Here is a 57671-nt window from a genome sequence, read left to right as displayed (position 1 = left end):
CTCGCCGATCCGCTGGTGCACGACCGCATCACGCCGCGGCTGGCGCGCTTCATCCTCGACGGTGGCGAACTGGTGCGCTCGCTGGCACCGCGCTGGCACCTGCCCACCTTGCTGATGTAGGCCGGCGCCGACCGCTGCGTGGCACCACGCGGCAGCGCCGCCTTCGCCGCGGCGGCGCCCGCCGGCGTGGTCGCGGCGCAATGCTTCGACGGCTTGTCGCACGAAATTTTCAACGAGCCCGAACGGCGGCAAGTGTTCGCCTGCCTGGCGGCATGGCTGCACCAGCGCGCCTGACGACTAGCCCGAACAAGCACGATCCAGTTCCTGGCGGCATCACCTGATACGCCTTCGCCACCGCCTTTCTGATCCTGTCAAGAAAGACGGGGCAGCGCCAATATGGGGCTCAAGCAACAGCCGGCACGCGCCACCGTCGGCACCCATGAAGACCGTGAACCCACCACCATGCAAACCCATCCTGCCAGCACTGCACCGCCTGAACTGCCGGCGCCGCCACCATCGGCACCGCTGGCCGCAGTGGCGCGGGTAGCCGCTGGCGTGCTGCTGGCACTGACCCAGGGCTTTGGCCTGCATCTGGTCAACAACAACCTGGCCGACGTCCAGGGCTCGCTGGGCGCCACCCTGGCCGAGGCCGGCTGGCTGACGACCGCCTACTTTTCGACCGGCTTGTGGGCCACCCTGCTAATGACCAAAATACGCCTGCATGTCGGCTTGCGCGCGTTCACCGTCGTCAGCCTCTGGCTGTTTCTGGCGATCAGCGCCTTGCACCTGCTGACCGACAACCTCGCCTCTGCCATTGCGGTGCGCGCTGCGCTGGGCGTGGCCGCCGCGCCGCTCAGTACCCTGGCCGTGTTCTACATGATGGAAGCGATGCCGCAGAAACTGGCGCCGCTGGCACTGCTGATCGGCTTCGCCTGCCTGCAACTGCCGGGGCCATTGAGCCGCGTGATCGCCCCCGAGCTGCTGGCGGCCGGCCGCTGGCATGGGCTGTTCCTGCTCGATGTCGCGCTGGCCTTGCTCAGCGTGGCTGCCATCCACGCCCTCCCCCTCGCAGCGCAGCCGCGCAAACCGGCGCTGGAACGGGGCGACCTGCTGCCGTTTCTGTTGTATGCCACCGGCCTGGCCCTGCTGTGCGTGACCCTCTCGCGCGGCCGCCTGGCCTGGTGGACCGACAGCGCGTGGCTGGGCTGGTGCCTGGCCCTGGCCATCGGCGCCATTGCGTTGTACGCCATCATTGACCTGCACCGCGCCAATCCGCTGCTCGACCTGCGCTGGCTGTGCAGTCCTTATATGCTGCGCTTCGTGCTCGCCGTGCTGCTCTTTCGCATCGTTCTGTCAGAGCAAACGCTCGGCGTGGTCGGCCTGCTGCTGGCACTGGGCCAGTCCAACACGCAAATGCGCACGCTGTTCACCCTGGCCAGCATCGGCCTGCTGGGCGGCTTCGCCCTGTCCATCGTGGTGGCGGCCAGGCGCGGCGTGCCGCTGCTGTCGGTCCTCGCGGTGGTGCTGGTGCTGCTGGCCGCATGGATCGATAGCGATGCCACCGCCCTGAGCCGACCCGAACAGTTTTACTTGAGCCAGACGCTGCTGTCGGTCGGCCTCGGCCTGTTTTTTGCCGCCTCGCTGCTGCAAGGCCTGGGTCCGGTGATGGAAGACGGCGGGCGCCAGCTGGTGAGCTTCCTGGCCGCCTACAGCGCGGCGCAGTTCCTCGGCAGTCTGCTGGGGTCGGCCCTGATCAACACCCTGATCGCGCAGCGCCAGTCGTTTCATTATGCGGCGCTGGCCGAACATCTGGCGTTTGGCGATCCCCAGGTAACGCTGCGGCTGGCCCAGCTGGCCGGTTCGGTGGCACGCGTGGTCAGCGATCCCGCCGCCCGCGCCCAGCAGGGCCTGGCGCTGCTGCAGCAGCAAGTGAGCCGCGAAGCCATCGTCCTCGCCTACAACGATCTGTTCGCCTACACAGCCGTGCTCGCCGGAGCCATGTTTTTATGGCTGAGCGTGCTCGCCATGCGTGCGCTGCGCCGCCAGTCCGTCTGATCCCCTTTCCTTCATCACCATGAAAAAACTCCCCCATATTCCCCATCTCACCAGCATCCTCATCGCCGCCATCGCCCTGCTTGGTGTCGCCCTCGTGCTGCATGCATGGCAGTTGCCACCCTTTCACGGCGCCATCGAATCGACTGAAAACGCCTACGTGCGCGGCAGCGTGACGGTGATCGCGCCGAAGGTCGACGGCTATGTCGCCGAAGTGCTGGTGCGCGACTTCGCCACCGTCGAGGCGGGCCAGCTGCTGGTGCGGCTCGATGACCGCAACTTCAAACAGCGGCTGGCGCAGGCCAGCGCCACGCTGGCAGCGCAGCAGGCCAACCTGGCCAACGTGGCGCAGGCGCGGCGGGTACGCGAGGCCGGTATCAGCAACGCCCAGGCGCAACTGGCCGCCGCCGAAGCGGAGCGGGCGAATGCCGCCGCCCAGTTCGGCCGCGCCAAGGCGGACGAGCGGCGCACGCGGGTGCTGGCGGTCGATGGAGCGGTCTCCCAGCGCGAACAGGAACAGGCCGACAGCACCCTGCGCCAGGTCGAAGCGGCGCAGCGGCTGGCCGATGCCCATGCCGCCCAGGCACGCGCCGCCGTCGAGGTGGCGCGGCAGGAATTGCGCTCGGTCGACGTCAACCAGCAAGCCATTGAAGCTGCCATTGAGGGCGCCAAAGCGAGCGTGCAGCTGGCTGAAATCGATCTCGATAACACCCGCATCCGTGCGCCGCGCGCTGCCAGCGCCGGTGAAATCGGCGTCAAGCTGGGCCAGTACGTCACGCCCGGTACCCAGCTGCTGGCGCTGGTGCCGTCGCAGGTATGGGTGGTGGCCAACTTCAAGGAAGCGCAGACCACCCGCATGGCGCCCGGTCAGGCGGCGCAGCTGCAGGTCGATGGCCTGGGTAATGCGCGCCTGAAGGGCCGCGTCGAACGGCTGGCGCCGGCCATGGGTTCGGAGTTCAGCGTGCTGCGCGCCGACAATGCCACCGGCAACTTCACCAAGATCGCCCAGCGCCTGCAGGTGCGCATCACCGTCGATGCCAGCGATCCGCGGGCCAGCCGCCTGCGTCCCGGCATGTCGGTGATCGCCGCCGTCGACACCGGCTCGCCACAACCATGAAGCGACCGTTCACCCTGGTGGCCTGCGCGCTGGCCGCGCTGATCGCACTGGCCGCCTGTGCCACGCGCCCTGCTCCCGCCGCCAGCGCCCGGGCTGCCGCCAGCGCGCCCGCCGCCTGGCGCAACACGGCAAGCACGGCAAGCACGCCAAGGGCGGCGCCAGTGCAGCAATCCTGGTGGCAGTGCTTTGGCGACGCCACCCTGGCCCGCCACATCACCGAGGCGCTGGCGCGCAACGACGATCTGCGCCAGGCCGCCGCCCGCGTCGCCGAAGCGCGCGCGATGGCGGCGGCGCAGCACGCTGCCTTCTGGCCCAGCCTGGACGCCGGCGCGGTCGCCCAGCGTTCCAAGGCCATCAGCGACGTCACCCTCAAGCCCTACCAGTCAAGCGCGCACCAGGAACTGTTTCAGGCGGCCTATGAAGTCGACCTGTGGGGCCGCATCGATGCCCTGGCACGCGCCGCCGATGACAACCAGGAAGCCAGCCGCGCCGCCCGCGACAGCGTCGCCCTCGCCGTGGCGGCCAGCGTCGCCCAAGCCTACGTCGGCCTGCTTGAACTCGATGCCCAGCTCGATCTGGCCAGCCGTCAGCTCGACTCGCGCGAGCGCACCCTGATGCTGGCGCGGCAGCGCCGCCAGCAGGGTTACACCGGCGACCTCGACCTGGCGCAGGCAGAGGCGGAACGCCATGCCGGCGCCCAGGCGCTGCCGCAGTTGCGCCGTGCGCTCGAACGCCAGCAGGCGCAGCTCAATGTGCTGCTGGGGCGCGCGCCCGGGCCGGTCGAGCGCGGCGGCGCGCTGGCCGCGCTGCACGCCTGCGCCCTGCCCGACGCCGGGCTGCCATCGGCGCTGCTGCGGCGCCGCCCCGACATCGTCGGCGCCGAGCTGCAGGTGGCCGCCAGCGACGCCCAGCTGGCCGCCTCACGCACCCAGTGGCTGCCGTCGCTGCGCCTGAACGCCAGTCTGGGCCAGGTCGAATCGAGCGTGCTGCGGGGCGACCCGTTCACCATCTGGAGCCTGGGTGGCAGCGTGCTGGCGCCGATATTCAATGGCGGCCGGCTGCGCGCCCTGGCGCAGGCGGCTGAAGCACGCCGCGACCAGGCGCTGGCGGCCTACCAGCGCACGGTACTGGGCGCCTGGGCGGAAGTGGAAGTGCAGCTCAACAGCCACGCCCAGGAGCAGGAGCAGCTGGGCGACGCCCTGGCCCAGCGCCGCGCGCTGGCCGAGACCTTGCGCATCGCCCAGCGCCGCCGCCAGGAAGGGTATGGCTCGGCGCTCGATGAACGGCTGGCCGAGCGCAATGTATTGGGCGTCGAGCAAGCCGTCATCGGCCAGCAATCGGCGCTGTTGCAAACACAGGTGGCGCTGTTTCGCGCGCTGGGCGGCGGCTGGTCGCCGCAGTCACCATGATGCGCTGGCTGTCCGGGCTGTCCGGGCTGTCCGGGCTGTCCTATCTGCTGCGCCACGCCGGCGCCGCCCTGCTTGTGCCACTGGCGGCCTGCTCCAGCGCGCACTATGCGATCAACCCGCCACTCGCGCGCGTCGAACCGCAACAAGGCTACCGGTTGCAGCGTTTTGTCGCCCAGGAGCCGCAAGACAGCCTGCTGCTGCACGTGTCGTTTTCCGGCGGCGGCCTGCGCGCGGCGACGCTGGGACTGGGCGTGCTGGACGAATTGCGCGCCACCCCGATCGACTGGGACGGCCGCCAGCAGCGCCTGTTCGACCAGATCGACATCGTTTCCGGCTTATCGGGCGGCAGCATGCTCGTCGGTGCGCTGGCGATGGGCGGCGAAGCGGGACTGGCGCCGTTCGAGGCGGCCCTGCTGCACGGCGCCGCGCAGTCGGCATTTACCCGCAGCCTGCTGGCGCCGGCCACCTTGTGGCGGCTCAGCTCACCCCACTATGGCCGCAGCGACGCCTTCGAGCAGTTTCTCGACGAGCGCCTGTTCCACGGCACCACCTTCGCTGACCTCAGCGAACGCCCCCGCAAACCGTTTGCCGTGATTTTTGCGTCCGACATGGTCAGCGGCGGCCGCTTCGAATTCGTCCAGGAGCAGTTCGATTTTCTGTGCAGCGACCTCGGTGGCGTCAAGCTGGTGCGCGCGGTGGCGGCGTCCAGCGCGGTGCCGCTGCTGCTGAGCCCAGTGACCTTCTGGAACCATGTGGGCGACCCGCGCCGGCCAGACTGCGGCGCGCCACTGCTGCGCCAGGCCGCCAGCGCGCAGGGAGCGGCGGCCAACAGCCGCCGCCTGGACGAACTGGAGAGCTACCGCGAGCTGGAAAGCGACGGCGCAGCGGCAGGGCCGCGCCGTCCGTTTATTCACGTGGTCGATGGCGGACTGGACGACAACGTCAGCGCGCGCGGCCCCACCGACTACATCGGCCAGTTCGGTGGCATCGTCAGCAGCGCGCGCTTTGCCGGCTACGGCAGCTTGCGGCGCGTGGTCTTCATCGTCGTCAACGCCGAGACCAGCGCGCGCGCGCCCGAAGACCGCAGTGCCCGGGTGCCGGGACCGCTGCGCACCGCGCTGGCGCTGGCCGACATCCCGATCAACCGCAATTCGGCCACGGCGCTCGACCAGATGCGCGCGACGATACAGGCCTGGCGCCTCGAAGTGAAGCAGGCGCAGGCACGCGGCGAGGACACACCGTTCGCCAGCGACATCGCGTTCCACCTGATCGAAGTGGGCCTCGATGCCGCCGACCCGGCCCTGGCTGAACGGCTCAAGGCCATCCCCACCACCTTGCAATTGCCCGAAGCCGACATCGCCGTGTTGCGCCAGCACGCCCGCCAGCGGCTACGCGCGTCGCCGCAGTTTCGCGCCATGCTGCGCAGTCTGCAACCCGCCACCGCCCAGGAGTAAGCTGCCATGACTAGCATCCCGCCGTGGCTGATGCCGGGCCTCGACATTGTCGGCAACATGACCCTGGCCATGCTGCTTGGCTGGGTGGTCGGCTACGAGCGCTATTTCAGCGGCCGCGCGGCCGGCAGCCAGGTGTATTGCCTGGTCAGCGCCACCTCGGCCGCCGTTACCTTGTTGGCCGGCTATCCGACGCTCTGGTATGGCGGGGTCGAGGTGGCGCCAGGGGCGGCCGATCCGACCCGCGTGATCGGCGCCATCCTGACCGGCATCGGCTTTCTCGGCGCCGGCCTGATCGTGCAGAGCGGCCTGAATGTGCGCGGCCTGACCACCGCCGCGTCCATCTGGGGCGTGGCGGCGCTGGGCATCCTGGTCGGTGTGCGCTTTTATGTGCCGGCAATCGGACTGGCGGCGCTATTTGTCATCGCCGTCGAATTGCTGCCGCGCTTCGAGCGACGGCTGCCCGCCCGTTCGGCTTTTTCCAGCACCATCCGGTTCCGCGAAGGCTATCAGCCGCAGGTGGAGACGGTACTCGACTACCTGTCGCAACGGGGCCTGCGCATGCCGCCCGATTCGATGACGCTCAAGTTCAATCACCAGCGCTTCGAACTCGAGTGCCTGATCTTCGCCAGCGACGCCTGGCGCTCCGCGGCGATGAGCGAGGTCGCCCTCGAGCTGGCGGCGCTGCCGGCCGTCGATTCCTTCGTGATGACGCGTTCGAGCCGCGCCTAATTCAGAGGGCCCCTTATCAGAGGGCCCCTTACAGGCTGGCTAGCCGTTCGAGCGCGCTGGCCAGGGTGGCGTCCTGCTTGGCGAAACAGAAGCGGATGGTATGCTGGGCGAAGCCATCGCCGTAAAACGCCGACAGGGGAATCGCCGCCACTCCCACCTCGGCAGCGAGCCACTGGCAAAACGCCGCCTCGTCGAGCTGCCGTTCGGCCACCTTCAGGCCAGAATAATCGACGCATTGAAAATAGGTGCCTTCGCACGGCAGCAGGCGAAAGCGGGTGTTGGCCAGGCCGGCGCGAAACAGGTCGCGCTTGTGCTGGTAAAACGCCGGCAGATCCAGGTAATGCGCAGGGCTGGCCATGTAGGCGGCAAAGCCGTGCTGCATCGGCGTACTGACGCTAAAGACGTTGTATTGATGGACCTTGCGAAATTCCGCCATCAAGGACGCCGGCGCCGCCACATAGCCGACCTTCCAGCCGGTCACGTGGCAGGTTTTGCCGAAGCTGGAAATGACGAAGGCGCGCGCCGCCAGGCCGGCAAAACGGCTCACGCTCTGGTGCGGCGCACCGTCGTAGACCATGTGTTCATAGACTTCATCGCTGATGACGATCACCTCGGTGGGCGCCAGCAGTGCCTGCAGCTGCAGCATCTCGGCGGCCGTCCACACGGTGCCACTGGGGTTGTGCGGCGTATTGATGATGATGGCGCGCGTGGCCGGCGTCAGGGCGGCGGCGATGCGCCCGAAGTCGGGGCGGAAGCTGCCAGCGTGCAGCGGCACCCGCACCGCCACGCCGCCAGCGAGCGCGATGGCCGGCACGTAGCAGTCATAGCACGGGTCGAGCACGATCACTTCGTCGCCCGCCTTGACGATGGCGAGCATGGTGGTCATCAAGGCCTGGGTGGCGCCGGCGGTGATGGTGATGTCGTCGACAGGCGAATAGCGGTGGCCATACACGGCGCCGATCTTGGCCGCCACCGCCTGCAGCAGCGCCGGCACGCCGGCCATCGGCGCGTACTGGTTGTGGCCCGCCTGCATGGCGGCGCCGACCGCGTCCACCAGCGCGCTGTCGCAATCGAAATCGGGATAACCCTGCCCCAGATTGACCGCCCCGTGGCGGGCCGCGAGCGCCGACATCACGCTGAAAATGGTGGTGCCGACGGCAGGCAGTTTGGTCGCCACGGCAGGCGTGCGCAAGGGGGCGGTCATGATGGCGCTTTCGGTTCGATGGACGAGCGTCATTATGCGCGATAAGCAAAGCGCCGATCAAGCCGGGGGCTATGGCAGCACGGCCAGGGAAGCACTGGTTAATTCAAGACGGCGGCCTCGGCACACGAAAAAAGCGCCCAGCTGCGTTGCAAATCCTCGCCATGCCCCGGCATGTCTGCGGTATTGCGCTCTGCCGGGCTGCGTTTTCGTAAAAATTCTTTCGTGACCGATTCCATCCGCCAGAATAAATCAGTGCCTCCCTAGCGCTGCGCCGGCAACTGGGCGGCGACGAACGCCGCCAGTTCCGGCGTCAGGTCGCCTGCTGCGTTTGCGCGGCGGAAGGCCTCGATGGCGTCGGCGCTGCGGCCATCGGCGCGCAGCGCCAGGCCCAGCCCCAGCAGCCACAGGCCATGGTCAGGCGCCGTTTGCAGGGCTGCCTGGTAATGCGGCACTGCCTCGTGGTGACGCCCGCGCCGCTGCAGGGCGCCCGCCAGCAGCGCGTGGTAGGCGCCAGCCTCGCCGATCTCGCCAGCATCCACAGCCGGCAGGCTGCGCAGCAAGGTATCGATGCCATCGCCACCGGCGTCGATCTGCAGGCGTGCCAGCAGCATCGCCATCGCCGGGTGGCGCGGCTCGAGCGCCAGCGCCGCCTGCAGCTGCACCACCGCATCACTGGTGCGGCCGCCATCGAGCAGCAGGCCGACCAGGGTTTCGCGCGCGGCCATGTCGCGCGGGCGCGCCTGCAGCGCCTGTTTTAGTTCGCCAATGGCGGCCGCCTTGCGCCCGCCGGCCAGATGATCGAGGGCGCGCCGGTAGGGGCTGCCGACGCTGCCGCTGCCTTCGGCCACCGCATTGGCCGCAGCCGCAGGCGGCGGCCGGACTGCCGTCGCAGCGGCAGCGGGAGCGGGAGCAGAAGCAGAAGCAGAAGCGGTAGCAGAAGTGAGAGCAAGAGCAGGAGCAGAAGCAGGAGCAGCAGCGAGAGCAGGCGCAGTCAATGGGGCTGGCGGCGACACCAGTGGCGCCGCTGCTTGCACCGGTTCCTGCGGCGGCGCCGCTGTTTCTGCGCTAACAGGCGCCAGCACGATGGTTTTCGGCGGCGCGGGCGGCGCCGCCGCCGACGGCAGCGACGATGGCGCACTGGCCGGCCAGGTGGCCACCGCCAGCGCGCCGGCCAGCGCAATGAGCAGCAGGCGCTGGCGCAGCGGCCGCGGGCCCAGTTGCAGCATCGGCGCTGCCTGCGCTGGCAGCGGCGCCGGCGGCGCCTGGCCAGCGCGCGCATCGAGGTCCTGCAGCATGGTATTAATGACGCTCATGGCGGCTCCATCGGGCGGTGCGCTGGCGCGATGCCTGCAGGCGCGGGGTGAACAGGCGCACCAGCACTTCTGCCAGCGACCAGCGAGGCGGCCGCGCGCCCGGCGTATCGCGGGCGGCGCCAACGACGTCGGCCAGTTCGACCGTGCTGCGTCCGAGCCCGTAGGCCAGCATCAGCGCCTTGTGCGCCACGATATTGACCAGCCGCGGCACGCCGCCGCTGGCGCGGTACAACGCCGATACGGCAGCGGCTGTAAACAGGCTGCTGTCGGCGGCACCCGCCGCTGCCGCCACCCGCAGGCGCTGCGCCAGGTACGCGGCCAGGTCGGCGCGCTGCAGCGGCTCGAGGTGGTAATGAAAGCTGATGCGCTGGGCCAGCTGGCGGATGCCGGGAACGGCCAGGTGCGCATCGAGTTCCGGCTGGCCGAACAGCACCACCTGCAGCAGCTTGCGCTTTTCCGTTTCCAGATTGGTCAGCAGGCGGATCGCTTCGAGCGTCTCGAGCGGCATGGCCTGCGCTTCATCAAGGCACAGCAGCACGCGCCGGCCCTCACCGGCCAGCGCCAGCAGGCGGGCGGTGAGCGCCTTGAGCAAGCGGTGCTGGTCGACTTCGGCACCGACGGGGTGCCCGGCGCCACTGTCGAACAGCAGCCCCAGTTCATCGGCGACCGCCAGCAGCAGGGTGCGCGGCGCCATCGATGGATTGGGGATGTAGGCGATCACAAAGGCGTCGCCCACGCAGGCCATGAACTTGCGACACAACAGCGTCTTGCCAGTGCCGACTTCACCGGTGATCTTGATAAACCCTTCGCCGCTGCGCGCCGCCACCAGCAGGGTATTGAGTGCCGACTGCGCGTGGCGACTGGCGAAAAAATAACTGGTGTCGGGGGTCAGGCCGAACGGCATCTCGTGCAGGCGGAAGTGGCTGGTGTACATGCGCACCGACGCCCCTAGTGGCCGGCCGGATCGAGTGCGCGCATCCGCTTGCCGGTCTCGAACAGGTCCTCATTCCAGCTGCTGGCACCTTCGACGATGGTCGGCTTGATCAGCACCACCAGCTCGCGCTTCTGGTTGACCTGAGCGCGGCTGCCGAACAGCGCACCGAGCACCGGCACGCTGGCCGCGCCCGGAATGCCGGCGCGGTCGGCGCTTGACGATTGCCGCATCAGGCCGCCGATCGCCACCACCCGGCCGTCCTGGCCGCGCACCATGCTATCGATTTCCGAGGTCGACGACGCCGCCAGCGGCAGGCTCAGGTTGCCGGCGCTGCCCAGGTTGATCGACTTGGTGATGGTGCTCACCTGGCTGACCGAAGGGTGGACGTGCAGCAGGATATTGCCCTTGTCATCGATCTGCGGGGTGACATCGAGCACCACGCCGGAAAAGAACGGTTGCAGGGTGACGCTGGGGGTGACGGTGTTGCCGCCGGCGCTGGAAGCGGTGGTGGTGGTCACGCCCGTCACATAAAACTCGTCGGTGCCGATTTTGAGCACCGCCTTCTGGTTATTCATCGCCGCCACCCGCGGACTCGACAGAACGTGCACCGTGCCCTGCGACTCGAGGAAGGAAATCAGCGCAGCGAAATTACTGGTCTGAAACGCCAGGCCAAACAGCGAATTGGCAGCGCCCACCGCATTGTTGATCGAAAAGCCGCTGCTGGCCGACAGGCTGCTGCCATCGCTGATGGCAGCCGGTATGCCGCCCGCCAGGGGCAGCGGCGTCAGGCTGGCGCCCGGGCTGAGCAGGCCCGCCGTCGACCGTCCATTGCCACCGCGAAAAGACGAGAATGAGGCCCAGTTAATGCCGCTCTGGTAACCATCGTTCAATTCCACTTCGAGGATCTTCGCTTCCAGGATCACCTGGCGGTCGACCGACAGCTGGGTGGCGCGCAGGTACTGGTCGACCTGGCGCAACTGTTCCGGCATGGCGCGGATGACCAGCACCCCCGATTGCGGACTGATCACCACGCTGCGGCCGCCCTCCTTCGCGCCCGCACCGACGATGGCCTCGAGCGCCAGTTTGAGTTCGGCCCAGAAATCGCTGGCGTCGCTGGTACTGACGCTGGTCGATTCGGCGGGCTGGCCGCTGCCTGGCTGGCCGGGGGCGCCGCTGTTGCCGCTGCCGTTGTTGACGTTATTGCTGTTGTTGACGGCGTTGGCAACCGAGGTCGAGGTCACCCGCAAGCTCGACAGCCCGCGCCGGCTGCCTGTCAGATAATTGACCTGGAACATGCGCGTCTGCATCGTCAGCGGCTTGATGGCGATGCGGCTGCCATCGATGCGGTAATCGTAGCCGTACAGCTCGCGCACGGCGTCGAGCGTTTCGATCAGCGTGACGTCTTTCAGGTTGGCGCTGATGGTGCCACCGATGTCGGGATGGACCAGCATGTTGTAGCGGGTGCCGACGACGATCGAGTGAAAGAACTGGGCGGCCGGCACATTATTGAACGACACATCGAAGCGTTCTTCGAGCGCACGCCGGGCGCGCGGCAGGCGCGCCGCCAGGGCCTCGACCGCTGGCAGCAGGGCGTCAACCGAGGGGGCCGAAGGCGGCGGGGGCGATGCAAGTGGCGACCGCTGCGGCGCCTGCTGCTCCCTTTGCTGCTCCCATTGCTGCTCCCTTTGCGGCTCCCTTTGCTGCTCCCTTTGCGGCTCCGTTCGCTGCGGCGCGGCGTCGCGTGCCGCCGCCGCCGCCACTTCCCCCTTGATGGCATCGTAAGTCTCGCGCGGCGGCTGCATGCCGCTGCAGGCGGCGACCAGTGCGGCCGATCCCAGCCATCCGGCCGTAAGTGCTAATTTGTGCATGCTGATTTCACTTTGGGTGGGGTTGTAGGTCGACAGGGGGCGCTGCCACGGCGGCGGCCATGACGCTGCGCGGGAACAGCCGCAGCAGCTGGCGGCGGCCATCCTTGCGCACTTCGACATCGTTGGCGCCGATCCGCACCACGGTGGCGCCGCCGACGACGCCGCCCGGCACGACAGTGACGCCATCGATGACGGCCAGCCGGCGTCCGCCCGCTGCGCGGTCGATCAGGATCGATTGCAACAGCAGGGGCACTGCCGCCGCTGCGCTCGCTGCGCCGGTTGCAACGCCCGCCCCGGCGAACTGCGGCGGCGGCCGGGTCGGATCGGGCAGCGCCTGGGCCTGGGCGCCGCCGGCGAGGCAGGCCAGCACGCTGGCAGCGAGGGTGCGCGCGTTCATCACAGGCTGATCCAGGTGGGATCGAGGCTCAGCGTGTACATCGTCAGCGTCAGGCTGGCCTGCGGATAGGCGCCGGCGTCGAGCCGGACGCTGCCCCAAAACAGCTGGGTCGGCATGGCTTCGAGGGCCGCCATGTAGGCGACCATGTCGGCGTAACTGCCGCTCACTGCCAGCCGCACGCCGTGGCGATAGAACAGCGGCGCGGTGGCGGCGCCGTTGCTGCCGGTCGGCCCTGGCGAAGGCGACTGCGCCAGAGTGGCCAGGCTGTCGAGCCGCAGCTTGCCGTTCACCTTGAGTAACTGGGCAAGCAGGGGCGCCATGTTTTCCGGCGCTACCAGGCTCGAGCGCATGCTGCGCAGCCGTTCGGCCAGCCGCGCGCTGTCGAGGCGCACGGCGGCCAGGCGGGCGACGGCGGCGGCGTCGGGGTCCTCGGCGTGCACCAGCACGCGCTGGGTGATGTCGCCATCGATGCTGGCGATCTGCAGGTATTGCTGGCGGATTTGCTCGCGCACGGTGGCCAGCCGCAGCGCCAGCGGTTGCAGCAGCAGCGTGCCGCTGGCAACCACGATCAGCGCCGCCGCGCCAAAAAACAGCAGGGCGCGCTGGCGCAGGCCGAGCGCGTCGATGCGTTGCGCCAGCGCGGCAAAGCGCGGCTTCATCGGTGTACCTCGCCCGCCAGCGCGCTGTCGGCGATCGCCTCGGTGCTGCTGTCGAGGGTGAATTCGACAAAGCTGACGCCGCCCTCGCCCAGGCTTTTCGCCGGTCCGATGCGCAAACCGGCAAAGCGCCGGCCCTGCAGCAGCGGTTCGTGCCCCAGCTGCTGCAGATAGGCGGGCACGCGCGCCGCTTCGAGCGCCCTGCCCTGCAAGCCAATGCCGCCGTCGGCGCCGTCGATGCGAATGGCGGTCAGCCAGACGCCCTCCATGGTTTGCCGCGCCAGCGCCTTGAACACATCGGCATAGCCAGCCTTGTTGCCCAGTTCATCGCGCTCGATGGCGCGGGCGGCGTCGCGCAGCAGGGCTGACTTGGCTTCCTGGCCGCTCAGCTCGGCAGCGAGGGTCTTGCTGCGCTGGCGCGGCGCGTAGTCGACATTGACCTGGTCGAGCCGTGCCTGCTCGCTGGCCAGGCGGGCGGCGCCGGCCACGGCGATCCGCTCGAGCACGATGCCGTTGTATTGCCCGACCAGTGCCAGCAGCATGCAACCGAGCAGCAGCAGCGTCAACGCGCGCGCCATCGCCAGCGTGCAAAACAGCGTCGTTCGCGGCTGAAAGCGGGGATTGATCAGGTTGATCTGCTGGCCCATCCCGGCAGCAGGCAGCACCGCCTCCTGCCGCAGGGCGGCGCCGAGGGCGAGAAAAAAGCGCTGCTGCTCGGCCAAGTCGAGCAGCAGTGGCACCCGTGCCAGGTCGAATACCTCGTGCAGATCGAGCGCATGGACGGCAGTGTAGAGATTGCGGCCCAGATAATCGGCCAGCCCCTTGACGGCCGACGGCGCCAGCACCAGGCGCGATAGCGCAATCGTGTGGAACTGCCGCTCGAAATGGTCGAGCGAGCGTTGCAGCAGCAGGGTCAGCTTGTCAAACACCGGGTGGCGCTGCTCACCGGCGGCGCCCGCTTCGATGTCAGCGCTGGCGGCGCTGACAGCAGCACTGGCCAGCTCGTCGCTCAGCTCGCTAGCTGCCTGCAGCAGATCCGCCAGCGTCACTTCGAGCCGGCGTGCCAGGTACAGCTGGCCCTCGAAGGTGACCGTCAACAGGCACCCGCTGGCACCGAACGACAGCATGGCCAGGCCGCGCCCCGGCTCTTCCAGCAAAGCCGCAATATTCCTCTGGGCCATTTCCGGCACATCGATGGCGGCCAGTCCCAGGCGCGCCGTCGTAAACAATGTTTGCCGCGCTTCGATCACGCTGTTGCGGGCAGCGACGGCAAACATGCTGTTGCGCTGGCCACCCGCGCGGTCGAGCGGCACGCCGAGGACGTCGATGGTGGCATCGTCGACGGCGTAGTCGAGCATGTCCTTGAGCATCCAGCGCACCGCCGTTTTCAGCTCGTCGGCCGGCACCGCCGGGGCGTCGAGCGACAGCATCTGGTATTCACCCGGCGCCAGCAGGCAGCTGCTGCGGTACTGGCCCGCCCGCATCTGCTTGCCAATCCGCTCGAACGCCTCGGCGCTGGCGGCGGCGTCGAACCAGGCCGCTGCCTTCACCTGCGCCAGAGCACCCGGGCGGCGCACCACCACGGCGGCGTGGACACCGTCGGCGCCAGCGGCCAGTGCCAGCGAGCCATCGGCATGACGGGGTTTTCTCAGAAATCCCATCGACGCCCTCCTGCAAGCGGGGCGCCGCCATCGTGCTGTGTGTGCATCATCAATAGACCTCGCGACTGTAAATGAGCGGGCTGCTGAACACGCCGAACACGGCGCGCCCGCCGGTGCTGGGCAGCCACGCCGGGCTGCCCAGCTTGAACTGGGCACTGCCGGTATTGCCAGCGCCGGGGGCTTTCAGCCAAAAGGTGCCGACACCGGCCAGCAGTGCCACGCTGTTGCTGTTCACCGGTGCCAGCACGGCCGTCTTGCAGGGCGGTCCCAGATTTTTCAGGCAGCTGGAAAAGCTGATGGTCGCTGGCAGCACACTGCTGGCGTTGTCGACGCTGCTCGTTTCCCAGCGCCGCGCCGCCGTCCAGTACTGTGCTTCGAGGCGCACGGGCAAAGTCAGCAGTTCCGAACCATAAGGATTGCCCAGCGCCAGACGGCCGGCGACGATCTCGATGGCGCCCTCGCTGCTGGCCGCCGGCGGCGGCCGGCTTGAGCTGATGACCACGCTGGCCGCGCCGACGTTCTCGCTGGCGCTGGCGCGCAGCCAGATGGCGGTCGGCACGCTCCAGTTGTTGGCCCGCGGCGCACTGTCGCTAAACGGATTGGGCAGGCTGTAGACGGGCGTTGCGGCCAGGCTGGCGCCGGCGGCGATGCTGTTGGCGGTTAGCAGGCCAGCGCCGGGGTTGACGCTGCCGGTGCCGGCGCTGCTCCAGGCCGACAGCGTGATGGGGCGCGCCAGCACCCCGCCATAATTGAGCAGCGCCGCGCCGCCCGCTGCCATCGGCTTGACGGTGACGCCGAATGCCTGGCCCGCATAGGCCGCTGTTGTCACGCCGGCCGCACACTGCATGTGGTCCAGGCACGCCATGGCGCCACTGCTGACGGTGTCGAAGTGGTCGGGATAGAAGCGGCCGACGTTCAGCGTCGTAGCGGGCACGGCGCCGGCGCCCAGGTAGTCGCCGCTGGCCAGTTGCGGCGTAACCGCCACGATACCGAGTTCGTCGGCGGCAAAATCGCTGCGACTAAAGACCCCGCCGGTGACCAGCGCAAAGCTGGTCGCGCCCAGCGTCGGCAGCTTGCGCATGGCGGCGCGCGTGGCAGCGTCGGCCGGCAACTGCACATCGAGCCGCAACAGCGCCCCTTCACTGCCGAAATTGGGCGCCACCGCGCCGCTGCTGGTCAAGGCGGCCGCCTTGATGGTGAAGGCCTCGCCGACTCGGGTAAAACCGCTGTCGGCGCCCTTGGCCACGGCCGGCATGGCGGCGCCGTCAGCGTTGCGGGTGACGGCGCTGATGGCCAGACGCGCCGGCTTGACGACGAAGGCGGCAGAACTGGCGGTGGCGCCGCCAGCGTCGCGCAGCATCAGGGTCACCTGGCCGACGTCGGCGTAGCTGAAGGTGGGCACGCTCATGCTGGCGCTGGCGGCGCCGGCCTTGAAGGTGAGGTCAAACGGCGCCGACCAGCCGCTGCTGCCGGGGGGGACGCCGTGATCACTGCACAGGGGCAGCGTCACCCCGGCGTAGCTGGCGGCCACCCCTGCATGACTGGCCGGGTTGACGCAGCCGAGGGCAAAAGACAGGCGCACGGCGGTCGTCGTCGCTGGCGCGTTCGGCACGCCGCCGGCCAGCATCGTCACCCAGGCAGTGGCGGCGCTGCCGGCCACCGGCGCCTGGGTGGGGAAAGCGGCGCAAGTCTGCCCTGGCGCACCGAAGGCCTTGCCGCTGACGCACTGGGCGGTGGTGAACGCGTAGCTGACGCTGGCGGCGCGCACCGGCAGGCAGATTAACAGCAGCAGCGCCAGCGCGCGCAAAGCGGCCTTCACAGGCTGACCTCGAGGCGGCGCTGCACGTACTCGGGACTCGATAGCGGATTCGGGCAACTGCCGCCGGCCGGCTGCAGATTGCAGGCGGTGGCGCCGATCACCCAGCGGTCGAGCGCGGCCGCCACCGGCGGCGCCAGCGTGCGCAGCCTCACGCAAGTCACCGTGACGGTAAAGCCATTGAGACTGCTGGTGGCCGGCAGCGCGAACGAATAACTGGGGTCGCAGCGGCGCGTCGGTGTGCGCAGGTTTTGGTACAGGCCCCACTCGATGCCGGCGCGTGCAGCCTGATAGGCGCGCGCGCCCTGCACATCGGCCGCCGCCGCCGCCTGGCCGGCGCTGGTGATCGACAGCAGCGCCAGCGCCAGGCTCGATAGCACCACCAGCAAAAACAGGGCGGTGACCAGGCCAATGCCGGCATTGGCCTGCTGCGCCCGGACGCCTGCGCGCAGCGCCCTCATGGCGTATTTTCCACGTGGACCTGGTGCACCAGCCGCAGCGTGGCATTCGGGCCGGCATTGGCAGCCATCTTCGGTTGCAGCTCGATGGTGATCAGCACCAGCGCGCTGCGGCGCGTGGCCAGGCTGCTGATCTCGAACTTGCAGCTGGCCACGCGCCCGGCCAGCACGGCGCGCTGGCCGCTGCTGGAACCGGCCGCGACCGGATTGCTCTGCTGGCTGGCGCTGATCGGGTAGCCCGACTGGCGCGTCAGCAGATTCGGCCCGCTCGTTTCGGGCCCGCAGTAATAGCTGACCGGCCCGCTGACGACGTGAAAGCGCCGGCTGGCCGACGGCACCGGCGGCACCTGCACGGCAAACGGATTGTCATGCAGCGTGATGGTGCTGGTGGCGTTGTCGACGCCATCGATCAAGGCGATGTTGCGCTGGCTCGCGCTGACAGCATAGGCGTCGGCCGGCGGAAAATCGGCGCCGAGGTTGTTGACCACCAGGTAATCGTGGCCCGGTTCGAGCTGGGCGCTGGTGGGCATGGCACCCACCACCGTGAAGCTGGTCTTGGTGGGATCCAAAAAATCGAGCACGGGACGGCTGTCGACGCCGTCAGCGGCATCGAGGTAACGCCCGCCCGTGCGGGTGAGCAGAAATTCGATGCTGTCCTGGGCGGCATTGACGCGAACGCTGTTCGGTAGGGCCAGGCGCAGGTCGCGTGCCATGCGGCGCAGCGCCAGGTCGGCCACGTCGAGCAGCTCGGCGCGCACCACGGCGTCGGCATAGCCCTGCACGGGCGCGCGGATGAAGACGGCGACACTGGCGCCGAGAATGCCAATGACCACCATCACCAGCACCGCTTCGACCAGGGTGAAGCCGCCTTGCGCCGGCCCGTGCATGACAGCGGGGTCGCTCATGGAATGGTCGGCGCATAGCGCGTGCGGTAGCCATCGAGCGTCAGGCTGCTGCTGTCGTAGCTGACAGTAACGCTGATGCGTAGCACCTCGCCGACATCGATGGCGCCGGCGGTGTAACCGCTGACGATGTCGCCGAGGTTTTCCGGCACGATGGTTAGGCTGGCCGTATAACCGCTCACCGCCAGCGCCACGCCGCTGGCATCGGCCAGCACGCCGCCGCTGTTGAAGGACGCCTGGGCGACGCCGGCAGCGGCGACGTAATCGTTGACGTTGTCGTAGGGGCGCGCGCCGACCGGCTCCTGGCCGGCGCCGCTGCCGCCGCCCTGGCCGAAGCGCTCGGCGATGACGCAGGCGCTCACGCTGGTGGCGGTGGCAGCGTTACTGGAGGCGGGATCGCACACGGTGTAGCGCGCCAGCTGCACTTCTTCGAGCAGGGCCTCGGCGATCATCAAGGCCTGCTTGCGGCGCAGCGGATCGGCGCTGGCGGCGGCGTTCAGGCGCATCACCTGCAGCACGGCGGCCACCGCAATCGAGACGATGACGATGAACAGTAACAGCTCGACCAGGGTGACGCCGTGCTGGCGGCCGCCAGAGAGGGGCCGCGCGCTAGTACACATAGCCGGTTTCCTGGCTGATGACGATGGCGATGCTGGCAGGGTTGCCAGTGGCGCCGGCATCGCCGCTGATCGTCAGCGCGCTGGTGACAAAGGTCGAGGCGCCGCTGGCGGCGGAGTCGCTGGCGGCGCACGGCCGGCCCAGCGCATCGAAATAAAAATAGGGGGCAGCCGGAGCGAGCGTGCGCGCCAGCCCTGCTGGCGTGCCCTCGCACAGCCAGCCGGCATCGGCGCAGGCGGCCACGGTGGCGGCGGCGCCGCTGTTCGAGCCGGCCGGCGCCTGCACACGGTTGCCGCCGTTGCAGCTGGCATCGCTCTGGTAGTTGTAGCACAGGCCCATGCGCGCTTCAGTGAGCACCACGTACACGGGGCGGTTCTGGGCAATCGCATGCTTTTGCGCGTAGCGCAGCAGGGCGCGGGACTGCTCGGCGCACGCAGCGGCGGCAAAGGCTGGCTGGTCGACAAAGCGGCCCGCTGCAATGGCGCCGAGCACGCCGGCGATGACCATCACCACCACCAGCTCGACCAGCGTAAAGCCGCCGGCCGGCGAGGCAACGCTCAGCCGGCGGCGCCAGGCTGACGCGATCAGGAGCAATTGGCTTTGGTGACATTGGTGGCGTCGATCACGGGCGCGCCGCCAGCGACGGCCGCTTCGGTGTAGGTCACGCGGCAGTTCGGGTGAGCGGCATCGGCCGCCACCGTCAGCACGGTGCTGGTGGCGGTGATGGCGTAGTCGGTGGTCGACAGGTTGCTGGAGGCGACGATGCCGGAGTTGGCCACCACGGCGGCGGTGCCGGTGGCGCCCGCAGCGCCGGCGGCGCCATCGCCACCGACATCCGGGTAGCCGTTCAGGAAAGCGATCTTGACGCCTTCCTGGACGATGGTGCTGGTGGTCGAACTCGAATTGGTGGTGGTCGAAGCGGGCGACGACAGCACCAGCCACTGGGCGCGGAACAGGGCAGCGGCGCTTTTCAGGCTGCCGGTGGCGGCCTGCATCTTGGCGACGCGGGCATCGGCGCCCAGGTCAACAAATTTTGGCAGCGCGGTGGCGGCGAGGATGCCGAGGATGACGATGACGACGATTAATTCGATCAGCGTGAAGCCGCCCTGGGCGGTCAGGCGGATGGTGCGCACGGTGCTCGAAGGGGCAAGTGCGGGGTGAATTTCGGGTTGAAAAGCAGGCATGGTCAAGCTCCATTGATGAAAGGGGATGTGCTCTGGTGCAGTGGCGCGCGTCGGTGCGGGCCGCTGGCACCGGGGGGTGATGGCAGGCGCGGGGCGGCCACGCTGCTGTAACCGTTTGGTGATGCTGTTCTGCCAGGCGGCAGGCCCGGCGACGATCAGGGCGGGATGAAAGAATCTTACCTTGATTCATAGCAATACAGACAGTGGCAGCGGCAGCAGCCGATGTCTTGCGCGCATCAGGCGCGCGGCAGCCGGCGCCCGCCGCAGCGGCCGCTACAGTGTGAAAATGACGGAAAACGTGGCCACACCGGGCCCGCGTTTCTGGCGGCATTAGCTATTGATAGTTAGTTGCATTATGGCTACACTTTTAGTGTTAAAAAGTGAGCGACGGTATCTCTAACGGGGCGCTTTGGTGCTTTAGCCGTCAAGTCCGGACGGGGCCTTGCACTTCATTCGCGCGCGCCACACCTAGTACCCGATCCTTGACAAGGAGAGTGACAGGGACCGTGCCGCCTTTGCACGGCTGCGGCAACGCTTGCCGAAATTGCGCGTGGACGAGCTCGATTAGTGACCGATGTCAACCGCCAGACTACAGCCGTGCTTACCTGGTAATTTTCTACAGCTAACGGGTAAAGCGCCGCTAGCTCTAGTGATGCAGCGCGGCCTTGCCCAGATCCCACATCGGCAGAAAAATCCCCAGCGCCAGCAACAGCACCATCGCGCCGAGGAAGGTGATCAGGATCGGCTCAATCTGGCTCGACAGCGTCTTCAGTTCGTAGTCGACCTCGCGCTCGTACATCAGGCCGATTTCATCCATCAATTCTTCGAGCGTGCCGGCCTCCTCGCCGACGGCGATCATCTGCAGCACGATGGGAGTGAACACGCCCGCATTGATACTGGTACGCAGGATGGTTTCACCGCGCTCGACGCCGTCGCGCATCTGTTCGATGCGCGTCGTCAGATAGGCATTGTCGGCCGTTTGCGCCACCACGCCAAGCGCCTGCACGATCGGCACCCCACTGCGGCTCGACAGCGCGAAGCTGCGGGCAAAGCGCGCCATGGTGCCCTTCAAAATGATCTTGCCAGCAATCGGCAGGCGCAGCTTGTAGCGGTCCCACGTGGTGCGCCCGGCCGGCGTGGCCAGCCAGGCGCGCCAGCCGACAACACCGGCCACCACGGCGGCCAGCAGCAGCGGCCAGAAGGTCACCGTAAAATTCGACGCGCCGATCAGGATGCGGGTGGTCAGCGGCAGTGGTGCGTGAAAGCTGGCGAATACCTTGACGAATTGGGGAATGACGACGATGTTCATGACCACCATCGCCAGCAGCATCGCCACCACCACGAAACTGGGATAGCGGGTGGCCGACTTGATGCGCTCGCCCATCGAGCGGTCGAACTCGAGGTGATCGAACAGGCGCAGGAATACTTCTTCAAGGCGCCCCGTCATTTCGCCCACCCGCACCATCGACAGGTAGAACGGCGAAAACACGGTCGGATGGCGGCGCATGGCGCTCGACAGTTCGCGACCGGCGTCGAGCGACTCGCGCAAGTCCTTGAGCACGCGGGCAAACGGTTTGCTGATCGCCGATTCCTGCAGGCCCGCCAGGCCGCGCATGAGCGGCACGCCGGATTTGAGCAGGGTGTAAATCTGGCGGCTAAACAGCTGCACCTCGATGGCCCCCACCTTCGGCTCGAGCAGGCGCCACACAACACCGAGCAGATCGGCGCCCGCCGCCGTCCCCGCGCGCCGGCTGACGACGATGTCGACCGGCGTGACGCCAGTGGCAAACAGCTGGTCGGCCACCTGCGCCGCGTCACTGCCTTCGAGGACGCCCTGCAGCAGTTCGCCGCGGCCGTTGCGGCCCCTGTAGTCGAACAACGGCACCGTCAATCCTCGAGCTGATTGGTGATGCGCATGGCTTCCTGCACCGTGGTGCGGCCCTGCACCACCAGCGCCACCGCATGCCGGCGCAAGGTCTCGCCAGCCATTTGTGCGTGCGCCGCGTGCAGGAAGTGGGCCGGATCGGGATGGTTGGCAGCGGCCGCCACGCTGGCTGTCATCTCCAGCAGTTCATAGACGCCGGTGCGGCCGCGGTAGCCCTGGCCGTTGCAGTGCGAGCAGCCGCGGCCGGCGTGGCAGGGCGCGCGCTCGGCCAGGTCGCCCAGCTCCAGCCGCAGCCACTGGCGCTCGGCGGCACTGGTGGCGTGGCCGGTAACGCAGCTCTCGCAGATCACCCGCACCAGGCGCTGCGCCAGCACCGCCTGCAAGGCGCTGCCGACCATATAGCGCGGCACCCCCATGTCCATCAACCGCAGCGGCGTGCTGGCGGCATCGTTGGTGTGCAGCGTTGAGAGCACCAAGTGGCCCGTCATCGCCGCGCGCAGGCCAATCTGCGCCGTCTCCTGGTCGCGCATTTCACCCACCAGCACGATGTCGGGGTCTTGTCGCAGCGCCGAGCGCAGCACGCGGGCGAACGTCAGGTCGATCTTGTCGTTGACCTGCACCTGGTTGATGCCGGGCAGGCGGTATTCGACCGGGTCTTCGACAGTGATCAGCTTTTTTTCCATCGAGTTCAGTTCGGCCAGCGCGCTGTACAGGGTGGTGGTCTTGCCGCTACCGGTGGGCCCGGTCACCAGCACCAGGCCATTCGGCCGCCGCACGATCGAGCGCAGGCGCGCCACCAGTTCCGGCTGCATGCCGATGGCGTCGAGCCGCAGGGCGGCGCCACCCTGCGTGAGCAGACGCATGACCACCGATTCGCCGTACTGGGTCGGCATGGTCGAGATGCGCACATCGACGCGCTGCTGCTTGACCTTGACGGCGAAGCGGCCATCCTGCGGCAGGCGCTTTTCCGAGATATCCAGGTCGGCCATCAGTTTCAAGCGCAGCGCCAGCGGCGTGGCCACCTTGATGTCGGTCTCGGTTTGCAGGTGCAGCACGCCATCGATGCGAAAGCGGATTTGCAGCGTGGTTTCCTGCGGCTCGATATGGATGTCGGAAGCGCGCACCTGGGTGGCATCATCGAACACCGACTGCAGCAGCTTGACGATAGGCGCCTCTTCCAGCCCCGGGGTGGCGCTCATGCTGCCAAAGTCGACCACCTCGCCCAGGTCCTGCTCCACCTCGCGCGCCAGCCCGGTGATCTCGCCAGTGCGGCGGTAAATGCGGTCGATCGCGTGCAGTACTTCGGTCTCGTTGACCACCGCCAGCTCCACCGATTTTTTGACCAGCCGGGCGATCTCGTCATAGGCAAACAGGTCGGTGGGGTCGGACATGCCGACCAGCACGCTGTCGGCATGGTCTTCCAGCAACAGTGCGCGAAAGCGCCGCGCCTGCGTCTCCGGTAGCAGGCGCACCACCGCCGGATTGGTGTTATAAAATTTCAGGTTGATGTAGGCAATGCCCAGCTGGCGCGCCAGCGCACCGGAAATCTGCTCTTCAGTGACGAAGCCATTGCCCACAAACACACGGCCGAGCTTGCGTCCGCTACGCTTCTGGTCCGCCAACGCCAGGCCCAGCTGCTCTTCCGACAGCAGCTTTTGCTGGACCAGGATTTCTCCCAGGCGCACTTTTTCGGGACGGGCCATCGAATGCTTTCAATACGCAAAATGTGTGTTGCCGCAGAGATATTTAACGCTTCAAGCATTCTAAGACAGCCACGCTGCCGGTGTACTATTCCGGAATGACTACTGCACCCCTCCCCTCCCCCGGCGGCGGCCGCCGCCGCCTGTTCCTGATGCGCCATGGCAGCGTCACGTATTTCGATGCCAGCGGCAAACCAATGCTGCCAGAAACCGTGCCCTTGAATGAAACGGGGCGCGCCCAGGCCAGCGCCGCCGGCGCCGCCTTCGCCGCTGACGGCGTCAAGTTTGACCGGGTGATCGTTTCCGGCTTGCCGCGCACCATAGAAACGGCGCAGCGGGTGCTGGCCGCCAGCGGCCAGCAGATCGCCATCGAAGCCTGGCCCGAGCTGGAAGAAATCCGTGGCGGGCGCTTGTCGAGCATTGCCGACGCCGAGCTGCGTGAGGCGTTCACCGGCGTGTTCGAGGGCGTCGTCGATCCCGCCAAGCGCTTTCTGGGCGGCGAATCGGCGGGCGAATTGATGGACCGGGTGCATCCCGCCATCGGCCGGCTGCGCGCCGACCCCGACTGGGACAGCGCGCTGCTGGTGCTGCACGGCGGCGTCAACTGCGCCATCCTGTCGCTGGCGCTGACGGGATCGCGCGTGTTTCTTGGCAACCTGGCGCAAACGGCGGGCTGCATCAACGCGCTCGACGTCGGCGTTGATGAGCACGACTGGGTGGTGCGCTTTGTCAACTACACGCCACCCCAGCCCCTGCAACTGGCGACGCGGGCGACCACGATGGAAGAGCTGTTCAGGCAATACCAGAAATCACGCCAAAGGTGATATAAAGTACCAATGAATAGTACGGTCGTGCGCTTTCATCGGCTAGAATAGGCCGGGCATCACCGCGAAAATCAGCAAGAATCAGCGAAAATCAGCGCGGATCACTTTGGGGAGACACCATGTTTGAAGAAATGATCGGTACCAAAGCGGTGGCCGAGGGCCAGCGCTTCGACACCGACGCCCTCGCCGCCTACCTGCGTGCGGCCTTGTCTGAATTTCCGCCGGGACCAGTCGAGGTGGCCCAGTTCAAGGGCGGCCAGTCCAATCCCACCTTCAAGCTGACGGTGGGCGAGCAGTCCTTCGTGCTGCGCACCAAGCCGGGCCCGGCCGCCAAGCTGCTGCCATCGGCGCACGCCATCGACCGCGAATTGAAGGTGATGGATGCGCTCAACCGGGCCGGCTTTCCGGCGCCGCGCCAGTTGCTGCTGTGCACCGACGAGTCGATCATCGGCCGCGCGTTCGTTCTGATGGAATTCATCGACGGGCGGGTGTTGTGGGACCAGTCGCTGCCCGGCATGCTGCCGGCCGAGCGGGCCGCCATCTATGACGAAACCAACCGCGTCATCGCCCAGTTGCATGCGATCGATTATGCCGCCATCGGCCTGGCTGACTACGGCAAGCCGGGCAATTATTTTGCCCGCCAGATCGAGCGCTGGACGCGCCAGTACCAGGCTTCGAGCACCGAGACCATCGCTGCGATGGACCAGCTGATCGCCTGGCTGCCGAACAACATTCCGGCCGGCGAAGCGACCGCCATCGTGCACGGCGACTTTCGCCTCGACAACGTGATCTTTCATCCGACCGAGCCGCGCATCCTTGCCGTGCTCGACTGGGAACTGTCGACCCTGGGTCACCCGCTGGCCGATTTTTCCTATCACTGCATGAGCTGGCACATCGCCCCCGGCCAGTTCCGCGGCATTGCCGGCCTCGACCTGGCGGCGCTCGGTATTCCCTCGCAGGAAGCCTATATCGCCGCCTACCAGGCCCGCACCGGTGCCGTGATCCGACCGGAAGATTTCAATTTTTATCTGGCCTACAACATGTTCCGGCTGGCCGGCATCATGCAGGGCATCATGAAGCGCTATGTCGATGGCACCGCTTCCAGCGCCCAGGCCCTGCAAAACGGCAAGGCAGCGCGGCCGATGGCGGAACTGGGCTGGCAATATGCCCAGGCGGCCATGCGCTGAGCGCCGACACCCCATACAACACAACAATAACGGAGACTGACCATGAACTTTGATTATTCCGAACGCTGCCAGCAACTGCGCACGCGCCTGCTGGCCTTCATGGACACGCACATTTATCCGAACGAAAAAGCGTTCAAGCAAGAGGTCGACCGCAACGGCGCGGAAAAGGGCAACCGCTGGATTCCTACCGAGCTGATCGAACGTCTCAAACCGCTGGCGCGCGAACAGGGCCTGTGGAATTTGTTCCTGCCGCAATCGGCGCGCGCGCCGGAGGGCTTGTCCAATCTCGACTACGCGCCGCTGTGCGAAATCATGGGCCGCGTGGTGTGGGCGCCGGAAGTGTTCAACTGCGCCGCGCCCGATACGGGCAATATGGAAACCATCGAACGCTACGGCACTGAAGCGCACAAGAAACAGTGGCTCGAGCCCCTGCTGCGCGGCGAGATTCGCTCGGCCTTTGCGATGACCGAGCCGAACGTGGCGTCATCGGACGCCACCAATATCGCCACCCGTATCGAACGCCAGGGCGACGACTATCTCATCAATGGCCACAAGTGGTGGATATCCGGCGCCGGCGATCCGCGCTGCGCCATTTTCATCGTCATGGGCAAGACCGATCCGGACGCTGCGCGCCACCAGCAGCAATCGATGATCCTGGTGCCAGCCAACACACCCGGCATTACCATCGTCCGTCCCTTACCCGTGTTCGGCTACGACGATGCTCCCCATGGCCACTGCGAAATCCTGTTCGAGAATGTGCGGGTACCGGCAGCGAACCTGTTGCTGGGCGAAGGACGTGGCTTTGAAATCGCCCAGGGCCGGCTGGGACCGGGCCGCATCCACCACTGCATGCGCGCCATCGGCGTGGCCGAACGGGCGCTCGAACTGATGTGCAAGCGCTTGAACAGCCGCGTGGCGTTCGGCAAAAAGGTGTCCGAGCAGGGCGTGTGGCGCGAGCGCATCGCCGACTGCCGCATCAAGATCGACACGGCGCGCCTGCTGACGCTGAAAACGGCGGCGCTGATGGATACCGTCGGCAACAAGCATGCGCAGGCGGAAATCGCCATGATCAAGGTGCTGGCGCCCAACGTGGCACAAGAGGTGCTCGACATGGCGATCCAGGCGCACGGCGCCGCCGGCGTCTCGGACGACTTTCCACTGGCCTCGCAATGGGCCGGCAACCGCACCCTGCGGCTGGCCGACGGCCCCGACGAAGTGCACCGCAACGCCATTGCCAAGCTCGAGCTGGCCAAGTGGACCGTGCTGGGCGAGGATGTCAGCCTGCCGGTGACGCGCAGTTAAACATCGAGCACCACCACCGCCACGCACGGCGGCGCTGGCGCCGTATCGCCGGCCTTGTCGGTCGAGCGGGGCGACGCCGGTCATCGCGCCCACGCGGGATGCGATGGTGGGTTCCGCTGATGGCATCAAGCTGCTAAGGTACAACAGCGGTACACCAGCGGTACACTAGCGGCTTGCCAAAGGGCACTTCCCCAAACGTGTTTTGAAAAATGCGAAGCCTGATGCGTTGTGCAAGCTTGTTTAATTGATTATACTCAGCAATATGCGGTGCTGAACGGCGCTTGCCGCAACCTTCACTTGTTGGGGATACGATGAACAGACCCAGGTTGTGTCAAACGTTTCTGCTGCTCGCAGCCGGCATGCATTTTGTCGGTCCGTTGGCACAGGCATCGACCGATACCGCATTTGCCAGCCCGCAGCAACGGGTCGATATCGGCGGTCGCAAGCTGCACCTGTATTGCAGCGGTACTGGCAGTACCACCGTGGTGTTTGATGCGCCATCGGGTGACGCCGGCTGGACCTGGTTCAAGGTGCAGCCTGAAGTGGCAAAGCACACCCGCGCCTGTGTCTATGACCGCGCCGCACTCGGTTACAGCGACCCGGCGGCGTGCCCAAACAGCGCGGCAAATGCCGTCGAGGACTTGCATAAAGCCTTGCAGGTCGCTGCCATCAAGCCGCCGTATCTTTTGGTTGGCAACTCCCTCGGCGGTGAAAACGCCCAGCTGTACACCTATCGCTACCCAGAGCAGGTCAAGGGTCTGGTGCTGCTTGAACCCCGCACCGAAGATGAAAATGCGCGACTCGACAAGGTCACCGGCGGCAAAATCCGGCAGATCAACGCGATGGTGAAGGCGCAGAATGCACAGTGTCTGGCCGCAGCAAAAAAAGGGTTCCAACAAGGTAGCGCAGCGCTGACCAACTGTGTGGGCGATTCCCCTGCATTCTATGGGCCGGTACGTGGCAAGGCGGTACAGTCGATCGAGACGAAGAGCGCCTACTGGCAAAGCCTGATCGACGAATACAATGCGTTCGACGCCAGCGACGGGCAACTGCGCGCCGTGCGCCAGCGCTTCGGCGATCTGCCGCTGCTGGTACTTACCCGTGGCGTGAGTCCTTTTGCGGTTCCCGGCAAACCGCACAGCGCCCTCAACAAGGCGCTGGAAGATGAAAACGCCAAGATCCACAAGGAGATTGCCGCGTTATCAAACAAGGGCACGCAACGGCTGGTGGCAGGCGCCGCGCATGTGATTCAGGCCGAGCAGCCAGCCGCCGTGGTACAGGCTGTGCTGGAAGTGCTCAAGCAGATCAATTAATCAGCAACAACAACCCACGCAGCCGGCTGGAGAATGCACTCAATGCAAACGCGCATCATCTTTTTTTTCAGCTTGCTGCTTGCGCAGGCTGCGCCTGTCTTTGCAGACGCCGCCAGTGCACCGGCCAGTGCTGCCCGTGAGTACGAAATACGGCAGACGCAACTGCTCAACGATGGCGTCAAGCTGGTCAAGGAGCGCCACCCGCAAGAAGCGCTGGACCAGTATTTTGACAAGGTCATCGCGGCCTACGAAAGCACCTATCGCGCGGGCGCCAAGACCGTTTATTGCGCGCGCAGTGCGCCGGAGAGTCTGCTGTATCTGGCGCAGGCAGCGGCCGACAAGCAGGAGGCCATGGTGGTCGGTCCCGCGTGGTGCGACGCCCATTTCCTCAGAGCGTACGCCCTCATCGATCTCGGCCGCCATGCGCAGGCCCGCGCAGCGCTGCAAACAGCCATGCGCATGGCGCCCAACAATGCCCACTATGCCTCTGAATGTGCGAATTTTTATCGGCGCGAAAAAAAATGGGATGAGGCCCTGGTCAGGTTCGAGGCGGCGGCCGCGCTCGCGCGCGATTATTCGCCCCCTCAGAGCCGCGTCATCGAGCTCGGTGAGGCGCTGCGCGGCAAAGCGTTTGTGCTGGTGGAACTGGGGCGCCTGAATGAAGCCGAAACAGTCTACAAACAATGCCTCGAGATCAATGCGGCAGACAAGGCGGCCCTTGGTGAACTGGGCTATGTGCAGGGACGGATCAAGCAAGCCAAGTTTTAAAGGAACAGAATCCGACCATGAAAATTCTCGCACTTATGATGGGTCTGGCCGCGCTGGTATTTTTTTGGGCGGCTTTCAGCGTTTTTTTTCTGAAGCAGCGACGATGCTTGCTTAAACTGTCGATCAGTCCCGTGGTTGACGACCGCCGTGTTGGCGCTTTCGCTGCGTATTACATCGCCTGTGCCATGGCTGCGCTCTATGTTGCCGCTTTGTTCTACCACGAGAACGTCTCGCATTTTATTTCTATCCCGGCAATTTGCGGGTGCCTGGTACTGTGGCGACGCCTCTTGTTACGTCGGGCATAAGCCATCGCACGATGTTTCTGGTTGTCCAAAACAGCTGCGGGACGACTGGCGCCTGTGGAAATCGACGAAAAATCAGGAAACGACCATGGTTCGCTTGCAGCGCCTATACTGGCTGGCATACGCGCCTTTTGTTGTTACCCTCGCGCTTGCAGTGCTGGGCCTGCTTTCACCATTGACCGGCATCGGCCCTGCGAGCAACGTTTTTGCGCTCAGCGCGCTCGCCGCCATCGCGCTTGGGCTGGCGGTTGGCATTGGCGCGCTGTTTCTCCCTCAAGGTGCGCGCCTGGGGTGGCGTTTGTTAATTGGTGTGATGTATGGTCCGACGGCTCTCATGTCGCTCTTGATGGCGGGCTTTTAAGGTAGCAGTAAATTAAATTTTCTTAGCCACGAAATGCGCTTGTATTCGTCCATGTCGTTTCGCCCTTGTGGCCGGAGTTTTCAGCGGCACGACTGAAAAGTCTATTCGCCCAGGCTCGCCTCAAAGGCACTGATGTCGAGTGGCCGCCCATACAGATAGCCCTGGTAATAGTCGCAGCCGAAGCTGGCCAGAATCTGCCGCTGCTCGGCCGTCTCTACTCCTTCGGCAATGATTTGCAGATCGAGATTGCGCGCCATCGCGATGATGGTACGGACGATGGCCTGGTCGCTGCTGTCATACACCAGCTCCGTCACGAAGGAGCGGTCGATCTTCAGTTGCTGCACTGGCAGGCGCTTGAGATACTGCAGGCACGAGTAACCGGTGCCAAAATCGTCGAGTGCGAAACCAATGCCCAGCGTGCGCAAGCGCTTGATGATGTCGATCACCTCGTCGACGTTTTTCAGCGTCAGGCTCTCGGTAATCTCCAGCTTCAGGCGGCCCGCCACGATGCCATGGCGCTGCACGCAGGCCGTCACCTGCTCGACAAAATCGGGCTGACGAAACTGCCGCGCGCTGACATTGACGGCCAACACCAGCCGGCACGCGCGTGGATGGCTTTCCCACCGCTTGAGCTGGGCGCAAGCCTGGTCGAGCACCCAGTTCCCCATCAGCATGATCAAGCCGGATTCCTCGGCCAGAGGAATAAAGGCGCCCGGCGCCACGTAACCGCGTTGCGGATGGCGCCAGCGCAGCAGCGCTTCAGCGCCGACGGCCCCCCCGCGGGCATTGACCTGCACCTGAAAATGCAGTTCAAACTCTTGCCGCTCGATGGCCTCGTACAGCTGGCCCTCCAGGTGCAGCCGTTCATGCGCCCCCGCATTCATCGATGGGGAAAAAAAGCGAAAGGCATTGCCGCCATCGGCCTTGGCGAAGTACATGGAGGTATCGGCATTGCGCATCAACTCGTCCATACTGTCGGCATGGTCGGGATACAGGGCGATGCCGATGCTCGCCGCGCTGCGCAGTGTGGTCGCCCCCAGCAGGAAAGGCTGGTTCAAGACCAGGTTGAGCTTTTTCGCCACCCCGATGGCGTCACTTAAAATATCGGGCCCGCGCAGGATCACCACGAACTCGTCACCACCGAGACGGGCCACCACATCGTAATCACGGATACACGACTGCAAGCGCGCCGCCACTTCGACCAGCAGGGCGTCGCCGATCGCGTGTCCCAGGGTATCGTTGACGTTCTTGAAGCGGTCGAGGTCGAGAAACATCACCGCCAGCTGTTCCGACGTGCGGCGCGCGATCAGGATCGCTTGTTCGAGATAGCGTTGCAGGTGCAGCCGGTTCGGCAGGCCCGTCAAGGCATCATGGTGGGCCAGATGAGCAATGCGCCGTTCCGATTCCTTGAACTGGCTGATGTCGACCGAACTGGTGAGGTAATACTCGATATCGCCGACGCGATCGCGCATCACCGACACCGTCATGAAAGTGGGATGAACGCTGCCGTCCTTGTGCGTTTGCCACTGCTCGCCCTGCCAGTAGCCATCGCGCGCCACCCGCTGGGCCAGTTCGCGCTGGTGTTCGGCGCTGTTGCGGCTGGAACCGAGCAGTGCCGGATGGCGGCCGACCACTTCAGCCTTGCTGTAGCCGCTCAATTTAATGAAAGCGGCGTTGACATCGACCAGCGTGTTGTTGCCATCGGCAATGGTGATGGCCTCGCCGCTAAAATTGAACACATAACCGGCCAGGCGCAACTGCTGGCGCTCTTCGCTGCGGGCGATCAGGTTGCGCACGCGGATGATCAGGGTATCGCGGTAGACCGGCTTGACCAGGTAATCGTCGGCGCCCAACTGCAAGCCACTGGTTTCATACTGTTCGGATGCGTCGGCGCTGACCAGGATCACCGGAATACCGGCCGTGCGCGGCAGCGCCCGCATGCGGCGCAACAGTTCAATGCCGCTCATGCCCGGCATCTTGACGTCGACGATGAGCAGTTTCGGCAATTCGCCCTGCTGTTCGAACAGTGCCAGCGCCGAACTGCCGCTGGTGGCCGTCTTCAGGCGGAAATCGCGCTTGAGCAGCGCGGCAAGCACGTGCAGGTTGGCAGGCAAATCGTCGACCGCCACGATCAGCGGTTTTTCAGTCACAGCTGCAGCCAGGAAATCGTTCATGGCTGGCCGTCCTGACCGCGCAGGGTCTGAAAAATCGCCAGCGCCTGCACATGCGCAAAATTGTCGCAGCAATAATGCAGATCTTTCAGCAGCGTCGCTTCGGGCAAGTCCATCCGCGACACATAGTCGAGCGTGTCCATCAAGGCGTCGGGGATCAGTTCCTGCCCTTTCACGAAAGGCGCCAGCAAGTCGAGCAGCGTGGCCAGCGACGGCGGCGACGGCGTAGCCGCCGCCGCCAGCGGTGCAAACAGCGGCGCCGGCCGCCCGGCCAGCTCGCTATGCATCTGCGCCAGCGTGGCATTCAAGGTGACGCTAAAGGCTGTCAGCGAGGCCAGTGGCGCCGCCGCTGCCAGCTGGTCGAGCAGGTGGCTGCTGACTTCGGCGAGCGCAGCAGCGCCCAGGTTGGCGGCCACCCCTTTGACGGCGTGGACCAGGTCCTCGACGCTGGCGCGCTCGCCGGCGGCGAACATGCGTTCCAACTGCACCATCAAGCCCTGGTAGCTGTCGATGAAACCGCGCAGCAGCCGCTGTTGCAGCAACTGATCGCCGTCGAGGCGGCGCAGACCCTGCACCAGATCGAGCAGCGGCGTCTGCACCGGCGGGCGCGCCGCCGCCGCACCGGTAATGACAGCACGGCGTTCCGGCGTCACCGCGCTGCGACTGCGCCCGCTACTACGCATGACGCGCACGATGTCGTCCGGCTCGACCGGCTTGCAAATAAAATCGACCATGCCAATCGCCTGGCAGCGTTCGCGGTCTTCCACCATCACGGCGGCGGTCATGGCGACGATGCGCAGCTGTTTACCGTGGGGCAGCAGCAGGATCTGGCGCGCCGCCTCCAGACCATTCATCACCGGCATGTGCAAGTCCATCAGCACCAGGTCGAATGCCTGATGGCGCACCAGTTCAAGCGCTTCGGCGCCATCGGCGGCAATCGTCAAAATCGCGCCCCGCTTGATGATGATGCTGGCGGCGACTTCCTGGTTCAGTTCATTGTCTTCCACCAGCAGCACGCGCATGCCGACAAATTCTTGCGCGCCCGAGCCGGCCGCCCGGCCGCCCTGCGGCGGCGCCTGCAACAGCGCCTCGAACAGCAGCGACGGACTGATCGGCTTGGTGAGCACCCCGGCAATCAGGGCCGCTTCCGGTTGCTGCTGCAGCGACGGCTTGTTATGCGCCGTCACCATCCAGATCGGCAGCGCGTCGGCCTGTGCGCTGTTTTTTTCCTGCGCGCGCAGGGCCGCCACCACCGCCAGACCGCTCATGCCCGGCATGTGCCAGTCGAGCAGCATGGCGTCGAACGGTTGCGCGGTGCGCTGGGCATGCTCGATCTGCGCCAGCGCTTCGGCTCCGCTGCCGGCCTCCATCACGTCGATGCCCCAGGCCTTGAGCAGCAGGGCGAGGATGTGGCGTGCGCTGGGCTGGTCGTCGACGATCAGCATGCGCTTGCCGGCCATCGGCTGCACGGCGCCGCTGCGCTGCATGCCGCTGGCCAGTTCCTCGGGCGCGCGCGCCACTTCGATGCTAAACGAGACGCTGGTGCCCTGCCCTACCGTGCTCTCGAGCCGCACCGTGCCGCCCAGCAGGCCAACGAGCTTCTTGACGATGGCCAGGCCGAGACCACTGCCACCGAAGGTGCGCGTGGTGCTCGAGTCGACTTGCGAAAACGGCTGGAACAGCGCGGCGATCTGCTCCGGCGCCACGCCGATGCCGGTATCGCGCACGGTAAAGTGCAGCATCATCGGCCCTGCGCCGGGGCCGATGCCGGCTGCACCCACCTGCACGCCGATATGGATGTCGCCCTGCTCGGTAAATTTGATGGCGTTGGCGACCAGGTTATTGAGAATCTGCACCAGCCGGAATGGGTCGCCCATCAGCAGCGGCGGCATGGCAGGATCGATGGCCAGGTGCAGCGCCAGCCCCTTGTCTTCGGCTTGCATGCCCAGCAGTTCAGCCACTTCCAGCAGCACCGCTTCGACCCGCATGGGAATGCGCTCGATGGCCAGGCGGCCCGCCTCGATGCGCGAAAAATCGAGGATGTCGTTGATGATGCGCACCAGCGCCTTGCCCGAGCGCTGCACCTTTTCCAGCTGCTCGCGCTGTTGCGGCTTGAGGTCTGACTCCATCACCATGCGCGTCAAGCCGAGAATGGCATTCATCGGCGTGCGAATTTCGTGGCTCATATTGGCGAGGAACTGCGATTTGGCCATCAGCGCCGCCTGCGCGGTTTCCTCGGCCTGCTTGCGCGCCGTGATGTCGGTGCCGATCAACAGGTAGCCGATGATGGTGTTGCTGGCGTCACGCAGCGCGGTCACCGACACCACCGCGGGAAAGCGGCTGCCATCGCGGCGGATATAGGTCAGCTCATAAATGTCTTCGATGCCGCGCGAGGCCTTGAACACCAGCGCCTCGAAGCCCGGCGTGATGGCGGTGCCCAGTTCGGCGCTGAGCGCCTGCGCGCGCGCCACCACTTCGAGCGGATCGGAAATATCGGCCGGGGTGACGCGGTCGACCACTTCGCTGGCGAGGTAACCGAGCATGCGCTCGGCGCCCACGTTGAAAATCTGGATCACGCCGCTGGCATCGGTGGCGATGCTGGAAAAATTGGCGCTGTTGAAAATCGCCCGTTGCAGCGCGCCGGCCTTGAGCAGCGCTTCTTCGGCGTGCTTGCGGGCGGTATTGTCCGTGCCGATCAGCAAAAAGCCGATGATGGTGTTGTTGGCGTCGCGCAGTGCAGTGACCGACACCACCGCCGGAAAGCGGCTGCCATCGCGGCGAATATAAGTCAGTTCGTAAATGTCTTCGATGCCGCGCGAGGCCTTGAACACCAGCGCCTCGAAGCCGGGCGTGATGACGGTGCCCAGTTCCTCGCTCAGGGCCTGGGCCCGCGCCACCATTTCAAGGGGATCGGAGATATCGGCCGGGGTAATCCGGTTGGTCACTTCGCTGGCCGCATAGCCGAGCATGCGCTCGGCGCCGACGTTGAAAATCTGGATGACGCCGCGGGCATCAGTGGCAATACTGGAAAAATTGGCGCTTTTGAAGATGGCGTTTTGCAGGGCGCCCGCTTTGAGCAGGACTTCCTGGCGTTCTACTTCAACATCCTGTTCCGACACACAGGCAGAAGGATGGATGACAGCGGATTTCATGGTGATGACAGTCTGGAGGATGCAACAATAGCGCGCCGGCCTGATCAACGACAACGGCACGCCACCAGGCGCGCGCGCAACGGTGCGCGCGATGCCGGCATTGCCTGCCCCACCGTCGTTTTTCAGGAATCAAGGTAATACGGCACTGGCTTGTGTGCGCCAGAATGCCTTGAAGGTGGCGGGCGTGCTACGCGATCGAAACCGGCGATCGTCAGCAGGGAGACCGAAAGCGTTCAGCCTCCCCTGCATGCTGGCGGCGGCTGAACTATCCACAGGATGACGGGGCTTGGGTCAAATCATCTGTCGATACATCATACCGCGCATTACTGCTCGTTGTTGCCTAAAGTAACCAAAAATTTAACATTGGTGGCCACTGACCGGCCGTGCCCGGCGCTCGTCAGGCCGCAGCGGGCGCGTCCAGGTAAAAAATTGCATAGGCTTTCGCCGGCGCCGTCTCGGTCGGCTTGTGGATTTGCACCTGCACGCAGTCTTCCGCTGCCAGGCTGCGCCAGTTGGCGATGCCGGCGTTGGCAAAGTAGGCGGTGGCCTTCGAGCCCAGGCTCAGGTCGAGGGCCAGGCGGGCATTGCGCGCACCGGTTTTGCTGTAATTGACGCCGGCCAGATCGAAGCCGAACTGCGCCAGCCACGGCTCCCACAGGCCTGATTCGACGCCGCTGACGATGCGGGCAAACATTTCGTGCAGGGCCAGCCCCTTCTTGACGCCCACCCGCAGCACCTTGAGCGACGGCGCCTCGCGCGCATCGGTGCTTTTCTTGCCGGCGCCGCGTTCACCGATGGCCTTGATCTCTTTCGAAAAGGCGGCATCGCGCTCGGTGTAGTCGCGCATGCGGCCATACAGCTCGGCGTCGAGGAAAGGATTGTCGGGCCGGCCGGCCGGCACGACGGTGACCGGCTTGGCCGATGGCGGTTTTTTGTTGGTCATGATGATGGGGTATGAAGCGCTGTTCGGGGCGACAGTGTAGCACCAGCAGCGCGCGGCGCTGGCAGCTTCGGAGCCTGTCCCATTTTTTCCTCAACTGAACGGCATGCTCGAGACAGCCGCCGGTTTATGCTGGTGCCGGTCCGTCAGAGCGTTAATAGCGCCGCATCAGCATCTCGGCCACGCACACCGGCCTGGCACTGCCCTCGCACTCGATCACCACATTCCAGGTCAGCTGCAGGCAGCCATCGAACGGCTCGACGGCCAGCAGCGTGATGCGGGCGCGCACGCGGGCATCGACCGGCAGCGGCGCCGGAAAGCGCACCTTGTTCAAGCCGTAGTTGAGCACCATCTTCGCCCCCACCAGGCGGATGGCGTTTTCAAACAGGGCCGGGATCAGCGACAGCGTCAAAAAACCATGCGCCACCGGCACGCCGAACGGCGACTCGCGCGCACAGCGGGCGGCATCGGTGTGGATCCACTGGTGGTCGTCGGTGGCGTCGGCGAAGGTGTCGATACGCGCCTGCGGCATCGCCATCCAGTCCGACCGCGCTACCTCGCTGCCGACCAGTTCGTCGAGGCGTTCGACGTCACGCATGAGCGTCCTGCACTGCAGAGCCGCCAAAGCCCGGCTGCGCCATGAAGCGGCGCAGGTGATGGTCGCCGTCGCCGAGGGTCAGCTCGATCATCGCCAGCCGCTTGAAGTGGTGGGCGGCGATCAATTCATTGGTCACTCCCATGCCGCCGTGCAGCTGCACCGCCTGCTGGCCGATGAAGCGGGCCGCTTCGCCGATGCGGTACTTGGCCGCCGACACGGCGCGGCGACGCTCGTCGGCGTCGGCTGCATCGGCCTTGACGGCGGCCAGCAGCGCCATCGAACGGGCTTGCTCGAGGTGGATGAACATGTCGGCCATGCGGTGCTGCAGCGCCTGGAATTTACCGATCGGGGCGCCGAACTGCTGGCGCGTCTTGAGATAATCGAGGGTGGCGTCGAACAGCGCTTCCATCGCTCCCAGCGCTTCGGCGCACAGCAGCGCAGCGCCGTAATCGGCGCAGGCGTCGAGGATGTCCCAGCCCGCGCCGGCCACACCAATGACGGCGCTGCCATCGAGCTTGACACCGTCGAACACGATGTCGGCGGCGCGCTGGCCATCGAGGCTGCGGTAGCCGTTGATGGTCACGCCGGCAGCGTCGGCCGCCACCACCAGCAGGGCGATGCCGGCGTGCTCGCGCTGGCTGCCGCTCACGCGCGCCGAGACGATCAGCGCACCGGCTTCGGCGCCGTGGACGACGACGCTCTTGCGGCCGTCGAGCACAAAGCCGCTGCCATCGACACGGGCGCGGGTGACGATATCGGCCAGTTCATGGCGCCCCTGGCGCTCGTGCAGCGCGCAGGCGAGTTTGAGTTCACCGGCGGCGACCTGCTCGAGCAGGTTGCCGTGGCCGCCGCCGCGTCGCAGAAACTGCGCACCGAGTACGGTGGCGAAATACGGCTCAACCACCAGCGCGCGCCCGAGCTCCTTCATGACCACGTACAGGTCCACCGCGCTGCCGCTAAAGCCGCCGTGCTGCTCCGGTACCGGCAGCGCCGTCATGCCCAGTTCAGCCAAGGTGTTCCAGGCGGCGGCAGAAACCCCGCCAGGCGAGGCAATGATCTGCCTGCGCGTCTCGAAGCTGTAGTCTTTATCGATCCAGCGCCGCAGGGCCTCGGCAAACTGCTGCTGCTCTTCCTTCAAATTGAAGTCCATCGTGTTTCCTTTATCAAGCCTCAGAGGCCCAGGATCATTTGCGAGATGATATTGCGTTGAATCTCGTTGGAGCCGCCGTAGATCGACGTCTTGCGGAAGTTGAAGTAATACCCAGCCAGCGGCGCGGCGTCGTCGTCGCCACCGCTGGCGTGCTCACTGTCCGACGCCAGGAAAGCGGGGTCGAACGGCAGCGCCATCGGGCCGGCCGCTTCGACCATCAGTTCGGTCAGGCGCTGCTGGATCTCGGTGCCGCGCACCTTCAGCACGGACGCTTCGGCGCCGGGTGCTTTGGCCTGGGTAAGTACGCGCAACACCGTCATTTCCAGCGCCATCAATTCAATTTCCAGCGCCGCCACCTTGGCGCCGAACAGCGCTTCGTGCAGCAGCGGACGACCATCGACCATCTGGGCGCAAGCGTAGCGCTTCAAGAACGCCAGCTCGCGCTTGGAGCGGCCAACGGCGGCAATGCCGGTGCGCTCGTGACCGAGCAGGTACTTGGCGTAAGTCCAGCCCTTGTTTTCCTGGCCGACCAGGTTGGCCACCGGCACCCGCACGTTGTCGAACCAGACTTCGTTGATCTCGTGGTCTTCGTCCAGCATTTCGATCGGCCGCACGGTCACGCCGGGCGACTTCATGTCGATCAGCAGAAACGAGATGCCTTCCTGCTTGCGCACACCCGTATCGGTACGCACCAGGCAGAAAATCATGTCTGCATGCTGGGCCAGCGTGGTCCAGGTTTTCTGGCCGTTGACGATGTAATAGTCGCCGTCGCGCACCGCACTGGTGCTGAGCGACGCCAGGTCGGAACCGGCCCCCGGCTCTGAATAGCCCTGGCACCACCAGTCTTCGCACGACAGGATGCGCGGCAAATAATACGCTTTTTGCGCGGCGCTGGCGAACGCCATGATGACGGGAGCGACCATGTTGACGCCGAACGGCAGGATCGGCGGCGTACCGGCACGCGCGCACTCTTCTTCCCACAGATGACGCTGCACGGGCGTCCAGCCGGTGCCGCCAAATTCAAGGGGCCAGCCGGGCGCCACCCATCCCTGTTTGGCCAGGATTTTGTGCCAGCGCACGTAATCGTCGCGCTCGAGGCGCTTGTGCTGGTTGACCTTGTGTTTTAAATCGGCCGGCAAATTCTCGGCCAGGAAGGCGCGCACCTGGGCGCGGAAGGCCAGGTCGTCGTCGCTGTAATGCAGATCCATGCTGTCTCCTCGTTGTGTTCGCCTCAAAAAAGCACGACCGTTCACAAGGATTGTACCCGAAAAAAAACCGCTGTCGAGCAGACCAGCGGTGCCTGTTTTAAGGGCGGTGATGAAGCGGTGCTCAGTTGCCCGTTCAGTTAGCTATTTAATTACCTGCATCCTTCACCGGCAACCGGTACGGCATGGTGCGCGAAGCGAGCCGGGTGTCGAGCTTGAGCATCGCTGCTTCATCGGCCAGCACGTGGGCCGCTTCCTGCAGCAGCACATCCTTGGCGTTTTTCGCCGCTTTTTCGGCTGCCAGTTCGGCCACCAGGTTACGCTCGTCCGACTGCAGACCATCGTCCTGGCGCGCCGAGCCCTTCAAGGCCACCGACTTGACCGGCTTGACCGGCGTTGGCACCTTGGCACGCGCTTCCTTGCTGTCGGGGCCGGCAGCGCCGTCGTCGAGCGGTGACTGCGCTGCCAGACGGGCGTCGCGCAGCTTCGAGCGCGCGTCCTGGGCATCGCGCTCCTTGCGGCGCACCGTTTCATTGAGCGAGAGTGCATTGTCCTTGCGGATCTTGCGGAACTCGGCCAGGTCTTCCTGCAGATACTCGAAGTCCTTGTCCTTGGCAATGCGTGCCTCATGGCGCTTTTGCAGCGGCGCCATCAGCTCCTTCAAATCGCCCGCCGCCGTGTAAGTGGCCGGCTTGATGGTGGTGTACGGCAAGGCATTGTCATACGTCGATTCGCCAAACACATCGGCGTCGGCGGTGACGGGAAACTTGATATCGGGCGTCACGCCGCGCAGCTGGGTGGTGCCGCCATTGATGCGGAAGAACTGCGCGATCGTCATCTTCAGCTCGCCGTAATGGACTTTTTCATTCGGCGCGAAACGGTCGAGGTTGACGATGGTCTGCACGGTGCCCTTGCCGAAGCTGGGTTCACCGATGATCAGGCCGCGGCCATAATCCTGGATGGCGGCGGCAAAAATTTCCGACGCCGACGCCGAACCACGGTTGATCAGCACGCCCACCGGGCCATCCCACGCCATGCCGGGTACGGTGTCCGATTCGATTTCCACTTTCTCCGTGGTCTTTTGCATCACCACCGGGCCCTTGTCGATGAACAGGCCGGTCAATTCGACCGCTTCGGTGAGCGAACCGCCGCCGTTGTTGCGCAGGTCGATCAGGACGTTGTCGACCTTCTCTTTTTTGAGCTCGCCAAGAATGCGGGCAACGTCGCGGGTGGCACTCTTGTAATCCTTTTCGCCGCGCCGGCGGCCGTCGAAGTCCTGGTAAAAGGTGGGCAGCGCAATGACGCCGATGCGGCGTTTTAAACTGCCATCCTTGACTTCGATGATGGATTTCTTGGCCGACTGCTCTTCCATGCTGATTTTCTTGCGCACCAGCGATACCGCCAGGTGTTTGCCATCGGTACCGGCGTCGCCCGGCAGCACATCGAGGCGGACCACCGAATCCTTGGCGCCGCGCACCAGGGTGACAACATCATCGATGCGCCAGCCCAGCACATCCGTGAACGGGGCGCTGTCGCCCTGGGCGACGCCGACGATGCGGTCGCCCACTTTCAGCTTGCCCGACAGCGCCACCGGGCTGCCCGGCACGATTTCGCGGATGACGGTGTATTCGTCGCGCGTTTGCAGCACGGCGCCGATGCCTTCGAGCGACAAACGCATGGCGATGTCAAAATTTTCCGCCGAGCGGGGGCCCAGATAATTGGTATGCGGCTCGATGGCGGTGGCATACGCATTCATGAACATCGAGAACACGTCTTCGTTGTTCAGCTTGCGCACGCGCGAGAGATAATTTTCATAGCGCTTGTCGAGCGTTTCGCGGATCGCCTTGTCATCCTTGCCCGCCAGTTTCAGGCGCAGCCAGTCGTTCTTGACACGGCGGCGCCACAGGTCACGCGCCTCGTCTTCGGTCTTTGGCCAGGCCGCTTTCTCGCGGTCGAGCTGGAACGTCTCGTCGCTGGTGAAATCGAATTTTCCCTTGATCAGCTCGCGCGCATAGCCCATGCGCTGGGCAAAGCGCTGCTGGTAGACGTTGTAAATGGCAAACGGCAGACTGAGGTTTTCGTTCTGGATCGCGTCGTCGAGCTTGCTGCGGCCCAGCTCGAACTGGTCGAGATCGGCTTGCACGAAATACAGTTTTTCGCCATCAAGGCTCTTGAAGTAGCGGTCGAAGATCTTTTCCGACATGGCGTCGTCGAGCGGCATGGCCTTGTAGTGGTAGCGCGCCAGAAATTTCGATGCCCACATGGCGGCCTGCGCCTGCGCCGGTTCGGGTTTGAGCTGAACAAAGGCACCCTTGTCGGTCGCCTGCGGCTGGGCCATGGCGGGCATGGCGTGGGCGCAGATGGCGGCGGCCATTGCGGCGATGAACATCTTCTTCTTCATGCGTGGGGTCTCCGTGCGTATATGCTGTGAATTACGTCAATGGCTGGCGTCATCTGCTTTGCCTTGCGCTGCTGCGGCGAAACGGCTTGCCGCATCCGATCGGTCGATTCTAACAGGATAGGCGGCGCGTGCAGGCGGGCAGCGCGCCAGCGTTAAGAACAGATTAAGGGGGAAGCGGGACATCTGCTTAGTTTTTTACAAGATGAAACAGCGAACAGCCTGGCGAACAGGCCAGCGCCACTAGCACCATCAACGCCCCATACGGCCACGAACGGGCAGCAATCCGCCAGTCGGGGGCCGAGGGCCAGAACGACAGCCACTGGGGCGCCAGCAGCAGCGCCAGGCCAAGGTCGACGGCGCCAAAGTGCCAGCCGTCGCGCGTGCGCCAGAACGCCACCGCCAGCGGCACCAGCAGCAGCAACAGCGGCGCCAGCGCCGCTGGCGCCGCGTTGTACCAGCGCAGGTGACTCAGGGTGACCGAGCCAAGCTGCCAATAGAGCCGCCCGCCGGCCCCGCTGACTTTCTTTGGAAGCAATGAAACACCGCGTGGACGTGCCCCCACCAGCAAGCCAACGAGCACATGGGCCAGCTCGTGGCAGACGGTGCCGGCGAAGGTCAGCACGAAAAACAGGGGATGCAGGCGCGCCAGTATGGCGAACAGCACGGCCAGGGCGGCCGAGGGTAAAAGATAGACCAGCAAGTGCAGTAAAAGTTCGCCGTGCCCGCAGCACCACGCCGGCAGCAATGCTGCGCACTGCATCAGCGTGCCAGGGACGGGTGCCGACCCGGCATGTTATGCCGTATTACGCATAAAAACAGCGGCCGCACGCTTGCCGGTAGCGTTCATTGCCGCCGATGCTGACCTGCTCGCCCTCGCGGATGCGGCGGCCCGCTTCGTCGATGCGCACATTCATGGTCGCCTTCTTGCCGCAGGTGCAGATATTCTTGAGTTCCTCGATATCGTCGGCCAGCGCCAGCAAATACGCCGAGCCGGGAAACGGGTCGCCGCGAAAATCGCTGCGCAAGCCGTAGCAGATCACCGGCACGCCGCGCACCTGGGCCAGCTGGTGCAGTTGCTGCACCTGCACGGTGGTCAAAAACTGCGCCTCATCGATGAGCACGCAGGCCACCTTCGGCACGCTGGCAAGAAAATCGGTGTCGGCATCGAAGGTGTCGACATCGCGCTGCGGTCCCAGCCGCGAAGTGACCTTGCCGCTGCCGTAGCGGTGGTCGATGGCGGCGGTGTAGAGCAGCACGTGCTGGCCTTGCTCTTCGTAGTTGTGGGCCACCTGCAACAGCGCCGTCGATTTGCCGGCGTTCATCGCCGAATACCTGAAATAGAGTTTAGCCACGGCCGTACCAGAATCATTCGAAGCGGCGATTATACCCAAGCGCAGTTGCTACTGCCCCGGATGATAGCGCCGCTCCACGTGCTGATCGATATCGGCAGGATAAAACAGCACCTCCTTGAACTGGCCCTTGCTGTACATCTCGGCCTGGTCGCTGAAATGGCGCGAGGCGGGGTCGCCGCTCTGGCCACCGGCGAGAATACTGCGCGCGCGCAGGCGCGGGCCGAATTCGACCACCGCCACAAAACTGTTGCCGCGGTCGCCGTAGATGCGCTTGGTGGTCTGCTTGGCCGACATGCCAAACGACGCCAGCGAACCCCAGGTGGCCGAGGCGAACGGCACCGGCAAGCTCGGTTGACTGTCGTCGTAGCGCTGGTCGATGGCGCCGCTGAGGCGCTGAAAGCGGTTGATGTCGCCCCACGGCGTTTGCCAGCTGCCAAAGTCGGCCGTCAGCTTGGCGGTCGCCAGCACCAGCGCCTGCAGCCGCGCCTGGCTATCGACGGCGTCGATGATGTAGTCAGCCACCGGCCGTTCGGCCGCACGCGCAGCCGGCAGCGCAGCGGCAATCAATTGCTGGCCCCAGTACACCGCCACCGAGGTCGGCACCGAGGCGCTGGCAAAGCGCAGGTCCCAGCCACGCAGCGCCGCCACCGGCGCCGCCAGTTGCGCCTTCAGGGGATCGGCGGCGGCCAGCGCATCCCAGTCCGCCAGCAGTTGGGGCAGCAGCGGCTCGAACTCGGTGAGGTAACTGTCGTAGGCGGCGGCGATCAGGCTATCGAGGGTGAAATTCGACTGGTCCTTGAGCACGCGCACCGCATGCACGCCGCGGGCGTTTTCTGGCAGCGCCCACATGTAGCGCGGAAAGTCCGCCTGGCGCGGGCTGCTGGCGCCGGCGGCGGCGAACGGCCAGTTGTTGGTATTTAAAATGGTGCCGCTGGCCGGATTGTGCAGGGTGATGGTGTCGGCCACCGCGTGCAGACCCTGCCACTCGGTGGCGCGCACGCTGCCGTCGACCGGGTGGCTCCAGTCGATGGTCGAATCGCGGCGCGGTATGAAATTGCCGTGAAAATAAGCGATGGTGCCGTCGGCATCGGCATACACCGTGTTGTTCGACGAATTGGTGCGCAGCGCCATGCTGTCGACGAAGGCGCTGTAATTGCGCGCCTTGGTACGCAGGAAGGACTGGGTCAGCGCTGTTAACGGTGCGTCCATCATTTTGACGCTGACCCACTTGCCAGCGGCCTGCCGCACCACCGGACCGTGATGGCTGAAGTACGCGGTGACGGTGCGCACGCCGACGCCGACGCCACCATCGCGCTTGTAGGGCAGGCGGATCTGGCGCGTGCGCAGGGGCCGCAGCTTGCCGTCGTAGCGATAATAAAAGCGGCCGTGGCGTTCGACCACGTCTTCCAGGTATTCATCGATGACGTCGCCGCCACCGGAAGTGTGCATCCACCCTGCCCGCTCGTTGAAACCCTGGTAGACGAAGAACTGGCCCCAGGTGACGGCGCCATAGGCATTTAAACCCTGTTCGCTCACCATGTGCACTTCGGGGCGAAAATAAAACGAGGTGTGCGGGTTGATCAGCAGCAGTGCGTGACCGGAGGCGCTGCGGCTGGGGGCGATGGCAAAACCGTTCGAGCCGCGCGGCTCGGCCTCGAACGGCGGCGCCAGCGCTGCCACCAGCGTCGGCGCCGGCACCGGCGTTGCTGCGGCCAGCGTGGCCGGCTGGCCATACATGGCCTCGAGCTGTTTGAGGTCGATCGATTCGATGTCGCCACCGATGCTGCCTTCACTGAAGGCGAGCGCCATCCACGGCTCGAAATGGCGGATCAATTGCGGCTTGACCTCGGGGTGGCGCGCCAGATAAAAATTCAGGCCATCGGCAAACGCCACCATCAGCTGGCGCAGCCACGCCGGACTGGCGGCATACTGGGCCTGCAGGGTCGCCGGGGTGACGTACAGTTTCATGCGCAGATCGCGCCACAGTTCGCGCTCGCCCTCGACCTCGGCCAGGCGGCCCAGCGCATTGATGTAATTGCGCTCGATGCGGTGAAAATCATCTTCGGCCTGGGCATACAGCAGTCCGAACACGGTGTCCGCATCGGTGCTGCCGAACACGTGCGGGATGCCCCAGGTATCGCGCACGATGGTCACGCGCGCGGCGCGCGCGGCCAGGCGCGCCTGCTCACTGGCAGCCAGGCTGACTGGCGCGCGCGCCTTGGCAGCGGCGGCCGCGGCTGGCACGCTCACCGTCAGGGCGGCACTCAGGCCGAAGGCGACCAGCAGGGCGGTGGACAGGGGCAACGGCAGGCGCAGCTTCATGCTTGCTCCAGCAGGGTCTTCAGTTCGGCATTTTGCGCCGTCAAGGCATCGATTTTTTCGCGCAGCGCCGCCACCTGGGCGCGCAGCGCGGTGATTTCGCCGGGCGGCTCTTCTTTTGGCGGGCGCGCCGCCGCTTTTTGTTCACGCACCTGGCGTGCCGCTTCCTGCAACTGTTTTTTGCCGCCAGCGACGGCGGCAATCTGCGCCTCGGCCGGCAGCGACGCCACATTTGCGGCGGCGTTGATCGAAATGGTGCCGGCGCGGACCGCCTCGACCAGCTGCGGCGCCGCCGCCTTCTGGATGCGTTCGATCTGGCTGATGGTATTACTCGACACCCGCGCCGCCTTGGCGACGTCTTCGCGGGTGTTCCATGGCGGGCCAGCGTCAGCCGCGGCGGCCGGCGCAATCGCAGCCGATGCCATGCTGCCATCGGCACCATCGAGTTCAGCGGCGCGCTGCGCCGTGCGCGCCGTGACGATGTCTTTTTTGCGCAGCGCCAGCACGCCGCGCTGGAAATCGGACACGCTGCGCCGCGCCAGGTGATTGTCGATCATCCACAGCATGACATCGTCAAGCGAGGCGAAACTGTTGTTTTGCACCGTGCGAAAGGCGATGTTGTGGCGCTTGCAGATGTCGTAGCGGTTATGGCCATCGATGAGCACCTCGCCCCACAGCACCAGCGCATCGCGGCAGCCTTCGGCCAGCAGGCTGCGCTCGAGGGCTGCGTGCTCAATGGGGCTGAGCGGGTCGATAAAGGCGCGCAGCGCTTCGTTGATGGTGATGTTCAAATCGTGTCCTCGGGTGCGGTAGCGGCGGGCGCTGCGAAAAACTGCTCAGGCAGCGCCATGGCAACGCCGCCCGCCATGCTACACCATCGGCGCGGCGCTCTCCAGCGCCGCTGCGGGGTTACGAGGCCTCGGGCGATTCCGCGAACAGCGGAAACGCTAATGGCAGCAGCAGCAGGGTAAACATGGTAGCCGAAACGATGCCGCCGACGATGACGACGGCAAACGGCCGCCCCGTCTCCGAGCCAACACCATGTGACAGCGCCGCCGGCAACAGGCCGAGTCCGGCCATCAGCGCTGTCATCAAGATGGGCCGCAAGCGCATCACCGCACCATCGATGGCGCGCTCGGCCACGCTGGCGGCGCCGCGCGAGCGCGCCAGGGCCACCATCTGCTCGACCATGATGACGCCGTTTTGCACCGAGATGCCAGCCACCGCAATGAAGCCGACCGCCGCCGACACCGAAAAATGCAGGCCGGCAGCGGCCAGGCCGGCAAAGCCGCCGATCAGGGTAAACGGCACGATGGCCAGGATCAGCAGCGCCTTGCGCACCGAGCGGAAGGCCCAGAACAGCAGCGAGAAGATCAATAGCACGGTGACCGGCACGATCACTTCGAGGCGGGCGACGGCGCGCTGCTGGTTTTCAAACTGGCCGCCCCAGCTGATCTGGTAGCCGGGCGGCAGGTGCAGCTGCTGCGCCACCCTGGTTTGCGCTTCGGCGACGAAGCTGCCCTGGTCGCGGCCCGTCAGGTTGGCCTTGATCGAGGCATTGCGCTCGCCCGCCTCGTGGCTGATACGGGCGGCGCCCTGGCGCACTTCGATGCGGGCCAGATCTGCCAGCGCCACCGTGCCGGCAGCGCCGGGCAGATTGATCTGCAGGGCGGCGATGTCGCTGACCGAAGCGCGGCTGGCACTGCGCAGACGCAGCGTGATGTCGAAGCGGCGCCCACCCTCGAAAAACGTGTTGACGGTGCTACCGGCCAGCGCGGTCTGGATGGCGCCATTGACATCGGCCACATTGATACCCAGCCGGGCAATGCGGCCGCGGTCGATGATGACATCGACTTCGCTCTGGCCGCCGATGCGCACGGCCGCCACGTCGGCGGCGCCATCGATGCTGGCCAGGATGGCCGCCACCTGTTCGCTCTTTTGCATCAAGACATCCAGATCAGGGCCGGCGATCTTGACGGCGATCTCGCCCTTGACACCGGACAGCGCCTCCTCGACGTTATCTTCAATCACCTGGGAAAAATTGGTGGGCACGCCCGGCATACGGCGGATGCGGGCCGAGATGTCGGCCACCAGCGCATCTTTGTCGGCAAACCGCCAGCTGGCGCGCGGCTGCAGGTCGGCCAGGATTTCCATATTGTTTGGGCCCTTGGGATCGGTGCCATCGTCTGGCCGGCCCACGTGCGAGATCACATTGCCCACTTCCGGATAGCTTTTCAGGATGGCGCGCACGGCTTGCTCGACCTGCTCGGTCTTGGCCAGCGCGGTCGAATTGGGCAGGCTGATGGTCAGCCAGATATTGCCCTCGTCGAGCTTGGGCAGAAATTCGCTGCCCAGCAGCGGTGCCAGCGCCAGCGTCAGCACCAGCAGTGCGGCCGCTGCCAGCAGCACCGCCGTGCGGCTTACCTGCGCGCGCGCCAGCAGCTTGCGGTAAGCGCCGGTCAGCCACGCCATCGCCGGACTGTGCTTTTGGCGCGGCGGATGGCGCGCGATCACCCAGGCCAGCAGGGTCGGCACCAGCGTCATGCTCAGCACGATGGCGCCCAGCATGGCAAAGCTGAGGGTGAAGGCGACCGGCGCGAAGATCTTGCCCTCGACCCGTTGAAAGGTATAGATGGGGATGAAGGCGACGATGATGATGGCCTTGGCGAACAGGATCGGATGGCCCAGTTCGACCACGGTTTGCTTGAGGATACGCTGGCGCCAGGCCGCCGCAACCAGCTGGCCGGCCGCGCCCTCCGCCTGCTGCGGCTGCAATGCCAGGCGCACCATCAGCGCCTCGACCAGCACCACGGCGCTGTCGATGATGATGCCAAAATCGACGGCGCCCAGCGAAATCAAATTGGCCGGGATGCCCCGGGCGTCGAGCATGATGAAAGCGCCCAGCAGCGACAGCGGGATCACGGTGGCGACGATCAGCGCGGCGCGCCAGTTGCCGAGGAAGATCATGAGGATGCCGATCACCAGCGCGGCGCCCACCAGCAGGTTTTCCGCCACGGTGCGCACCGTGTGGTCAATCAGCTCGGTACGGTCATAGATGGTGCGCAGGCGCACGCCGGGTGGCAAGCGGGCATTGATGGCGGCCACCGCCAGCTTGACATCGGCCACCACCCTGGCGGCATTGCTACCCTTGCTCATCTGGACGATCCCCTCGACCACGCTGTGCTGGCCATTGAAGGCGACAATGCCCGAGCGTGGCCGAAAGCCGATCACCACCGTGCCGAGGTCGGCCACCTGCACCGTCTTGCCAGCATTGGCGCTCACGATGACGCGGCCGATATCGTCGATACTGGCGAAAATGCCGATACCGCGCACCAGCAGCGCTTCATCGCCCCGCTGCAGCTGGCCGCCGCCGACGTTGGCGCTGTTGTTGCTCAACGCCAGGCTGACCTGATCGATCGTCACGCCATAGCGCTTGAGGGCAGCCGGATCGATCTGCACCTGGTATTCCTTGACGGTGCCGCCGAAGCTGACGACGTCGGCCACCCCGCTGACGATGCGCAGCTGCGGGCGCACCACCCAGTCTTGCAGCGCGCGTACTTCGTTCGGGTCCATGCTGGCGGGCGCCTCGACGATGTAACGAAACACTTCGCCGACCGCAGTGGTTAGCGGCGCCAGCCCCGCTTGCAAACCGGCTGGCAGGGTGACGTTTTGCAGTTTTTCCAGCACCTGCTGGCGGGCGAAATAATCGTCGGTGCCGTCAGCGAAGGTGAGTGTGACCACTGACAGACCACCGATGGTCACCGAGCGCAATTGGGTCTGCTGCGGCACACCGCTCATTTCGCGCTCGATCGGCAGGGTAACGGCACGCTCGACTTCCTCCGGCGCCTGCCCCGCATACTGGGTAACGATCTGCACCTGTACGTCCTGGACGTCAGGGAAGGCTTCGATGGGCAGATGGCGAAAGGCGCGCACGCCAAACACGGCCAGTGCGACGGTGAGGATCAGCACGAAGACGCGCTGGGCCAGCACGAAGTCGATCAGTTTATTGAGCATGGTCGTGACCGGGGGTTTGCGGCTGAGTTTCAGCGTGATTGGCCATCTCGGCATTGAGCAGCAAGGCGCCTTCGGTCACCACCCGTTCGCCGCTGCGCAAGCCGCCATCTAACCAGCTACTGTCATGGCCCCGCAGCGCCACGTGCACGCGCCGTTTGACGAAATGACCATGGCGCGCTTCGACAAACACGAATTCATAGACGCCTTCGGAAAACAGGCTGGTATTGGGTAGCTGCACGGCGCGCGGAGTGTCCAGGCCAGGTCCGGCAGCGGCGGCGAGAAAAGCCACGCGGGCGAACATCTCGGGCTTGAGCAGCAGCTGCGGATTGGCGACGGCGCAGCGCACCTGCAGGCGGTGAGTCTGCGCATCGAGCGCACCGGCTACCAGCACCACGGTGGCGTCAAAACGGCGCCCGGGCCAGGCGTCGGTCTCGATGGCGACCGCCTGGCCGCGGTGGATGGCGCCGGCGGCGCCTTCGGGCAGATCAACCAGCACCCACAGCTGGTGCAGGTCGCTGATGACGAACAGCGGCATCGGCAAATCGGGCCGCACTTCCTGACCGGGGTTGATCTGGCGCTCGGCAACCACGCCGGCCACTGGCGCGCGCAGGCCAAACAAGCCCGCCTCGCCCGGCCCGGCATTGAGGCTTTTCAGGCGCTGGGAAGCGCGCGCGCTTTCCGCGACCGCTTGCAAAAGGTCGGCCTGGGCCGCCTCGAAGTCCTTGCGCGCTAGCACTTCGCCGGCCAGCAGGATCTGCGCGCGCTCGAAGGCGAGCGCCTTGCGGCGCTCATCGGCGTGCGCCTTGCGCCAATCCGACTGTGCGGTGGCGAGGTCGGGAGCGTCGATCTGTGCCAGCATGGCGCCGGCCGCGACGCTGTCGCCCGCCTCCACCCGCAGGGCCGTCACGCGGCCGGCAATCGGAGAGCTGACGCGGGCAGTGCGGTTTTCATCGTAGCTGATACGGCCATTGACCGCTTCGGCGACGGGCATGGCGCTGGTCAGCAGCGCCATCACCTTCAGCGACGACCATTGGGGGGCATCGTCGGCAAAATCGATCGCACCGTCGGTGTGCGCCGGTACGCTTTTGACGACGGCGTCAGGCGCCGCATGGCTGTAATGCATGGCAGCGGCGGCCAGCACCAGCAGCAGCGCCGCCAGCAGGGGCAATAACAGCGGAAGCAGGCGCGCTTGTCGAAACAGCGGTTTTTTCATGGTGTCGGTCCTTGAGAAAGGGCGGCCTGCAGCTGCGCCAGAGCACTGGCGTAGGCGGCGCGCGCGGTGAGTGCCTCGAGCTGGACGGCGCGATAGCTGCGGCGCGCATCGAGTAGTTCCATGATGCCAAGTGCACCATGCTGAAAGGCGAATTCGGCGGCGTCGGCCGAGCGGCGCGCCGCTGTCAGAACGCCGCTGCTGGCATCGAAACTGCGCAGCATGGCGCCGCTGCTGCGGACCCGCTCGCGGGCGCCATCGATGTCGCCGCGCGCCTGCAGACGAGCCTGGCGCAGCCGTTCGCAGGCAGCCTCGAGCGCGACGTCGGCAGCGCGCACCTCACCCTGGTAGGCGTAGCGCACCATCAAGGGAATCTGCAGGGCGATGCCGACGCTGTTGCCACTGCCCTGGCCATTGGCGGCACTGGCGGGAAAATGCTCAAGCTGGACACCGACCGTGATGTCGGCGCTGCGCGCGGCCAGCGCCATTTTGCGCGCCGATTCGGCGGCCTGCACGCGCGCTTGCGCCGCCCGCACATCGGGGCGGGCGCGTAATGTGCTGTCGGCCGGGTCGGCGGCCAGCTCGTCTGCCGGGTCAGCGGGTGGATTTAGCGGCCAGCCATCGGCTGTCATCAGCGCCTCGGCCAGCTGCGGCTGACCGATCAGCAGCGCCAGTGCCAAGCGCGCCTGGCGCTGTGCAGATGTGGCCTGCAACAAGTCGTTGTGGGCGCGCAGGGCATCGACCTGGGCGCGGGCGACGTCAGCCCCGGCCAGGTCGCCTGCCTTGCTGCGCAGGCGGGCAGCGGCAACCGTGTGGTCGAACAGGACGGCACTGTCGCGATATATCTGCAGCCGTTCGCTGGCTGCTAACAGGTCGTAATAGGCCTGCCCCACCAGCTGGTCGAGCTGGCGGCGCGCATCGACAACATCGAAGGCACTCGCTGCCGCCAGGCCAGTGGCGTTATCGATGCGCAGGCCGCGCTTGCCAGCGCGCTCGAACATCTGGTCGAGGCGTACGGCGCTGTCGACTGTCTTGCTGCGCAGCGAACCGGCACCGATGCCGGCATGCGGATTGAGATTGAAGCTTTGTACGGTCAGCACGGGATTGGGGGCCGCGCCGGCCACCGTGAGGGCGGCGGTGGCGGCCTCGTGTGCCAGAGCGGCCAGCCGCAGGTCGGGATTGCTGTCGTGCGCCAGAGTGCGGGCCTGCTGCAGGCTCAATGCCTGCGCGCGGGCGTCATCAGGTGCCGCTGCGCCAGCCAGTGCGCAGGCAGCCAGCAGGGCGACGAAGGCGCGCCAGGTGGTCATTGGGTCTGGCCATGCACGGCAGGCAGAGTCGGCAACAGAACGGGCGGAAAAATACGCGTGATGCGCGAGAGCGCTCCTGCAGCGCAATCCTGCGGCCACAGTTCGACGCGTTGGCCAAGCACCACGCTGGCGCCCGGCGGCAGCGCCGCAACGCCGACCAGCAGGCGCCGCACGTGGTGGTAGGGCACGCGCACGAAACGCTGCTGCGCCAGCTGCTCGGGTGGCAGCGCGGCCAGGCACACTGGCAGCGCGGCGCGCGCGGTGTTGGCATCGTAGAACGCGGCCACGGCACCGTAACTGGGGCCTCCGGTGGCGGGCACGGATGCACAGGAACTGGCCAGCACGCCAATGGCGAGCGCGCTGGAAAGGCGGTGAAATAAGGTCATGACGCTTGCCCTGAAAAAAATGGAACGGTTGGCGGCCAGAGGCCGGCTCAACGCGCCTTCGCCGGACACGTCGCCAGACGCAGCATGGCTTGGCGACGCTGCATCTGGCGAGCATGATGGGGCGCGCCACCTTGCGGCAGCATGGCGATCACATTACGGTTTGGAAAGGTAGCGAGACCGAAGCGGGGACAGCGAGCAATAAAAATCAGCGCCCGAACGCTGGCGGCAGGTCGATGCGTACCACCAGGCCGGGGGCACCGTCCTCGATGCGCAGGGCGCCGTCGTGCAATGCGGCGGTGGCCTGGACGATCGCCAGCCCCAGGCCGTTGCCAGGTAGATGGCGGCTTTGATCGAGACGGTAGAAGCGTTGGGTGACCTTGTCGCGCTCGCCAGCGGGAATGCCGGGGCCATTGTCGCAAACGGCGATGAACACCCCGCGCGCAGTCGCGCCGGTGCGCAGTTCGATGCCGGCACCGGCGCCGGCGTATTTGAGGGCGTTATCGAGCAGACTGGCCACCGCGCTGGCGAGCAGGTTGCGCTCGCCCAGCGTGCTTGCCGCCGGCGCCAGTGCCAGCGTCAGCGTCACCCCCGCATCGTCGGCGCTGGCCTCGTACATGTCAACCAGGTCGGCGGCGATGCGATTGAGGTCGACCGGTTCAAACAGGCCGGCGCGCATGCCTGCTTCGGCTTCGGCGATCTGCAGCAAGCGCTCGAACAGCACGATCAGGCCATCGATGTCGCCGATGGCGCCGGCAGCGGCGTGTTCCAGTACGCCCGGCTGCTGGGCATGGCGCAGGGCCTCTTCCAGGCGCGCCCGCACGCGCCCCAGCGGAGTGCGCAAATCGTGGGCGATGGCATTTGACACATGGCGAACACCATCCATCAACAGTTCGATGCGGTCGAGCATGCGATTGACGTCACCATTGAGGCGGGCGAATTCATCATTGCCATGGACGGGGATACGCCGGCTCAAGTCACCCGCCTCGATCTGTTCAGCGGTGCTGCGGATGGCGCCCAGCCGGCCTTCGATCTGGCGGCGAAACAGCAGGGCGCCGACGATGGTCAGCAACAGCGAGGTGGCAGCCCCGGTCGCCAGCGCCCGCCACACCAGGCGGCGGATCGCCTCGTGCTCGCTGAGGTCGCGTCCCACCATCAAGGCGCCACCGTCGTCCAGCGTGCTCCAGTACAGACGCGCGGGGGTGGCGACGCCGCCGCGCATCACGCGGCCGCTGAACAGGCCGGCGCTGGCATGGGCCGGCCAGGCGCTCAGGTTGCCGGCGCGCAGACGGCCATCGGCGTCCAGCAACAGAAAAATTTCACGGTCGCTGTCGATACCGTCGGATAACTGGCGGTCCACCTCGGGCGCCAGCGCAGCCGCCGTGCGACCACCCTGCCCCAGCAGACGCTCGGACAGGGCCAGCAGGCGGCCATCGATTGTGCGGTCGAGCACGCCTATCGTGCCGATATAGAAGACGGCTGACACCACCAGCATCGACGCCAGTCCCAACAGGCCGTATCCCAGCACCAGCTTGGCAGCAATTGACCAGCGCAGCCCGGCCGCGGGCAACGCCGACTGCTTCAGCTCAACCATCCCCAGCGGGCACCTGCACGGCCAGGCTGTAGCCGACACCGCGCAGGGTGTGAATCAGGAGCGGCGCAAAATCCCTGTCGATCTTGGTGCGCAGGCGGCTAATCTGGACGTCGATGACATTGGTCTGCGGATCGAAATGGTAATCCCATACGGCCTCGAGCAGCATAGTGCGGGTGACCACCTGCCCCGTGTGGCGCATCAGGTATGCGAGCAGGCGAAATTCGCGCGGCTGCAACGTAATCGGGCGGCCATCGCGCGATACGCGCATGGTGCGCAGATCGAGGCAGAGGTCAGCCACTTGCAGTTGGGTGCCTTCCGACTCGGGCGCCACCCGTCGCAGCAGTGCTTCCATGCGCGCCAGCAGCTCGGAAAAGGCAAACGGTTTCGACAGGTAATCGTCGGCGCCACCGCGCAGGCCGCCGACACGCTGCTCGATGCTGGTGAGGGCCGACAGGATAATCACGGGAGTCTGTTTGCCCAAGCTGCGCAACTTGCCGATGATGGCCAGACCATCGACAGCGCCGGGCAGCATACGGTCGACCAGGATGATATCCCAGTCGGCGCCGGTGGCCAGATCGAGCCCCTCGAGGCCATGGGCGCTACTGGTGACCGTGTAGCCGGCCTCGCGCAGCCCCTTGCAGATGAAGCGCGCGGTTTCCACTTCATCTTCTATGACAAGGCAACGCAATGGGCAATCCCGGCTACGTGGGCAAACGGTTCGCCAGTGCCCGGCTGACGGCTTGCGCCGGCAATCGTACAGTGGCGGGGTACCAGAGCATGCTGCGCTCAAGCTATTTTATGTAATTGATTTTTATGGTGCCCGGAACCGGAATCGCGTTGCCCTAGAGAAGATGGGCATTTCGCAAAAATATACCGTCAAAAGTACCGTCAAACGCATTTCTGCACGTGATCTCATTTACGTGAGGCGCATCATACTATAAAAACTCCGCCAACCGCAGCCACTATGGGCTTGGCGTGTCGACAGCCGGTTCAACAGATTCCGTGACTAAATATTTGCATCCTAATGGCGTGGCCTGAAGAAAGCGCCCCCTAGCGTCAAACCTATCCTTTATAAGTTTTCGCTCCATAAGCACAGCAACATTATTTTTTCTGCTCGCTAACGAGCCATCAGTTTCGCCGTTCAAATATCGGTCGTCCAGATAGTCTTTAGGAGCATTTGCGATTGTGTGAAGCAGAAATTTTTGCGCGTCCGTCAGGTCTTTCGACTCACTGGTGGGTACGGTAACCGGATAAAGCGCCTCAGCTGCCGTCGGCTTCACCTCACGGCGCGCCAAGTCATCTCGAAGCTGCTTAATTTCCTTATCAGCCCGCTCTAGTTCTTCAGCTCGCTCGCGCTTTTCCTTCCGCATGTTCGCGCGAAGTTCAGCGGCTTCTTCTTCAGAAATCGGGGTCTGATCTTCCACTGTTTGTTGCGCCTTTTTCATCTTCATAGCCTGAGTTTGGCTGAAGATGTATACTTTTCTGGCTGGCCACGGGTAAATATATATGTATGCTAGCGCTGAGCAAAGCGGATAAATGAAGCCATGCCGCGCGATGTCTTCCCATGTAGCGAAAAGGTGCTGTTCGACGTAGACAAATTTTTCCGCCGCAGGGCCTGTCCCTATCATAACCATCAAGAACCTGTAGTTCCAAACACACCAAGAGAGAACGAATGAAAAGGTCAAAGGACTGCTAACACGGTCGTACATTTGAGCCTTGAAGCTTTTCAGTAACTCTTCCATTTTTCCTCCATTAAACAGTTAGTATAAGTGCAATTTAGATTTTTTTTATATTTCAACCTCAATATCATTTTGACCTGGGTGTGCCCGACTACACCACGCTCCGCAATGGGGGGTGTCGCTCTTGGCAATGACACCCCAAAGCCTACGCCGTGTCGGTTTCGGCGCCTACGTCCCGCACTGCGGGGTATGGCCGATACTGGCGATACTCCCCCATTGGGGGAAGCCCCTATCTTCGTTTAAACGAAGATGGGATGATCCACAGCGTGTGGAAGACCTCCCCCTCAAACTGAGGCCGTTCCAAACCGAGGGTCTCGAGCGCCGCCAAAGTGACGGTCTGGAACGATGGCCCAAATATTCGGGCAATCGACCTGCTGAGTTTTCAGCGGGTTCCCCCACTGGGGGAAGACCTCGACGGCGGCGCTCCTAAACTTTCAGGAGCATGACCTGAAAATTTAGGCGACGCGATGCCTTTTACGACTTGCCCGTAAAACCTCCAGCCACCAGAGTCGGGTGGACTGCGCATAATTTTCAGCCCTGAACCAAAATTCATGAGGTCGCGGCGCCGGCCACAATCTGTGGGTGGCAGGAAGATGCCGGCGCCAGCCAGCGGTGGACGGGCGGGAAAATATAAGCAAGGCTGCGCGCATCTTTCACTGCGCAAAACTGCGCAGTCAGATCGGCGCAGTTTTGCATGCGCCGGAATTTGAATCGGCACGTCTGCTACTGCTACTTTGGCTACAGTTGCGAAGATTCGGGCCATGAGTAGCGGTTGTAGCGAAGGTAGCAGCACGTGCAGGGCTCTCGGGACACCAACTTGCGCCGTGAGATGCCCTGAAAGTTCAGTACATCTGCGCCTTACATTGGGTATGGCACAAGCACGCGGTGCGGCCGGTCGAAAGACGGTCATGAATTTGCGAGCGAACTTTGGTAACGCACAAGCGCCGTGCGCTGCGACTATCTTAGAGCGAGCCGCAAATCCGCCAGTAGCTTTAAACGACTCGCAAATATGCGTGTGACTTTAAGTCCCTCGCAAAGGAAAGGGGCTGCGCAGTACGCAGCCCCTTCTGGCGAATCTTCAGTGCATCGCGAGATCGAACCAGTTTTGGCCGCATCTCACGGCACCTCCTTTCACAGTGAGATGCGAGCAGATTTGCACGCAACTCCCCGGCGCGCTGGCCGGCCCAAACTGACGGTCTGGGCCGGCCGCCAAACTGGTGTTCCGACGGTATCGCCACAGTCTGCGAGACCCCCATTGCGGGGTTCTCGTGGCACCTCCTTTACCCGCGAGATCGGTCCACTTTTGGACGCATCTGTAAATGGATTACAGATAACGGCCTGGCCAGCCTCGCGCGCGTACACGCATGCGCGTGCGCGCACAACGATTTCTCGACCTTTTTACCCCTCGTTTTGTGGGTTAGCGTTAAAACAAAGGAACACAGTCGGTCCTGAGCGAGTGAAGTTGCAAGGATTTGCACCCCACTACCCCCTTCGGATTGGCCCGCTAGGCCCATCAGGAGGGCCGCTGTGCCCGTCGCCGTCTTGGTGCCTTCGCAGGTACGACCGCCTTGCTCTCGCCCGGCAGCAGCAGGCCGTGGCGCGCCAGGTATGCCAGCTCGCTTTCGAACACGGGCGGGCTGGCCAGGTAAGCCGGGGCCTCATCGTCCCAGTCCGGCAATGCCTTGTTGCGCGCGCTGGCGCCGTCGGTAGCGTCGACGGGCTCACCACCAACCTGCAGGCGGGGCTCGAGCCAGAGCCAGCCTTCCCGCCCCTCGTAGCCGGACGGCCCAGCGCGGCGCGGCGCCGAGAACTTCCACCAGTGAGTGGGTCTGGTGCCAGGATGCCGCTCAGCCCAGTCACTGGTGATACTTTCCCCGTATTCTTCCCACAGCGCGCGCCAGCGGGAGTCGGCTTTAATCAGTGCGGCAAACGGGTTTTTTGGCTTCTCATCGTTCAGGAAAGCCCAGTCGTCGGGAGCGATTGGCGGGCCGCGGCGACCGCGCGTGGTGCGCTTACGATTCGTCGGCATGGTTACCGCCCTGGCTGCCGGCCAGGCTTGCCCAGCGGCTCGAGATCGAGATTCAGGCTCTTGAGCGCAGCCATCATGGCGGCGCGGCTGTCGCGCTCGACGGCGCAGGCGGGATTGGCTTTCAGCTGGCCGAACTTGTCCACCGTGACGGCGCCGTGCTGGTCGACCAGGCCGGCCGCCATTGACATGCGGTCCATTGCGCGCATGGCGGTTTCAAGGATCAGCAGGCCGGCCTGATCGTCGATGCCGTACTCGTTCGTGAGCTTCGTCCACCAGGTCTTTGCTGCTGGCGACAGCCCGTCTGGCGGCTTCTGTGCGTTATTTTTCAAAGCAAATCCTTCGATACATAAAAATTTGATGACACATGCGGTCTTGGAGATGTCAGGCCCCAAAGAATTTCAGGGCCTACCCCATCGGCACTGGCCCTACGAGGCATCAGGCGGGGCATGGGGCTGCGATCGCTCACGCCCCGTGCGGTAGTCAGCATCAGTCGAGTGTGTCGCCTGTGCTTCCGATTCGATGGAACAGCTGGCCGGTCACCGCTTCGACCACCGTGCAATCATGGCCGTGCTGTGCGATCGCGGCCGCTGTGTGGATCAGTGCGTTTCGAATCGGCAGTTCGAGATCGGTACGCAAGTCCAGCTCGTGCATCAGCGTTGACGCTAAGGCATTGACGCAATCAGCACTCAGGTA

The 57671-nt window shown here is 65.3% G+C and carries 48 protein-coding genes and 1 pseudogene (1 of these 49 running past the window's edge); 13 read left to right on the top strand and 36 right to left on the bottom strand.

Annotation, left to right across the window (positions count from 1 at the left end; all coding sequences use genetic code 11):
• From ACP7BZ_RS18525 to ACP7BZ_RS18500, 6 genes and pseudogenes are all read left to right on the top strand, one after another.
• A pseudogene (locus tag ACP7BZ_RS18525) lies at positions 1-294 on the top strand (lysophospholipase); it begins 555 nt to the left of the window's first position.
• A gap of 102 nt (positions 295-396) precedes the next feature.
• On the top strand, positions 397-2055 hold the full coding sequence (locus ACP7BZ_RS18520) for an MFS transporter (RefSeq protein ID WP_426115854.1): 1659 nt from the start codon (positions 397-399) through the stop codon (positions 2053-2055).
• Between the two features lie 19 nt (positions 2056-2074).
• Complete coding sequence (locus ACP7BZ_RS18515; protein WP_426115852.1) at positions 2075-3169, top strand: HlyD family secretion protein; 1095 nt, start codon at positions 2075-2077, stop codon at positions 3167-3169.
• The gene (locus ACP7BZ_RS18510; protein ID WP_426115850.1) at positions 3166-4578 is read left to right on the top strand and encodes an efflux transporter outer membrane subunit; all 1413 of its coding nucleotides are present in this window, start codon (positions 3166-3168) and stop codon (positions 4576-4578) included. The genes ACP7BZ_RS18515 and ACP7BZ_RS18510 overlap by 4 nt, the downstream gene beginning before the upstream one ends.
• Complete coding sequence (locus tag ACP7BZ_RS18505) at positions 4575-6032, top strand: patatin-like phospholipase family protein (RefSeq protein ID WP_426115848.1); 1458 nt, start codon at positions 4575-4577, stop codon at positions 6030-6032. Before ACP7BZ_RS18510 ends, ACP7BZ_RS18505 begins: the two co-directional genes overlap by 4 nt.
• Positions 6033-6038: 6 nt before the next feature.
• Complete coding sequence (locus tag ACP7BZ_RS18500) at positions 6039-6761, top strand: MgtC/SapB family protein (protein ID WP_426115846.1); 723 nt, start codon at positions 6039-6041, stop codon at positions 6759-6761.
• A 28-nt stretch (positions 6762-6789) separates the two neighbouring features.
• Here ACP7BZ_RS18500 and ACP7BZ_RS18495 read toward each other — a convergent pair whose 3' ends face one another.
• The 15 genes from ACP7BZ_RS18495 to ACP7BZ_RS18425 form a co-directional block, all read right to left on the bottom strand.
• On the bottom strand, positions 6790-7965 hold the full coding sequence (locus ACP7BZ_RS18495) for a pyridoxal phosphate-dependent aminotransferase (protein WP_426115844.1): 1176 nt from the start codon (positions 7963-7965) through the stop codon (positions 6790-6792).
• 260 nt (positions 7966-8225) lie between these two features.
• Positions 8226-9278 (bottom strand): tetratricopeptide repeat protein, encoded by a 1053-nt coding sequence (locus tag ACP7BZ_RS18490; protein WP_426115842.1) that lies wholly within the window; start codon positions 9276-9278, stop codon positions 8226-8228.
• Positions 9265-10212, bottom strand: a complete 948-nt coding sequence (locus ACP7BZ_RS18485) for an ExeA family protein (protein ID WP_426116095.1) — start codon at positions 10210-10212, stop codon at positions 9265-9267. The genes ACP7BZ_RS18490 and ACP7BZ_RS18485 overlap by 14 nt, the downstream gene beginning before the upstream one ends.
• A 14-nt stretch (positions 10213-10226) precedes the next feature.
• Complete coding sequence (gene mshL, locus ACP7BZ_RS18480) at positions 10227-12080, bottom strand: pilus (MSHA type) biogenesis protein MshL (protein WP_426115840.1); 1854 nt, start codon at positions 12078-12080, stop codon at positions 10227-10229.
• A gap of 7 nt (positions 12081-12087) precedes the next feature.
• Positions 12088-12477, bottom strand: a complete 390-nt coding sequence (locus ACP7BZ_RS18475) for an MSHA biogenesis protein MshK (RefSeq protein WP_426115838.1) — start codon at positions 12475-12477, stop codon at positions 12088-12090.
• A complete protein-coding gene (locus ACP7BZ_RS18470; RefSeq protein ID WP_426115837.1) occupies positions 12477-13136 on the bottom strand; it encodes a hypothetical protein in 660 nt (219 codons plus the stop codon). The genes ACP7BZ_RS18475 and ACP7BZ_RS18470 overlap by 1 nt, the downstream gene beginning before the upstream one ends.
• Complete coding sequence (locus tag ACP7BZ_RS18465) at positions 13133-14794, bottom strand: PilN domain-containing protein (RefSeq protein ID WP_426115835.1); 1662 nt, start codon at positions 14792-14794, stop codon at positions 13133-13135. The genes ACP7BZ_RS18470 and ACP7BZ_RS18465 overlap by 4 nt, the downstream gene beginning before the upstream one ends.
• Before the next feature lie 49 nt (positions 14795-14843).
• A complete protein-coding gene (locus ACP7BZ_RS18460; protein ID WP_426115833.1) occupies positions 14844-16613 on the bottom strand; it encodes a DUF6701 domain-containing protein in 1770 nt (589 codons plus the stop codon).
• A complete protein-coding gene (locus tag ACP7BZ_RS18455; protein WP_426115831.1) occupies positions 16610-17071 on the bottom strand; it encodes an agglutinin biogenesis protein MshP in 462 nt (153 codons plus the stop codon). The genes ACP7BZ_RS18460 and ACP7BZ_RS18455 overlap by 4 nt, the downstream gene beginning before the upstream one ends.
• Positions 17068-17973, bottom strand: a complete 906-nt coding sequence (locus ACP7BZ_RS18450) for a PulJ/GspJ family protein (RefSeq protein ID WP_426115829.1) — start codon at positions 17971-17973, stop codon at positions 17068-17070. The genes ACP7BZ_RS18455 and ACP7BZ_RS18450 overlap by 4 nt, the downstream gene beginning before the upstream one ends.
• The gene (locus ACP7BZ_RS18445) at positions 17970-18590 is read right to left on the bottom strand and encodes a type IV pilus modification PilV family protein (protein WP_426115828.1); all 621 of its coding nucleotides are present in this window, start codon (positions 18588-18590) and stop codon (positions 17970-17972) included. The genes ACP7BZ_RS18450 and ACP7BZ_RS18445 overlap by 4 nt, the downstream gene beginning before the upstream one ends.
• Positions 18580-19182, bottom strand: coding sequence for a pilus assembly FimT family protein (locus tag ACP7BZ_RS18440; RefSeq protein WP_426115826.1), 603 nt, complete (start codon positions 19180-19182; stop codon positions 18580-18582). Before ACP7BZ_RS18440 ends, ACP7BZ_RS18445 begins: the two co-directional genes overlap by 11 nt.
• The gene (locus tag ACP7BZ_RS18435) at positions 19173-19772 is read right to left on the bottom strand and encodes a type II secretion system protein (RefSeq protein ID WP_426115824.1); all 600 of its coding nucleotides are present in this window, start codon (positions 19770-19772) and stop codon (positions 19173-19175) included. Before ACP7BZ_RS18435 ends, ACP7BZ_RS18440 begins: the two co-directional genes overlap by 10 nt.
• 646 nt (positions 19773-20418) lie before the next feature.
• Positions 20419-21657 (bottom strand): type II secretion system F family protein, encoded by a 1239-nt coding sequence (locus ACP7BZ_RS18430; protein ID WP_426115822.1) that lies wholly within the window; start codon positions 21655-21657, stop codon positions 20419-20421.
• A gap of 2 nt (positions 21658-21659) precedes the next feature.
• The gene (locus ACP7BZ_RS18425) at positions 21660-23360 is read right to left on the bottom strand and encodes a GspE/PulE family protein (protein ID WP_426115820.1); all 1701 of its coding nucleotides are present in this window, start codon (positions 23358-23360) and stop codon (positions 21660-21662) included.
• Positions 23361-23455: 95 nt separating this feature from the next.
• Between ACP7BZ_RS18425 and ACP7BZ_RS18420 the strand changes: the two genes are divergently transcribed.
• The 7 genes from ACP7BZ_RS18420 to ACP7BZ_RS18390 all read left to right on the top strand — a co-directional run bounded on the left by ACP7BZ_RS18420 (position 23456) and on the right by ACP7BZ_RS18390 (position 29414).
• Positions 23456-24181, top strand: coding sequence for a histidine phosphatase family protein (locus ACP7BZ_RS18420; RefSeq protein ID WP_426115818.1), 726 nt, complete (start codon positions 23456-23458; stop codon positions 24179-24181).
• A gap of 119 nt (positions 24182-24300) precedes the next feature.
• Positions 24301-25368: a phosphotransferase family protein gene (locus tag ACP7BZ_RS18415; RefSeq protein WP_426115816.1), complete on the top strand. Its 1068-nt coding sequence runs from the start codon at positions 24301-24303 to the stop codon at positions 25366-25368.
• Positions 25369-25410: 42 nt separating this feature from the next.
• Positions 25411-26670, top strand: a complete 1260-nt coding sequence (locus tag ACP7BZ_RS18410) for an acyl-CoA dehydrogenase family protein (RefSeq protein ID WP_426115814.1) — start codon at positions 25411-25413, stop codon at positions 26668-26670.
• A gap of 281 nt (positions 26671-26951) precedes the next feature.
• Positions 26952-27983, top strand: coding sequence for an alpha/beta fold hydrolase (locus ACP7BZ_RS18405; RefSeq protein WP_426115812.1), 1032 nt, complete (start codon positions 26952-26954; stop codon positions 27981-27983).
• A 42-nt stretch (positions 27984-28025) separates the two neighbouring features.
• Positions 28026-28751 carry a tetratricopeptide repeat protein gene (locus ACP7BZ_RS18400; protein WP_426115810.1) on the top strand — a complete coding sequence of 242 codons (726 nt, stop codon included), beginning with the start codon at positions 28026-28028 and terminating at the stop codon, positions 28749-28751.
• 17 nt (positions 28752-28768) lie between these two features.
• The gene (locus ACP7BZ_RS18395; RefSeq protein ID WP_426115808.1) at positions 28769-29056 is read left to right on the top strand and encodes a hypothetical protein; all 288 of its coding nucleotides are present in this window, start codon (positions 28769-28771) and stop codon (positions 29054-29056) included.
• An 85-nt stretch (positions 29057-29141) separates the two neighbouring features.
• A complete protein-coding gene (locus tag ACP7BZ_RS18390) occupies positions 29142-29414 on the top strand; it encodes a hypothetical protein (protein WP_426115806.1) in 273 nt (90 codons plus the stop codon).
• 101 nt (positions 29415-29515) lie between these two features.
• On the opposite strand, the gene ACP7BZ_RS18385 is transcribed toward ACP7BZ_RS18390, so the two are convergent.
• The 21 genes from ACP7BZ_RS18385 to ACP7BZ_RS18285 form a co-directional block, all read right to left on the bottom strand.
• On the bottom strand, positions 29516-31588 hold the full coding sequence (locus ACP7BZ_RS18385; protein ID WP_426115804.1) for a putative bifunctional diguanylate cyclase/phosphodiesterase: 2073 nt from the start codon (positions 31586-31588) through the stop codon (positions 29516-29518).
• Positions 31585-34737 (bottom strand): response regulator, encoded by a 3153-nt coding sequence (locus ACP7BZ_RS18380; RefSeq protein WP_426115803.1) that lies wholly within the window; start codon positions 34735-34737, stop codon positions 31585-31587. Before ACP7BZ_RS18380 ends, ACP7BZ_RS18385 begins: the two co-directional genes overlap by 4 nt.
• Positions 34738-35134: 397 nt before the next feature.
• Positions 35135-35680, bottom strand: a complete 546-nt coding sequence (locus tag ACP7BZ_RS18375) for a hypothetical protein (protein WP_426115801.1) — start codon at positions 35678-35680, stop codon at positions 35135-35137.
• 151 nt (positions 35681-35831) lie between these two features.
• Complete coding sequence (locus ACP7BZ_RS18370; RefSeq protein ID WP_426115799.1) at positions 35832-36275, bottom strand: MaoC family dehydratase; 444 nt, start codon at positions 36273-36275, stop codon at positions 35832-35834.
• Positions 36268-37425: an acyl-CoA dehydrogenase family protein gene (locus ACP7BZ_RS18365; RefSeq protein ID WP_426115797.1), complete on the bottom strand. Its 1158-nt coding sequence runs from the start codon at positions 37423-37425 to the stop codon at positions 36268-36270. Before ACP7BZ_RS18365 ends, ACP7BZ_RS18370 begins: the two co-directional genes overlap by 8 nt.
• A gap of 20 nt (positions 37426-37445) precedes the next feature.
• The gene (locus tag ACP7BZ_RS18360) at positions 37446-38633 is read right to left on the bottom strand and encodes an acyl-CoA dehydrogenase family protein (RefSeq protein ID WP_426115795.1); all 1188 of its coding nucleotides are present in this window, start codon (positions 38631-38633) and stop codon (positions 37446-37448) included.
• Between the two features lie 145 nt (positions 38634-38778).
• Complete coding sequence (locus ACP7BZ_RS18355) at positions 38779-41031, bottom strand: carboxy terminal-processing peptidase (protein ID WP_426115793.1); 2253 nt, start codon at positions 41029-41031, stop codon at positions 38779-38781.
• 187 nt (positions 41032-41218) lie between these two features.
• Complete coding sequence (locus ACP7BZ_RS18350; RefSeq protein ID WP_426115791.1) at positions 41219-41791, bottom strand: hypothetical protein; 573 nt, start codon at positions 41789-41791, stop codon at positions 41219-41221.
• A 43-nt stretch (positions 41792-41834) separates the two neighbouring features.
• Positions 41835-42383: a thymidine kinase gene (locus tag ACP7BZ_RS18345; protein ID WP_426115789.1), complete on the bottom strand. Its 549-nt coding sequence runs from the start codon at positions 42381-42383 to the stop codon at positions 41835-41837.
• Between the two features lie 48 nt (positions 42384-42431).
• Entirely contained in the window at positions 42432-44705 is a 2274-nt protein-coding gene (locus ACP7BZ_RS18340) for a penicillin acylase family protein (protein ID WP_426115787.1), read from the bottom strand.
• Positions 44702-45493, bottom strand: coding sequence for a hypothetical protein (locus tag ACP7BZ_RS18335; protein WP_426115785.1), 792 nt, complete (start codon positions 45491-45493; stop codon positions 44702-44704). Before ACP7BZ_RS18335 ends, ACP7BZ_RS18340 begins: the two co-directional genes overlap by 4 nt.
• 118 nt (positions 45494-45611) lie before the next feature.
• Positions 45612-48716 carry an efflux RND transporter permease subunit gene (locus ACP7BZ_RS18330; protein ID WP_426115783.1) on the bottom strand — a complete coding sequence of 1035 codons (3105 nt, stop codon included), beginning with the start codon at positions 48714-48716 and terminating at the stop codon, positions 45612-45614.
• The gene (locus ACP7BZ_RS18325) at positions 48706-49929 is read right to left on the bottom strand and encodes an efflux RND transporter periplasmic adaptor subunit (RefSeq protein WP_426115781.1); all 1224 of its coding nucleotides are present in this window, start codon (positions 49927-49929) and stop codon (positions 48706-48708) included. Before ACP7BZ_RS18325 ends, ACP7BZ_RS18330 begins: the two co-directional genes overlap by 11 nt.
• Positions 49926-51233, bottom strand: coding sequence for a TolC family protein (locus tag ACP7BZ_RS18320; protein ID WP_426115779.1), 1308 nt, complete (start codon positions 51231-51233; stop codon positions 49926-49928). The genes ACP7BZ_RS18325 and ACP7BZ_RS18320 overlap by 4 nt, the downstream gene beginning before the upstream one ends.
• Positions 51230-51619, bottom strand: a complete 390-nt coding sequence (locus tag ACP7BZ_RS18315) for a hypothetical protein (RefSeq protein WP_426115777.1) — start codon at positions 51617-51619, stop codon at positions 51230-51232. Before ACP7BZ_RS18315 ends, ACP7BZ_RS18320 begins: the two co-directional genes overlap by 4 nt.
• Positions 51620-51824: 205 nt before the next feature.
• Entirely contained in the window at positions 51825-53210 is a 1386-nt protein-coding gene (locus ACP7BZ_RS18310) for a sensor histidine kinase (RefSeq protein WP_426115776.1), read from the bottom strand.
• Positions 53203-53898, bottom strand: a complete 696-nt coding sequence (locus ACP7BZ_RS18305) for a winged helix-turn-helix domain-containing protein (protein ID WP_426115774.1) — start codon at positions 53896-53898, stop codon at positions 53203-53205. Before ACP7BZ_RS18305 ends, ACP7BZ_RS18310 begins: the two co-directional genes overlap by 8 nt.
• A gap of 274 nt (positions 53899-54172) precedes the next feature.
• Positions 54173-54952, bottom strand: coding sequence for a hypothetical protein (locus ACP7BZ_RS18300; protein WP_426115772.1), 780 nt, complete (start codon positions 54950-54952; stop codon positions 54173-54175).
• 1510 nt (positions 54953-56462) lie between these two features.
• Entirely contained in the window at positions 56463-56978 is a 516-nt protein-coding gene (locus ACP7BZ_RS18295; protein WP_426115770.1) for a hypothetical protein, read from the bottom strand.
• A gap of 2 nt (positions 56979-56980) precedes the next feature.
• Positions 56981-57307, bottom strand: a complete 327-nt coding sequence (locus tag ACP7BZ_RS18290; protein ID WP_426115768.1) for a hypothetical protein — start codon at positions 57305-57307, stop codon at positions 56981-56983.
• A 157-nt stretch (positions 57308-57464) separates the two neighbouring features.
• Positions 57465-57671 (bottom strand): hypothetical protein (locus ACP7BZ_RS18285; RefSeq protein ID WP_426114786.1); only part of this gene is annotated, 207 nt, incomplete at its 5' end.

The sequence above is a fragment of the Massilia sp. PWRC2 genome, assembly GCF_049896725.1.
Taxonomy (GTDB): Bacteria; Pseudomonadota; Gammaproteobacteria; order Burkholderiales; family Burkholderiaceae_D; genus JAFCUW01.
Note: the sequence above shows the minus strand (reverse complement) of the source record. Positions and strands in the feature narration are given on the sequence as shown.

Bases quoted from the DNA above. Each gene is read 5' to 3' on its own strand.
- ACP7BZ_RS18425 (WP_426115820.1), bottom strand. From the start codon at position 23,360: ATGGCCCGTCCCGAAAAAGTGCGCCTGGGAGAAATCCTGGTCCAGCAA.
- ACP7BZ_RS18325 (WP_426115781.1), bottom strand. From the start codon at position 49,929: ATGAAAAAACCGCTGTTTCGACAAGCGCGCCTGCTTCCGCTGTTATTG.
- ACP7BZ_RS18340 (WP_426115787.1), bottom strand. From the start codon at position 44,705: ATGAAGCTGCGCCTGCCGTTGCCCCTGTCCACCGCCCTGCTGGTCGCC.
- ACP7BZ_RS18350 (WP_426115791.1), bottom strand. From the start codon at position 41,791: ATGCAGTGCGCAGCATTGCTGCCGGCGTGGTGCTGCGGGCACGGCGAA.
- ACP7BZ_RS18490 (WP_426115842.1), bottom strand. From the start codon at position 9,278: ATGAGCGTCATTAATACCATGCTGCAGGACCTCGATGCGCGCGCTGGC.
- ACP7BZ_RS18470 (WP_426115837.1), bottom strand. From the start codon at position 13,136: ATGAAGCCGCGCTTTGCCGCGCTGGCGCAACGCATCGACGCGCTCGGC.
- ACP7BZ_RS18445 (WP_426115828.1), bottom strand. From the start codon at position 18,590: ATGTGTACTAGCGCGCGGCCCCTCTCTGGCGGCCGCCAGCACGGCGTC.
- ACP7BZ_RS18400 (WP_426115810.1), top strand. From the start codon at position 28,026: ATGCAAACGCGCATCATCTTTTTTTTCAGCTTGCTGCTTGCGCAGGCT.
- ACP7BZ_RS18415 (WP_426115816.1), top strand. From the start codon at position 24,301: ATGTTTGAAGAAATGATCGGTACCAAAGCGGTGGCCGAGGGCCAGCGC.
- ACP7BZ_RS18410 (WP_426115814.1), top strand. From the start codon at position 25,411: ATGAACTTTGATTATTCCGAACGCTGCCAGCAACTGCGCACGCGCCTG.
- ACP7BZ_RS18455 (WP_426115831.1), bottom strand. From the start codon at position 17,071: ATGAGGGCGCTGCGCGCAGGCGTCCGGGCGCAGCAGGCCAATGCCGGC.
- ACP7BZ_RS18520 (WP_426115854.1), top strand. From the start codon at position 397: ATGGGGCTCAAGCAACAGCCGGCACGCGCCACCGTCGGCACCCATGAA.
- ACP7BZ_RS18420 (WP_426115818.1), top strand. From the start codon at position 23,456: ATGACTACTGCACCCCTCCCCTCCCCCGGCGGCGGCCGCCGCCGCCTG.
- ACP7BZ_RS18310 (WP_426115776.1), bottom strand. From the start codon at position 53,210: ATGGTTGAGCTGAAGCAGTCGGCGTTGCCCGCGGCCGGGCTGCGCTGG.
- ACP7BZ_RS18370 (WP_426115799.1), bottom strand. From the start codon at position 36,275: ATGCGTGACGTCGAACGCCTCGACGAACTGGTCGGCAGCGAGGTAGCG.
- ACP7BZ_RS18385 (WP_426115804.1), bottom strand. From the start codon at position 31,588: ATGAACGATTTCCTGGCTGCAGCTGTGACTGAAAAACCGCTGATCGTG.
- ACP7BZ_RS18360 (WP_426115795.1), bottom strand. From the start codon at position 38,633: ATGGATCTGCATTACAGCGACGACGACCTGGCCTTCCGCGCCCAGGTG.
- ACP7BZ_RS18435 (WP_426115824.1), bottom strand. From the start codon at position 19,772: ATGCCTGCTTTTCAACCCGAAATTCACCCCGCACTTGCCCCTTCGAGC.
- ACP7BZ_RS18485 (WP_426116095.1), bottom strand. From the start codon at position 10,212: ATGTACACCAGCCACTTCCGCCTGCACGAGATGCCGTTCGGCCTGACC.
- ACP7BZ_RS18300 (WP_426115772.1), bottom strand. From the start codon at position 54,952: ATGGAAGAGTTACTGAAAAGCTTCAAGGCTCAAATGTACGACCGTGTT.
- ACP7BZ_RS18330 (WP_426115783.1), bottom strand. From the start codon at position 48,716: ATGCTCAATAAACTGATCGACTTCGTGCTGGCCCAGCGCGTCTTCGTG.
- ACP7BZ_RS18380 (WP_426115803.1), bottom strand. From the start codon at position 34,737: ATGAAATCCGCTGTCATCCATCCTTCTGCCTGTGTGTCGGAACAGGAT.
- ACP7BZ_RS18505 (WP_426115848.1), top strand. From the start codon at position 4,575: ATGATGCGCTGGCTGTCCGGGCTGTCCGGGCTGTCCGGGCTGTCCTAT.
- ACP7BZ_RS18515 (WP_426115852.1), top strand. From the start codon at position 2,075: ATGAAAAAACTCCCCCATATTCCCCATCTCACCAGCATCCTCATCGCC.
- ACP7BZ_RS18495 (WP_426115844.1), bottom strand. From the start codon at position 7,965: ATGACCGCCCCCTTGCGCACGCCTGCCGTGGCGACCAAACTGCCTGCC.
- ACP7BZ_RS18390 (WP_426115806.1), top strand. From the start codon at position 29,142: ATGGTTCGCTTGCAGCGCCTATACTGGCTGGCATACGCGCCTTTTGTT.
- ACP7BZ_RS18355 (WP_426115793.1), bottom strand. From the start codon at position 41,031: ATGAAGAAGAAGATGTTCATCGCCGCAATGGCCGCCGCCATCTGCGCC.
- ACP7BZ_RS18510 (WP_426115850.1), top strand. From the start codon at position 3,166: ATGAAGCGACCGTTCACCCTGGTGGCCTGCGCGCTGGCCGCGCTGATC.
- ACP7BZ_RS18375 (WP_426115801.1), bottom strand. From the start codon at position 35,680: ATGACCAACAAAAAACCGCCATCGGCCAAGCCGGTCACCGTCGTGCCG.
- ACP7BZ_RS18500 (WP_426115846.1), top strand. From the start codon at position 6,039: ATGACTAGCATCCCGCCGTGGCTGATGCCGGGCCTCGACATTGTCGGC.
- ACP7BZ_RS18295 (WP_426115770.1), bottom strand. From the start codon at position 56,978: ATGCCGACGAATCGTAAGCGCACCACGCGCGGTCGCCGCGGCCCGCCA.
- ACP7BZ_RS18315 (WP_426115777.1), bottom strand. From the start codon at position 51,619: ATGACCTTATTTCACCGCCTTTCCAGCGCGCTCGCCATTGGCGTGCTG.
- ACP7BZ_RS18365 (WP_426115797.1), bottom strand. From the start codon at position 37,425: ATGGACTTCAATTTGAAGGAAGAGCAGCAGCAGTTTGCCGAGGCCCTG.
- mshL (WP_426115840.1), bottom strand. From the start codon at position 12,080: ATGCACAAATTAGCACTTACGGCCGGATGGCTGGGATCGGCCGCACTG.
- ACP7BZ_RS18465 (WP_426115835.1), bottom strand. From the start codon at position 14,794: ATGGGATTTCTGAGAAAACCCCGTCATGCCGATGGCTCGCTGGCACTG.
- ACP7BZ_RS18475 (WP_426115838.1), bottom strand. From the start codon at position 12,477: ATGAACGCGCGCACCCTCGCTGCCAGCGTGCTGGCCTGCCTCGCCGGC.
- ACP7BZ_RS18320 (WP_426115779.1), bottom strand. From the start codon at position 51,233: ATGACCACCTGGCGCGCCTTCGTCGCCCTGCTGGCTGCCTGCGCACTG.
- ACP7BZ_RS18450 (WP_426115829.1), bottom strand. From the start codon at position 17,973: ATGAGCGACCCCGCTGTCATGCACGGGCCGGCGCAAGGCGGCTTCACC.
- ACP7BZ_RS18395 (WP_426115808.1), top strand. From the start codon at position 28,769: ATGAAAATTCTCGCACTTATGATGGGTCTGGCCGCGCTGGTATTTTTT.